This is a genomic window from Enterobacter sp. 2VL (assembly GCF_005503595.1).
Lineage (GTDB): Bacteria > Pseudomonadota > Gammaproteobacteria > Enterobacterales > Enterobacteriaceae > Enterobacter > Enterobacter cancerogenus.
On sequence record NZ_SCNE01000012.1, the window covers coordinates 1 to 57671 of the forward strand.

General features: G+C 56.3%; 55 protein-coding genes (1 of these 55 running past the window's edge). 13 read left to right on the forward strand and 42 right to left on the reverse strand.

The window, feature by feature from the left end:
- Positions 1-144: 144 nt before the first annotated feature.
- Positions 145-1368: a peptidase T gene (gene pepT, locus FFS28_RS19860; RefSeq protein WP_137903784.1), complete on the reverse strand. Its 1224-nt coding sequence runs from the start codon at positions 1366-1368 to the stop codon at positions 145-147.
- Between the two features lie 237 nt (positions 1369-1605).
- Here pepT and potA point away from each other — a divergent pair, with 237 nt between their 5' ends.
- The 4 genes from potA to potD are packed head-to-tail and all read left to right on the forward strand — an operon-like array spanning position 1606 to position 5414.
- The gene (gene potA, locus FFS28_RS19865; RefSeq protein WP_171007425.1) at positions 1606-2754 is read left to right on the forward strand and encodes a spermidine/putrescine ABC transporter ATP-binding protein PotA; all 1149 of its coding nucleotides are present in this window, start codon (positions 1606-1608) and stop codon (positions 2752-2754) included.
- Positions 2738-3595: a spermidine/putrescine ABC transporter permease PotB gene (gene potB / locus FFS28_RS19870; RefSeq protein WP_088207490.1), complete on the forward strand. Its 858-nt coding sequence runs from the start codon at positions 2738-2740 to the stop codon at positions 3593-3595. The genes potA and potB overlap by 17 nt, the downstream gene beginning before the upstream one ends.
- Positions 3592-4383 (forward strand): spermidine/putrescine ABC transporter permease PotC, encoded by a 792-nt coding sequence (gene potC / locus FFS28_RS19875; RefSeq protein WP_006174735.1) that lies wholly within the window; start codon positions 3592-3594, stop codon positions 4381-4383. Before potB ends, potC begins: the two co-directional genes overlap by 4 nt.
- Positions 4380-5414: a spermidine/putrescine ABC transporter substrate-binding protein PotD gene (potD, locus tag FFS28_RS19880; protein ID WP_058609126.1), complete on the forward strand. Its 1035-nt coding sequence runs from the start codon at positions 4380-4382 to the stop codon at positions 5412-5414. The genes potC and potD overlap by 4 nt, the downstream gene beginning before the upstream one ends.
- 37 nt (positions 5415-5451) lie before the next feature.
- Here the strand turns inward: potD and cobB are convergent, their stop codons facing one another.
- Genes cobB through lolC form a run of 5 tightly spaced genes read right to left on the reverse strand, consistent with a single transcriptional unit; the run spans position 5452 to position 10388 of the window.
- A complete protein-coding gene (gene cobB, locus FFS28_RS19885) occupies positions 5452-6273 on the reverse strand; it encodes a Sir2 family NAD+-dependent deacetylase (RefSeq protein WP_042319571.1) in 822 nt (273 codons plus the stop codon).
- A gap of 14 nt (positions 6274-6287) precedes the next feature.
- On the reverse strand, positions 6288-7199 hold the full coding sequence (gene nagK / locus FFS28_RS19890) for an N-acetylglucosamine kinase (protein ID WP_006174730.1): 912 nt from the start codon (positions 7197-7199) through the stop codon (positions 6288-6290).
- Positions 7200-7250: 51 nt separating this feature from the next.
- Positions 7251-8495: a lipoprotein-releasing ABC transporter permease subunit LolE gene (gene lolE, locus FFS28_RS19895; RefSeq protein ID WP_137903786.1), complete on the reverse strand. Its 1245-nt coding sequence runs from the start codon at positions 8493-8495 to the stop codon at positions 7251-7253.
- The gene (lolD, locus tag FFS28_RS19900) at positions 8495-9196 is read right to left on the reverse strand and encodes a lipoprotein-releasing ABC transporter ATP-binding protein LolD (RefSeq protein WP_137903787.1); all 702 of its coding nucleotides are present in this window, start codon (positions 9194-9196) and stop codon (positions 8495-8497) included. Before lolD ends, lolE begins: the two co-directional genes overlap by 1 nt.
- Positions 9189-10388: a lipoprotein-releasing ABC transporter permease subunit LolC gene (gene lolC / locus FFS28_RS19905; protein WP_137903788.1), complete on the reverse strand. Its 1200-nt coding sequence runs from the start codon at positions 10386-10388 to the stop codon at positions 9189-9191. The genes lolD and lolC overlap by 8 nt, the downstream gene beginning before the upstream one ends.
- A gap of 257 nt (positions 10389-10645) precedes the next feature.
- On the opposite strand from lolC, the gene FFS28_RS19910 reads away from it, so the two are divergent.
- The 3 genes from FFS28_RS19910 to ldtC all read left to right on the forward strand — a co-directional run bounded on the left by FFS28_RS19910 (position 10646) and on the right by ldtC (position 16435).
- Entirely contained in the window at positions 10646-11719 is a 1074-nt protein-coding gene (locus tag FFS28_RS19910; RefSeq protein ID WP_102891083.1) for an acyltransferase family protein, read from the forward strand.
- A 149-nt stretch (positions 11720-11868) separates the two neighbouring features.
- Positions 11869-15315 carry a transcription-repair coupling factor gene (gene mfd / locus FFS28_RS19915; RefSeq protein WP_137903789.1) on the forward strand — a complete coding sequence of 1149 codons (3447 nt, stop codon included), beginning with the start codon at positions 11869-11871 and terminating at the stop codon, positions 15313-15315.
- Between the two features lie 154 nt (positions 15316-15469).
- Positions 15470-16435 (forward strand): L,D-transpeptidase LdtC, encoded by a 966-nt coding sequence (ldtC, locus tag FFS28_RS19920; RefSeq protein ID WP_137903790.1) that lies wholly within the window; start codon positions 15470-15472, stop codon positions 16433-16435.
- Positions 16436-16508: 73 nt separating this feature from the next.
- On the opposite strand, the gene bhsA is transcribed toward ldtC, so the two are convergent.
- On the reverse strand, positions 16509-16766 hold the full coding sequence (gene bhsA / locus FFS28_RS19925; RefSeq protein WP_006174713.1) for a multiple stress resistance protein BhsA: 258 nt from the start codon (positions 16764-16766) through the stop codon (positions 16509-16511).
- Between the two features lie 243 nt (positions 16767-17009).
- Here bhsA and comR point away from each other — a divergent pair, with 243 nt between their 5' ends.
- Positions 17010-17645, forward strand: coding sequence for a TetR family copper-responsive transcriptional repressor ComR (gene comR / locus FFS28_RS19930; protein WP_042319562.1), 636 nt, complete (start codon positions 17010-17012; stop codon positions 17643-17645).
- A 200-nt stretch (positions 17646-17845) separates the two neighbouring features.
- Here comR and FFS28_RS19935 read toward each other — a convergent pair whose 3' ends face one another.
- The 8 genes from FFS28_RS19935 to hinT form a co-directional block, all read right to left on the reverse strand.
- Complete coding sequence (locus tag FFS28_RS19935; RefSeq protein ID WP_137903791.1) at positions 17846-18385, reverse strand: glycine zipper 2TM domain-containing protein; 540 nt, start codon at positions 18383-18385, stop codon at positions 17846-17848.
- A gap of 193 nt (positions 18386-18578) precedes the next feature.
- Entirely contained in the window at positions 18579-19883 is a 1305-nt protein-coding gene (locus FFS28_RS19940; RefSeq protein ID WP_042319553.1) for an NAD(P)/FAD-dependent oxidoreductase, read from the reverse strand.
- Positions 19884-20119: 236 nt separating this feature from the next.
- The gene (gene ycfP / locus FFS28_RS19950) at positions 20120-20662 is read right to left on the reverse strand and encodes an alpha/beta hydrolase YcfP (RefSeq protein WP_088207497.1); all 543 of its coding nucleotides are present in this window, start codon (positions 20660-20662) and stop codon (positions 20120-20122) included.
- Between the two features lie 34 nt (positions 20663-20696).
- Complete coding sequence (gene nagZ, locus FFS28_RS19955; protein ID WP_088207498.1) at positions 20697-21722, reverse strand: beta-N-acetylhexosaminidase; 1026 nt, start codon at positions 21720-21722, stop codon at positions 20697-20699.
- An 11-nt stretch (positions 21723-21733) separates the two neighbouring features.
- Positions 21734-22558: a thiamine kinase gene (gene thiK, locus FFS28_RS19960; RefSeq protein ID WP_137903792.1), complete on the reverse strand. Its 825-nt coding sequence runs from the start codon at positions 22556-22558 to the stop codon at positions 21734-21736.
- Positions 22539-23183: a penicillin-binding protein activator LpoB gene (lpoB, locus tag FFS28_RS19965; RefSeq protein ID WP_088207906.1), complete on the reverse strand. Its 645-nt coding sequence runs from the start codon at positions 23181-23183 to the stop codon at positions 22539-22541. The genes thiK and lpoB overlap by 20 nt, the downstream gene beginning before the upstream one ends.
- A 13-nt stretch (positions 23184-23196) precedes the next feature.
- Entirely contained in the window at positions 23197-23571 is a 375-nt protein-coding gene (locus tag FFS28_RS19970) for a YcfL family putative periplasmic lipoprotein (RefSeq protein ID WP_006174701.1), read from the reverse strand.
- A gap of 1 nt (position 23572) precedes the next feature.
- Positions 23573-23932 carry a purine nucleoside phosphoramidase gene (hinT, locus tag FFS28_RS19975; protein WP_006174700.1) on the reverse strand — a complete coding sequence of 120 codons (360 nt, stop codon included), beginning with the start codon at positions 23930-23932 and terminating at the stop codon, positions 23573-23575.
- 353 nt (positions 23933-24285) lie between these two features.
- On the opposite strand from hinT, the gene fhuE reads away from it, so the two are divergent.
- Positions 24286-26502, forward strand: a complete 2217-nt coding sequence (fhuE, locus tag FFS28_RS19980; RefSeq protein WP_137903793.1) for a ferric-rhodotorulic acid/ferric-coprogen receptor FhuE — start codon at positions 24286-24288, stop codon at positions 26500-26502.
- Positions 26503-27022: 520 nt separating this feature from the next.
- Here fhuE and ptsG read toward each other — a convergent pair.
- From ptsG to yceD, 14 genes are all read right to left on the reverse strand, one after another.
- Positions 27023-28456: a PTS glucose transporter subunit IIBC gene (gene ptsG, locus FFS28_RS19985; RefSeq protein ID WP_006174691.1), complete on the reverse strand. Its 1434-nt coding sequence runs from the start codon at positions 28454-28456 to the stop codon at positions 27023-27025.
- A gap of 298 nt (positions 28457-28754) precedes the next feature.
- Complete coding sequence (locus tag FFS28_RS19990) at positions 28755-29549, reverse strand: metal-dependent hydrolase (RefSeq protein ID WP_006174690.1); 795 nt, start codon at positions 29547-29549, stop codon at positions 28755-28757.
- Positions 29550-29559: 10 nt separating this feature from the next.
- Complete coding sequence (gene holB / locus FFS28_RS19995; RefSeq protein WP_006174688.1) at positions 29560-30564, reverse strand: DNA polymerase III subunit delta'; 1005 nt, start codon at positions 30562-30564, stop codon at positions 29560-29562.
- On the reverse strand, positions 30561-31202 hold the full coding sequence (gene tmk / locus FFS28_RS20000) for a dTMP kinase (protein ID WP_006174687.1): 642 nt from the start codon (positions 31200-31202) through the stop codon (positions 30561-30563). The genes holB and tmk overlap by 4 nt, the downstream gene beginning before the upstream one ends.
- Positions 31192-32214 (reverse strand): cell division protein YceG, encoded by a 1023-nt coding sequence (yceG, locus tag FFS28_RS20005; RefSeq protein ID WP_101737906.1) that lies wholly within the window; start codon positions 32212-32214, stop codon positions 31192-31194. The genes tmk and yceG overlap by 11 nt, the downstream gene beginning before the upstream one ends.
- A complete protein-coding gene (gene pabC, locus FFS28_RS20010; protein ID WP_101737907.1) occupies positions 32211-33026 on the reverse strand; it encodes an aminodeoxychorismate lyase in 816 nt (271 codons plus the stop codon). Before pabC ends, yceG begins: the two co-directional genes overlap by 4 nt.
- A 120-nt stretch (positions 33027-33146) precedes the next feature.
- Positions 33147-34388 (reverse strand): beta-ketoacyl-ACP synthase II, encoded by a 1242-nt coding sequence (gene fabF, locus FFS28_RS20015; RefSeq protein ID WP_042319542.1) that lies wholly within the window; start codon positions 34386-34388, stop codon positions 33147-33149.
- A gap of 91 nt (positions 34389-34479) precedes the next feature.
- Complete coding sequence (gene acpP, locus FFS28_RS20020; protein WP_003857954.1) at positions 34480-34716, reverse strand: acyl carrier protein; 237 nt, start codon at positions 34714-34716, stop codon at positions 34480-34482.
- A 153-nt stretch (positions 34717-34869) separates the two neighbouring features.
- Positions 34870-35604, reverse strand: a complete 735-nt coding sequence (fabG, locus tag FFS28_RS20025; protein ID WP_058609145.1) for a 3-oxoacyl-ACP reductase FabG — start codon at positions 35602-35604, stop codon at positions 34870-34872.
- A 12-nt stretch (positions 35605-35616) separates the two neighbouring features.
- Positions 35617-36546, reverse strand: coding sequence for an ACP S-malonyltransferase (gene fabD / locus FFS28_RS20030; protein WP_088207505.1), 930 nt, complete (start codon positions 36544-36546; stop codon positions 35617-35619).
- Between the two features lie 14 nt (positions 36547-36560).
- Positions 36561-37514, reverse strand: coding sequence for a beta-ketoacyl-ACP synthase III (locus FFS28_RS20035; protein WP_006174680.1), 954 nt, complete (start codon positions 37512-37514; stop codon positions 36561-36563).
- A gap of 6 nt (positions 37515-37520) precedes the next feature.
- A complete protein-coding gene (plsX, locus tag FFS28_RS20040; RefSeq protein WP_137903794.1) occupies positions 37521-38555 on the reverse strand; it encodes a phosphate acyltransferase PlsX in 1035 nt (344 codons plus the stop codon).
- 80 nt (positions 38556-38635) lie between these two features.
- Entirely contained in the window at positions 38636-38809 is a 174-nt protein-coding gene (gene rpmF, locus FFS28_RS20045; RefSeq protein WP_003857964.1) for a 50S ribosomal protein L32, read from the reverse strand.
- A 16-nt stretch (positions 38810-38825) separates the two neighbouring features.
- Positions 38826-39347: a 23S rRNA accumulation protein YceD gene (gene yceD / locus FFS28_RS20050; protein ID WP_006174678.1), complete on the reverse strand. Its 522-nt coding sequence runs from the start codon at positions 39345-39347 to the stop codon at positions 38826-38828.
- Between the two features lie 140 nt (positions 39348-39487).
- Here yceD and FFS28_RS20055 point away from each other — a divergent pair, with 140 nt between their 5' ends.
- Positions 39488-40072, forward strand: coding sequence for a Maf family protein (locus tag FFS28_RS20055; RefSeq protein WP_137903795.1), 585 nt, complete (start codon positions 39488-39490; stop codon positions 40070-40072).
- Positions 40073-40167: 95 nt separating this feature from the next.
- On the opposite strand, the gene rluC is transcribed toward FFS28_RS20055, so the two are convergent.
- Positions 40168-41115 (reverse strand): 23S rRNA pseudouridine(955/2504/2580) synthase RluC, encoded by a 948-nt coding sequence (gene rluC / locus FFS28_RS20060; RefSeq protein ID WP_006174676.1) that lies wholly within the window; start codon positions 41113-41115, stop codon positions 40168-40170.
- Positions 41116-41687: 572 nt separating this feature from the next.
- On the opposite strand from rluC, the gene rne reads away from it, so the two are divergent.
- On the forward strand, positions 41688-44879 hold the full coding sequence (gene rne / locus FFS28_RS20065; protein WP_137903796.1) for a ribonuclease E: 3192 nt from the start codon (positions 41688-41690) through the stop codon (positions 44877-44879).
- Positions 44880-44925: 46 nt separating this feature from the next.
- On the opposite strand, the gene FFS28_RS20070 is transcribed toward rne, so the two are convergent.
- Positions 44926-45951, reverse strand: a complete 1026-nt coding sequence (locus FFS28_RS20070) for a LysR family transcriptional regulator (RefSeq protein WP_502704972.1) — start codon at positions 45949-45951, stop codon at positions 44926-44928.
- 16 nt (positions 45952-45967) lie between these two features.
- Between FFS28_RS20070 and FFS28_RS20075 the strand changes: the two genes are divergently transcribed.
- Positions 45968-47182: an MFS transporter gene (locus tag FFS28_RS20075; protein ID WP_137903797.1), complete on the forward strand. Its 1215-nt coding sequence runs from the start codon at positions 45968-45970 to the stop codon at positions 47180-47182.
- Positions 47183-47260: 78 nt separating this feature from the next.
- Here the strand turns inward: FFS28_RS20075 and flgL are convergent, their stop codons facing one another.
- From flgL to flgB, 11 genes are all read right to left on the reverse strand, one after another.
- Positions 47261-48214 carry a flagellar hook-associated protein FlgL gene (flgL, locus tag FFS28_RS20080; RefSeq protein ID WP_137903798.1) on the reverse strand — a complete coding sequence of 318 codons (954 nt, stop codon included), beginning with the start codon at positions 48212-48214 and terminating at the stop codon, positions 47261-47263.
- A gap of 14 nt (positions 48215-48228) precedes the next feature.
- Positions 48229-49872, reverse strand: coding sequence for a flagellar hook-associated protein FlgK (gene flgK / locus FFS28_RS20085; RefSeq protein ID WP_137903799.1), 1644 nt, complete (start codon positions 49870-49872; stop codon positions 48229-48231).
- A 75-nt stretch (positions 49873-49947) separates the two neighbouring features.
- Positions 49948-50898 (reverse strand): flagellar assembly peptidoglycan hydrolase FlgJ, encoded by a 951-nt coding sequence (gene flgJ, locus FFS28_RS20090; RefSeq protein ID WP_137903800.1) that lies wholly within the window; start codon positions 50896-50898, stop codon positions 49948-49950.
- Entirely contained in the window at positions 50898-51995 is a 1098-nt protein-coding gene (locus FFS28_RS20095) for a flagellar basal body P-ring protein FlgI (RefSeq protein WP_058609152.1), read from the reverse strand. The genes flgJ and FFS28_RS20095 overlap by 1 nt, the downstream gene beginning before the upstream one ends.
- A 12-nt stretch (positions 51996-52007) precedes the next feature.
- Complete coding sequence (gene flgH / locus FFS28_RS20100; protein ID WP_058609153.1) at positions 52008-52706, reverse strand: flagellar basal body L-ring protein FlgH; 699 nt, start codon at positions 52704-52706, stop codon at positions 52008-52010.
- Positions 52707-52763: 57 nt separating this feature from the next.
- The gene (gene flgG, locus FFS28_RS20105) at positions 52764-53546 is read right to left on the reverse strand and encodes a flagellar basal-body rod protein FlgG (protein ID WP_006174667.1); all 783 of its coding nucleotides are present in this window, start codon (positions 53544-53546) and stop codon (positions 52764-52766) included.
- A gap of 11 nt (positions 53547-53557) precedes the next feature.
- Positions 53558-54313, reverse strand: coding sequence for a flagellar basal body rod protein FlgF (locus FFS28_RS20110; protein WP_058609154.1), 756 nt, complete (start codon positions 54311-54313; stop codon positions 53558-53560).
- A 20-nt stretch (positions 54314-54333) separates the two neighbouring features.
- On the reverse strand, positions 54334-55542 hold the full coding sequence (gene flgE / locus FFS28_RS20115; protein WP_137903801.1) for a flagellar hook protein FlgE: 1209 nt from the start codon (positions 55540-55542) through the stop codon (positions 54334-54336).
- Between the two features lie 26 nt (positions 55543-55568).
- Positions 55569-56279: a flagellar hook assembly protein FlgD gene (gene flgD, locus FFS28_RS20120; protein ID WP_006174664.1), complete on the reverse strand. Its 711-nt coding sequence runs from the start codon at positions 56277-56279 to the stop codon at positions 55569-55571.
- Between the two features lie 11 nt (positions 56280-56290).
- Positions 56291-56695, reverse strand: coding sequence for a flagellar basal body rod protein FlgC (gene flgC, locus FFS28_RS20125; protein ID WP_137903802.1), 405 nt, complete (start codon positions 56693-56695; stop codon positions 56291-56293).
- Between the two features lie 3 nt (positions 56696-56698).
- Positions 56699-57115 (reverse strand): flagellar basal body rod protein FlgB, encoded by a 417-nt coding sequence (flgB, locus tag FFS28_RS20130; protein ID WP_006174662.1) that lies wholly within the window; start codon positions 57113-57115, stop codon positions 56699-56701.
- Positions 57116-57272: 157 nt separating this feature from the next.
- On the opposite strand from flgB, the gene flgA reads away from it, so the two are divergent.
- On the forward strand, positions 57273-57671 hold the 5' portion of the coding sequence (gene flgA / locus FFS28_RS20135; RefSeq protein WP_137903803.1) for a flagellar basal body P-ring formation chaperone FlgA. 261 nt of this gene lie beyond the right edge of the window; only the first 399 of its 660 coding nucleotides appear in the window; its start codon is at positions 57273-57275; its stop codon lies off the right edge, out of view.

The window sequence follows — 57671 nt, forward strand, 5'->3', positions numbered from 1 at the left end:
CAGGCACGACGGTGCCGAAAGAAAGGCCGGATATACGAAAGCATCTTACTCCCGTTACACAAAACATGATTAGTGACTTGCATAACGGGAGGTGTCCATATACGGGTAAGGCGTAGCCGCCACCCGGCTAAAAGCACCTACCACCTACCGTTTCGCGGTCAACTCCGCGATCCGCACAATCACCTGCACCGCTTTTTCCATCCCTTCCAGCGTGACGAACTCGTGCTTGCCGTGGTAATTGTAGCCCCCGGTAAACAGGTTTGGACACGGTAGTCCCATGAAGGAAAGCTGTGAGCCATCGGTGCCGCCGCGAATCGGTTTAAGATTCGGCTCAATGTCGCAATCACGCATCGCCTGCTGGGCGATGTCGAGAATATGCGGGTGCTCCATCACCTTGTCGCGCATGTTGTAATAGCTGTCTTCGATGATCAGCTCAATATAGCAATCAGGGTGCAGCCCTTTGCCGACCTTTTTAGCGATTTCCATCATCTTACGCTTGCGGGCTTCAAAGGCTTTACGGTCAAAGTCGCGTACGATGTAGTGCATCTGCGCGCTGTCCACGGTACCCTTGATGCTGGTCAGGTGATAGAACCCCTCATAACCTTCCGTCATCTCCGGGCTTTCTTCTGCCGGAACCTCGGCATGAATGCGTGCGGCAAGCGACAGCGCATTGACCATCACCCCTTTGGCGGAGCCGGGATGAACGTTGTTACCGACGATTTTGATGGTGACCGAGGCCGCGTTGAAGTTCTCATACTCCAGTTCGCCCACGCCGCCACCGTCGACGGTATAGGCCCACTGGGCGTTAAAGGCTTCGACGTCGAAATGTTTGGCCCCTTTTCCGACCTCTTCATCCGGCGTGAACGCCACGCGAATATCACCGTGGGGAATGTTTTTTTCCTTCAGCACCGCCAGAGCCGTCATGATTTCGGCGATACCGGCTTTATCATCCGCCCCCAGCAGCGTTTTGCCGTCGGTGGTGATCAGGGTCTGCCCCAACAGCTGATGCAGCACCGGGAACATGACCGGGGATAACACTTCATCGCCGATTCCCAGCGCAATGTCCCCGCCGCGGTAGTTTTCGACAATCTGCGGATTGACATGTTTACCGCTAAAATCAGGTGAGGTATCGACATGGGAGATAAAACCAATCGCCGGGATATCCCCGTCGATGTTCGCTGGCAACGTGCCCATCACGGTGCCTTTCTCGCTGAGCGTGACGTTGACCAGCCCCTGCGCCTCAAGCTGCTCTTTCAGCAGGTTTAATAGCTTCCACTGGCCTTCGGTGCTGGGCACCTGTCGGACACCCGGTTTAGATTGGGTATCCAGCGAAACGTACTGTAAAAAACGTTCAAGTAATTTATCCATGCAGTCACCCTCACTTTTTGTGACAACATTATCAATAAGCATCAAAACCCAAATATTGCGTCAGGTCACTTTTATCCCGCAAACGAGAACTTTTTACGTTTGTATCGTTATACGTTAATAAATGTAGCTTATGGATCAGTGAGAAGGATTGGCGATTCAATGGGTTTGCCGTAGAATGTCCGCCCTCATTACGAGTCACCAAGGTGGTTACACACAAACCCCGCTTCGGTCTGCTGCCTGAAGCGTCTATATGGGACAGCGCAAAAATTGAAAACACAACCCCGTTCCCTTTCACCGCTGGTGAAGCTGGAACGAATTCGTAAAGGTTTCGATGGTAAAGATGTCATTTCCGATCTCAATCTGACCATCAAAGACGGTGAGTTTCTCACGCTGCTCGGCCCTTCTGGCTGTGGCAAAACCACCGTCCTGCGCCTTATCGCCGGGCTGGAAAGCGTCGATAGCGGCCATATTCACCTTGAGAACCAGGATATCACCGAGGTTCCTGCCGAAGATCGTCACGTTAATACCGTCTTTCAGAGCTATGCGTTATTCCCGCATATGACCGTGTTCGAGAACGTGGCGTTTGGCCTGCGGATGCAAAAAACGCCCGCTGGCGAAATCCCTCCTCGCGTCAACGAGGCCCTGAAAATGGTTCAGCTGGAAGAGTTTGCCCAGCGTAAACCCCACCAGCTCTCCGGCGGCCAGCAGCAGCGCGTTGCCATTGCCCGGGCGGTGGTCAATAAACCGCGCCTGCTTCTGCTGGATGAATCTCTGTCCGCGCTGGATTACAAGCTGCGCAAGCAGATGCAGAACGAGCTGAAAGCCCTGCAGCGAAAGCTCGGCATTACCTTCGTTTTTGTCACTCACGATCAGGAAGAGGCGCTGACCATGTCCGACCGTATCGTGGTGATGCGCGCAGGCAAAATTGAGCAGGACGGTACCCCACGCGAGATCTACGAAGAGCCGAAAAACCTGTTTGTCGCCAGCTTTATTGGCGAAATCAATATCTTTGATGCAACCGTCATTGAACGTCTCGACGACCAGCGGGTGCGCGCCAGCGTGGAAGGTCGCGAGTGCAATATCACCGTGAATTTCCCCGTCGAGCGGGGCCAAAAGCTCAACGTCCTGCTGCGCCCTGAAGACCTGCGCGTCGATGAGATCCACGACAACACCGAGGCGGAAGGCTTAATTGGCTATATCCGCGAGCGCAACTATAAAGGAATGACGCTCGAATCCGTGGTGGAGCTGGAAAACGGCAAGATGGTGATGGTCAGCGAGTTCTTTAACGAGGACGATCCTGACTTCGACCACTCCCTCGATCAGAAAATGGTCATCAACTGGGTAGAAAGCTGGGAGGTTGTACTGGCTGATGAAGAACACAAGTAAATTCCAGAAGGTGGTGATTGCCACGATCGTCGGTTGGCTTGTGCTGTTCGTCTTTTTACCCAACCTGATGATTATCGCCACCAGCTTCCTGACCCGCGACGATACTCACTTCGTCACGCTGGTCTTTACGCTGGATAACTACGCGCGTCTGCTCGATCCGCTCTATTTTGACGTGCTCCTTCACTCGCTCAACATGGCGCTGATCGCCACCGTTGCCTGTCTGGTGCTGGGCTACCCGTTCGCCTGGTTCCTGGCCCGGCTGCCGCAAAAGGTGCGGCCTCTGCTGCTGTTTTTACTGATTGTTCCGTTCTGGACGAACTCGTTGATCCGCATTTACGGGCTGAAAATTTTCCTCAGCACCAAAGGCTATCTCAACGAGTTCCTGCTGTGGCTGGGGGTGATCGATACCCCTGTCCGCATCATGTATACGCCGGGCGCGGTCATCATCGGCCTGGTCTACATCCTGCTGCCGTTTATGGTGATGCCGCTCTACTCAAGCATTGAAAAGCTGGATAAGCCTCTGCTGGAAGCGGCGAAGGATCTCGGTGCCGGTAAGCTGCAGACCTTTATCCGCATCATCATTCCGCTGACCATGCCGGGCATTGTCGCCGGCTGCCTGCTGGTGATGCTGCCCGCGATGGGCCTGTTCTTCGTCTCTGACCTGATGGGCGGGGCAAAAAACCTGCTGATTGGTAACGTGATTAAGAGCCAGTTCCTTAATATCCGCGACTGGCCGTTTGGCTCGGCAACGAGTATTACGCTGACGGTGGTGATGGGCCTGATGCTGCTGGTCTACTGGCGCGCGTCGCGTATGCTGAATAAAAGGGTGGAGCTGGAATGATCGGTCGACTGCTTCGCGGCGGGTTTATGACCGCCATTTATGCTTATCTCTATATTCCGATTATTATTTTGATCGTGAATTCGTTTAACAGCTCGCGCTTCGGGATCGGCTGGAAGGGGTTTACCACCAACTGGTACAGCCTGCTGTTGAACAATGACAGCCTGTTACAGGCCGCCCAGCACTCGCTGACGATGGCGATTTTTTCCGCCACCTTCTCAACGCTGATTGGCTCACTCACCGCCGTGGCGCTTTATCGCTACCGTTTTCGCGGCAAGCCGTTCGTCAGCGGTATGCTGTTTGTGGTGATGATGTCGCCGGACATCGTCATGGCGATTTCGCTGCTGGTGCTGTTTATGCTGTTGGGCGTGCAGCTGGGCTTCTGGTCTTTGCTGTTCTCGCACATCACCTTCTGCCTGCCGTTTGTGGTGGTGACCGTCTTTGCGCGCCTGAAAGGCTTTGACGTGCGCATGCTGGAGGCGGCTAAAGACCTGGGTGCCAGCGAGATGACAATCCTGCGTAAAATCATCCTGCCGCTGGCGATGCCTGCCGTTGCGGCCGGGTGGCTGCTCAGCTTTACCCTGTCGATGGACGACGTGGTGGTCTCCTCCTTCGTGACGGGGCCGAGCTATGAAATATTGCCGTTGAAGATCTATTCAATGGTGAAAGTCGGTGTTTCACCGGAGGTGAACGCGCTGGCGACTATCCTGCTGGTGCTCTCGCTGGTCCTGGTGATTGCCAGCCAGCTTATTGCGCGTGATAAAACAAAATCTCAGGGGACAATGAAATGAAAAAAATGCTCGCCGCTGCGGCGCTGGTGCTCGGAATGGGTGCAGCGCACGCCGATGACAGCAAAACGCTCTATTTCTACAACTGGACCGAGTATGTGCCGCCAGGCCTGCTGGAGCAGTTCACCAAAGAGACCGGCATCAAGGTGATCTACTCGACCTATGAATCGAACGAAACCATGTACGCCAAGCTCAAAACGTATAAAGAGGGTGCGTACGATCTGGTGGTTCCTTCGACCTATTTCGTCGATAAGATGCGCAAAGAGGGCATGATCCAGAAGATCGACAAAACGAAGCTAAGCAATTTTTCAAACCTCGATCCGCAGATGCTTAACAAGCCGTTTGATCCGAACAACGATTACTCGATCCCTTACATCTGGGGTGCAACGGCCATCGGCGTGAACAGCGATGAGCTTGATCCCAAAAGCGTGACCCGCTGGGCGGATCTGTGGAAACCGGAATACAAGAGCAGCCTGCTGCTGACCGATGACGCGCGCGAAGTGTTCCAGGTTGCCCTGCGCAAACTCGGCTACTCCGGCAACACTACCGACCCGAAAGAGATTGAAGCCGCCTACAATGAGCTGAAAAAGCTGATGCCTAACGTCGCGGCGTTTAACTCAGATAACCCGGCTAACCCGTATATGGAAGGCGAAGTGAATCTGGGGATGGTCTGGAACGGCTCAGCGTACGTTGCCCGTCAGGCCGGTACGCCGCTGGAGGTGGTCTGGCCTGAAGAGGGCGGGATCTTCTGGATGGACAGCCTGGCGATACCGTCAAATTCGAAAAACGTTGAGGGTGCCCTGAAGCTCATTAACTTCCTGCTGCGCCCGGACGTGGCGAAACAGGTTGCTGAGACCATTGGCTATCCAACGCCAAACCTGGCCGCACGCAAGCTGCTGAAGCCGGAAGTCGCGAATGACAAATCACTTTATCCGGATGCCGACACCATCAGCAAAGGGGAGTGGCAGAACGATGTGGGCGACGCGAGCCGCCTTTACGAAGAGTATTATCAGAAGCTGAAAGCGGGTCGATAATCAAACAAAAACGGGCAACGCAAGGTTGCCCGTTTTCTTATAACCCTTTGAGTAGCTTGTCTACAAACGCCGGTACCACTTCACTCGCAAGGCCGTAGTGCTTCTCCTCAAACTCACTGCCAACCTGGCTGGGTTCAAGATTCAGTTCTACCGTATGCGCGCCCTGCAACCGGGCTTCGTGAACAAATCCGGCTGCCGGATAAACATGCCCGGAGGTGCCGATGGCGATAAACACGTCCGCCATCGCCAGCGCGCTGTAGATCTCATCCATCCCCAGCGGCATTTCACCGAACCAGACCACATGCGGGCGCAGTCGCGCCGGGAACTGGCAGCAGTGACATTTGTCATCGTCCAACACATCCTCTTTCCAGTCCAGCACCTGACCGCTCCAGGCGCAGCGCACCTTGAGTAATTCACCATGCATGTGAATGATGTTTTTGTTACCGGCGCGTTCGTGCAGGTTATCGATATTCTGCGTCACCAGCAGAAAACGATCGCCCAGCGCCTCTTCCAGCTTCGCCAGCGCAACATGCGCCGCGTTCGGCACAATTTCCGGCTGCTGGAGCTGGCGGCGGCGGGCATTGTAAAATGCCTGCACTAATTCCGGATCGCGGGCGAAGCCTTCCGGCGTCGCCACATCTTCTACACGGTGCTCTTCCCACAGCCCGTCCGCCGCGCGGAAGGTTCGGATCCCGGATTCGGCGGAGATCCCCGCCCCGGTCAGCACCACCACTCTGGGTTTATCCATCGCTTCTGGCATCATCCTGTCTCTGAAAAAGATCCGCTGGCGCAAGCGTTCACGTAAGCGGCGTTTATTTTTGCGAAAACGGCTGAGTCGACCTAAGCGACGCGACAGCATAGTAACCTCATAAACTAATCGGTGAGATGAAGGAATGCGGCTCCGCGCATGCCTCCTGCGTCCCCGTGCCGCGCGCGTTCGATGCGCGGCACGCGGGCGACCGGCAATAAATGTCGGGGCAGTCGCCCGGACAACTGTTCCGTAATCGCGGTAAAGTTTGACAGCCCTCCCCCAATCACCAGCAGATCCGGATCGACAATGGTCAGGATATTGCCAAGACACACCGCCAGCAGGTCGAGGTAGCGCTCGACGTGCTCCCGCGCCTGCGCATCACCCTGCTCCCACAAGGTTATGATCTGGGGGGCTTCAAGTTTCTGATGATAGAAGTGTTCATACAGCCATGCAAACCCGCGGCCCGAGAGATAGTTCTCAATGCAGCCATGCTGGCCGCAGCCGCAGCGCGTGAGCGGAAAATCACGCCCCACAACGTCTAGCGCATCCACCGGCAGGCGGATATGCCCAAATTCGCCGGTGATGTAGCTGCGCCCGGTTATGGGTTTGCCATTGATGATGATCCCCCCGCCAACGCCCGTGCCGAGGATCAGCCCCATCACCAGTGGGTAACGGCGAAACTCGTCATCCCAGGCTTCGGAGAGGGCAAAACAGTTGGCATCATTGTCTAAACGCACGTCGCGTTCAAGGAGAGCAGAGAGATCGGCGCGCAGCGTTCTGCCGCTGGCGGCGGGGACGTTAGCGGCATACAGCGTACCGTCGTCCGTTTCGGGCATCCCCGGGATACCAATACCGACGCTGCCTTTGACGCCAAAGCGGGTATCCGCCTGCGCCACCAGCGCGGCAATGGCCGTTAAAAAGTCGTCGTAGCTTTCGCGCGGGGTGGGAACACGGGTTTCCCACTGTAGCTTGAGGTCTTTATCAAACACGCCCAGCGCAATTTTAGTGCCGCCAATATCAAATCCATAATACATAACGCATTCCTCTTTTGATCTGGCGGCAAAGCTCACCAGACCATGACGTAATTACTGGCCACTTAATACCCTCGCCGGATCAATTCGGCTAGCGCGACGCGCCGGATACCAGCTTGCCAGCAGACTCAGTAAAAGTGCTGTAACCAGCACATAAATAACGTCCAGCCAGTGCAATTCAGACGGCAGGAAGTCAATAAAATAGATATCACCCGACAGGAACTGGTGACCAATAAGCTTTTCAATGCCGTTGATGATTGGCGTCAGTTGCAGAGAAACCACCACCCCGATCGCCACACCGCACAGGCTACCAAACAGCCCTGCCATTAAACCGTACCAGACAAAGATGGCGCGAATGAGACCGTCTTTTGCCCCGAGCGTTCGCAGCACGGCAATGTCGCCGCTCTTGTCTTTAACCGCCATCACCAGCGTCGAGACGATGTTAAAGCACGCCACACCGATCACCAGCACCATCGCCAGATACATAATGGCGCGGATCATCTGGATATCACGGTACATATACCCGTAAGTGCCTATCCAGCTTTTGATATAGACATAGTTATTGGTGACTTCGCCGGCATCCCGTACCAGTTTATTGGCGTTAAAGACGTCGTTCACCTTAATGGCGATCCCTGTCACGCTGTCGCCCATGTCCAGATACTGGCGGGCATCGTCCATCGGCACCATGGCAAAGCTGTGGTCCAGCTGACCGCTGAGCTGGAGAATGCCGGTCACATGCAGACGGATACGTTTAGGCTGTTGCAGCTTATGGTCCGCGCTGGCGTTGGGGATCATGATGGAGATCCAGTCGCCCTGCTTCACCTTAAGCGCATCGGCGACGCCTTTACCGATGATAATCTGCTGTTCACCTGCCCTGAAACTGGACCACGCGCCGTTCTGGACATAGCTGGGCAGCGCGCTCAGCCGCGCTTCCTGCGCCGGGTTAACGCCCTTCACCTGAATGGCGCGCAGGTTAACCCCGCTCTCCACCAGCCCGGTGAAGTTGATGTAAGGGGCCGCCGCTGCAACGCCCGGCACTTTTTCCATTCTGGCGAGCGCATCGCTCCAGTTGTTCCAGGGCTGGTTAACCGGCTCGATCTCGCCGTGCGGAACCACGGCCAAAATGCGGTTATTCAGCTCACGCTCAAAGCCGTTCATCGCGCTGAGGCCGACGATAAGCACCGCCACGCCCAGCGCGATGCCCACGGTAGAAATCACGGAAATCAGCGATACCATGCCGCCGCGACGACGACCGCGGCTAAAGCGTAATCCGATCAGTAAGGATAACGGTGAAGCCATTACTCCGCTCCCATCAGGGTCAGTTCAGCGTTCAGATGACCGTCGCGCATTTCAAGCTGACGGCCCATCCGCTTCGCCAGCTGCAAATCGTGCGTGACCACCAGAAACGCGGTCCCCTGCGAGGCGTTGAGTTCGTCCAGGAGCTGGAAGATGCTGTCTGCATTACGCGCATCGAGGTTGCCCGTCGGTTCATCCGCCAGCACCAGGCGCGGGTTATTGACCAGCGCGCGGGCAATCGCCACACGCTGGCGCTCACCGCCGGAAAGCTCGGACGGGCGGTGATTACCACGGTGCCCCAGTCCTACCGCGTTCAGCATATCGCTGGCACGCGCGTTGATTTCTGCCGCTTTCTTTTTGCCAATCAGCAGCGGCATCGCCACGTTTTCCAGCGCCGTGAAATCCGGCAGCAGGTGGTGGAACTGGTAGATAAAGCCCAGCTCACGGTTGCGTAGCTCCGCTTTCGCGGTAGAGGACATTTTGCTCAGCGGCTGGCCTGAAAAAATCACATCCCCCTCGGTTGGGGTATCCAGCCCGCCCAGCAGATGCAGCAAGGTACTTTTACCGGAGCCGGAGCTGCCGACAATCGCCATCATTTCGCCCTCGCCCACGCTGAAGCTCACATTGTGCAGCACGTCGGTCTGCACAGTGCCTTCCTGATAGCGTTTGGACAGGTTGTCGCATTGCAACAGGATCTTATTCATAACGTAAAGCCTCAGCGGGTTGAGTGGCGGCAGCGCGCCAGGAAGGATAAAGCGTAGAGAGCAGCGCAATGGCCATCGCGGCCAGCGCAATGCCAACCACCTGCAGCGGCTCGATAGCCACCGGCAACGCCGCGCCATCAAGGAGTGCGCCAAGGATCGGCATTAAATTATTCAGCTGGCTGGCAAGTAGTGCCCCCAGTACGGCGCCCAGCAGCGCCCCGATGATGCCGGCGCTGGCCCCTTGCACCATAAACACCGCCATAATCTGGCGTGGGGTAAGCCCCTGGGTTTGCAGAATCGCGACTTCGCCCTGTTTCTCCATCACCATCAGACCCAGCGAGGTGATGATGTTAAACGCCGCCACGGCGACGATCAGGCTCAGCAGCAGCCCCATCATGTTCTTTTCCATGCGCACGGCCTGGAATAGCTCGCCTTTACGGTCGCGCCAGTCCTGCCATTTCGTCCCTTCGGGCAGCGTTTGCTGGCTGAGGGTATCCACCTTCAGCGGCGCATCGAGCCACAAACGCCAGCCGGTGATATTGCCCGCCGGGTAGCGCATCAGGCGCGAGGCATCCTGGATGTTGACCAGCATCTGGTAACCATCCACTTCGCTGTTGGCGGCAAAGGTCCCGATGACGTTAAACAGACGCTGGCTCGGCAGGCGCCCCATCGGCGTAAACTGGCTGGCAGAAGGCACCATCACGCGCAGCTGGTCGCCACGGTTGACGCCAAGCTGCCCGGCAAGCTGCTCGCCGAGGATAATGTTGTACTTACCGGCTTCGAGATCGGTCTGTTTGACGTTAACCAGGTAAGGAGTGAGCGGGTCTTTTTGTGACGGGTCAATCCCCAGCATCACGCCTACCGCCACGCTGCGGGCGCTTTGCAGCACCACGTCACCGGTGGTTAAAGGCGCAACGCGCGTCACACCCTGCAGCATCGCCGCGCTTTCCGGCAGCTGCTGGGGGTTAACGGAGCCGTTGGTCGACGAGAGAACGGCCTGCGGCATCAGCCCCAGGATGTTGTTTTGCAGCTCGCGCTCAAAGCCGTTCATGACGGAAAGCACCGTCACCAGTGCCATCACGCCAAGCGTAATGCCAATAGTCGAAAGCCAGGAGACAAAGCGACCGAAGCGGTCCGCGGCGCGCCCACGCATGTAACGTAAGCCTATGAAAAGTGCGACAGGTTGATACATGAAATCCGTCTGGTTGCTGATAGCAGACCCACGAGTATATAAGCGAATCCGCTAAGCGTAAATGACTGAAACCGTAAGCTTTGGTAATCATTTTTCTGAAAAATTCAGATAAATCATAGTGCTAGTTGTAGAACGCCCTTCTGCCCTCCTCCACCTTTTCCGAAAAACGTACTGATACAGACTCTTACCCATTACATCCCGGTAGCACTTAACCACAATCGAGCCTTCGTTTATGGCAATTAAGGTAGTCGCGAACAATGAAACAAAAAGCATTATGGATAAACCAGATAAAGGGGCTGTGCATCTGCCTTGTGGTGATCTATCACTCGGTCATCACCTTTTATCCTCACCTGAGCGGGCTTCAGCATCCGTTGTCTGGCCTTATCGCCAAATGCTGGGTCTATTTTAATCTTTATCTCGCGCCCTTCCGTATGCCGGTGTTTTTCTTTATTTCCGGGTATCTCATTCGCCGCTATATCGATGAAGTGGACTGGCGCACCAGCCTCGACAAGCGCATCTGGAGCATTGTCTGGGTGCTCGCGCTGTGGGGCGTGCTGCAGTGGCAGGCGCTGAGCCACCTGAATGCCTGGCTGGCGCCGGAGCGTGAACTCGCTACCTCGTCAAACGCCGCCTATGCCGATTCGATATCGGGCTTCCTGCACGGCATGCTTACCGCCAGCACCAGCCTGTGGTATCTGTACGCTCTGGTGGTCTATTTCACGCTGTGTAAATTGCTGAGCCGCTGGAAGCTTCCGGTGCTGGCCCTGCTCGCCCTGGCAAGCGTGGCGATTAACTTCCTGCCGCTGCCGTGGTGGGGCATGAACAGCGTGGTGCGCAACATGATTTACTACAGCCTGGGCGCGTGGTACGGCGCGCAGCTCATGGCGTGGATGAAGGGCCTGGATCTGCGCCGTTACGGGCTGGCGATCGCGGCGTTTGCCATGGTCTCCGTGGTGCTGTGGTTTGCAAACGTTCCTCTGTTCCTCTCGCTGCTGTCGATCCTGGTCATCCTGAAGCTCTTTTACAGCGTCGAACAGCGCTATGCCGTTCATCCCGACAACCTGCTCAACGTGGTCGGCTCGAACACCATTGCGATTTACACCACCCACCGCATTTTGATCGAGGCACTGAGTTTGGTTCTGATCGGTGAGATGAACGCGGGTCACTGGCCGGTGTGGGCCGAACTGACGCTGATTGTGGTCTATCCTTTTGCCAGCCTGCTCGCCTGCACGCTGGTGGGGCTGGGCGTGCGTAAGCTTTCCACCGCGCTCTTTGGCGATCTGTTCTTCTCCCCGCCCGCGCGGCTTTCCCCTGCGCCAGCCACCCGTTAATAACCTTCTCGCCCCCTCTCCGGGGGCGAATTTGCACCCCGTGCGGTTACAATTTGCTTATGCAAAACGATCGAGGATAATAAAGACATTGCGTATCAGTGATATGCCCCAATACTGTTGGTATATCCATAAGAGACTCTGACAAAGCCATGCCTGAACACGATCGTTATTCCTTGCCTGTCAACGCGGGCGACCAACGCCAACTGGGCGAACTCACGGGCGCGGCGTGCGCCACGCTGGTGGCAGAAATCACTGAGCGCCATCCGGGGCCAGTAGTCCTGGTTGCGCCGGATATGCAAAATGCCCTGCGCCTGCATGACGAAATCCGGCAGTTCACCGACAGCCTGGTGTTTAGCCTGGCCGACTGGGAAACGCTGCCGTATGACAGCTTCTCGCCGCATCAGGAGATTATCTCTTCGCGCCTGTCGACGCTGTATCAGCTTCCGACCATGCAACGCGGCGTGCTGATTGTGCCGGTGAATACGCTGATGCAGCGCGTCTGCCCGCACAGCTATCTTCACGGCCACGCCCTGATGATGAAAAAAGGTCAGCGCCTCTCCCGCGACACCCTTCGCGCGCAGCTGGACAACGCCGGGTATCGCCATGTTGATCAGGTCATGGAGCATGGGGAATACGCCACCCGCGGCGCGCTGCTTGACCTCTACCCCATGGGCAGCGAGCAGCCATACCGTCTGGACTTTTTCGATGATGAAATCGACAGCCTGCGCGTATTCGACGCCGACACCCAGCGCACGCTGGAAGAAGTTGAGGCGATTAACCTGCTCCCGGCGCATGAATTCCCGACGGATAAAACCGCCATTGAGTTGTTCCGCAGCCAGTGGCGAGACACGTTCGAGGTTAAGCGCGACGCCGAACATATTTATCAGCAGGTCAGTAAAGGCACGCTGCCCGCCGGGATCGAATACTGGCAGCCGCTGTTCTTCAGCGAGCCGCTGCCGCCGCTTTTCAGCTACTTCCCGAAAAACACGCTGATCGTGAATACGGGCGATATTGAGGCCAGCGCCAGCCGGTTTGAAAGCGAGACCCGCGCCCGTTTCGAAAACCGCGGCGTGGATCCTATGCGCCCGTTGCTGCCGCCCGAGAAGCTGTGGCTACGCACCGATGAACTGAATGCCGAGCTAAAACGCTGGCCACGGATGCAGCTCAAAACCGACTCGCTTGCGAAAAAAGCGGCCAACACGAACCTCGCGTTTAAGACGCTGCCGGATCTCGCCGTGCAGGCGCAGCAGAAATCGCCGCTTGATAATCTGCGTAAGTTCCTCGAGGCCTTTACCGGCCCGGTGGTGTTCTCGGTTGAGAGCGAAGGCCGTCGCGAGGCGCTGGGCGAACTACTGAGCCGCATTAAGGTGGCACCAAAGCGCATTTTGCGACTCGATGAAGCCACCGGCAATGGCCGTTATCTGATGATCGGCGCGGCCGAGCACGGGTTTATTGATACGCTTAACAACCGCGCCCTGATCTGCGAAAGCGACCTGCTCGGAGAGCGCGTTGCGCGCCGCCGCCAGGACAGCCGCCGTACCATCAACCCGGACACATTGATCCGTAACCTGGCGGAGCTGCACCCGGGTCAGCCGATTGTTCACCTTGAACACGGTGTCGGGCGCTATCAGGGGATGACGACGCTGGAGGCGGGCGGCATCAAAGGTGAATACCTAATGCTGACCTATGCCAACGACGCCAAACTGTACGTGCCGGTATCGTCCCTGCATCTGATCAGCCGCTATGCGGGCGGTGCGGAAGATAACGCCCCGCTGCATAAGCTGGGCGGCGATGCCTGGGCGCGAGCGCGCCAGAAAGCGGCGGAAAAAGTTCGCGACGTGGCGGCTGAACTGCTGGATATCTACGCCCAGCGTGCGGCCAAAGAGGGCTATGCCTTTAAGCATGACAAAGAGCAGTATCAGCTGTTCTGTGACAGCTTCCCGTTCGAAACCACGCCGGATCAGGCGCAGGCCATTAACGCCGTGCTGAGCGATATGTGCCAGCCGCTGGCGATGGACCGGCTGGTCTGCGGCGACGTGGGCTTCGGCAAAACTGAAGTGGCGATGCGCGCGGCCTTCCTCGCCGTGGAGAACAACAAGCAGGTGGCGGTGCTGGTCCCTACCACCCTTCTGGCCCAGCAGCACTTCGACAACTTCCGCGACCGCTTTGCCAACTGGCCGGTGCGTATCGAAATGCTGTCGCGTTTTCGCAGCGCCAAAGAGCAAACGAGCATTCTGGAGCAGGCAAGCGAAGGCAAGATCGACATTCTGATCGGCACGCACAAGCTGCTGCAAAGCGACGTGAAGTGGAAAGATTTGGGCCTGCTGATCGTCGACGAAGAACACCGCTTCGGGGTGCGTCACAAAGAGCGGATCAAAGCGATGCGCGCGGACGTCGATATTCTGACCCTGACCGCAACGCCGATCCCGCGTACGCTGAATATGGCGATGAGCGGCATGCGCGATCTGTCGATTATCGCCACCCCTCCGGCGCGCCGTCTGGCGGTGAAAACCTTCGTGCGGGAGTACGATAATCTGGTGGTCCGCGAGGCGATCCTGCGCGAAGTGTTGCGCGGCGGCCAGGTGTATTACCTCTACAACGACGTGGAAAATATTCAGAAAGCCGCCGACAGGCTGGCGGAGCTGGTGCCGGAGGCACGTATTGCCATCGGCCACGGGCAGATGCGCGAGCGCGAGCTGGAACGCGTGATGAACGATTTCCACCACCAGCGTTTTAACGTGCTGGTCTGTACCACCATTATTGAAACCGGCATCGACATTCCTACCGCCAATACCATCATCATTGAACGGGCGGATCACTTTGGCCTGGCGCAGCTTCACCAGTTACGTGGCCGCGTAGGCCGTTCGCACCATCAGGCCTACGCATGGCTGCTGACGCCGCATCCGAAGGCGATGACCACCGACGCGCAAAAGCGTCTGGAAGCCATCGCCTCGCTGGAAGATCTCGGCGCCGGGTTCGCGCTGGCAACGCACGACCTCGAGATCCGCGGGGCGGGCGAACTGCTGGGCGAAGATCAGAGCGGTTCGATGGAAACCATCGGCTTCTCGCTGTATATGGAGTTGCTGGAAAACGCCGTCGATGCGCTGAAGGCCGGTCGGGAACCGTCGCTGGAAGATTTAACCAGCCAGCAAACCGAAGTCGAATTGCGGATGCCGTCCCTGCTGCCGGATGATTTTATTCCGGACGTGAATACCCGCCTGTCGTTCTACAAGCGTATTGCCAGCGCGAAAAATGAAGGCGAGCTGGAAGAGATCAAAGTCGAGCTGATCGACCGCTTTGGCCTGCTGCCGGACGCCGCGCGCAACCTGCTGGACATCGCCCGTCTGCGTCAGCAGGCGCAAAAGCTGGGCATTCGCAAGCTGGAGGGCAATGAGAAAGGCGGGATGATTGAGTTTGCCGAGAAAAACCATGTCGATCCGATGTGGCTGATCGGCCTGCTGCAAAAACAGCCTCAGCACTTCCGTCTGGATGGCCCGACGCGTCTGCGCTTTACGCAGGAGCTGGCCGAGCGTAAGAACCGCATGGAGTGGGTCCGTAACTTTATGCGTCAGCTTGAAGAGAACGCCATCGCCTGACCGGCACTACAGGCTCCCGGTAGCGCAACGCTGCCGGGAGCGACAATTTACAAACTCTTTGCACTTCGCCCGATCTTCCCGACACACCCATTGACCATAATTATGATTCACAGCTTATAAAATAATAACCTTATCATTTATATGGATTATGGTGATGATGATCTCTTCGCGTCTTATCCGCTGGATTACGTTGTCTGCGCTGATCGCAACGGTAGCCATTGCGTTACCCGCCCGGGCAAACACCTGGCCTCTCCCGCCCCCTGGCAGCAAACTTGTCGGGGAAAATCGTTTTCACGTCGTGGAAAATAATGGCGGTTCGCTTGAGGCGATTGCTAAAAAATATAACGTTGGGTTCCTGGCGCTGCTTCAGGCTAACCCCGGCGTAGATCCTTATGTGCCTCGTGCCGGCAGCGTGCTGACGATCCCGCTCCAGACGCTGCTGCCGGATGCGCCGCGCGAGGGGATCGTGATCAACCTTGCTGAGCTTCGGCTTTACTATTATCCACCGGGTAAAAACGAAGTGACCGTCTATCCTATCGGCATTGGGCAGTTGGGCGGCGACACGCTCACCCCAACGATGGTGACCACCGTCTCTGATAAGCGGGCAAACCCGACGTGGACGCCAACGGCCAATATTCGCGCCCGCTACAAAGCGCAGGGCATTGAGCTACCGGCGGTTGTGCCGGCAGGACCCGATAACCCCATGGGACATCACGCGATCCGCCTCGCCGCCTACGGCGGTGTCTATCTGTTGCATGGAACCAATGCGGATTTCGGTATTGGGATGCGCGTCAGCTCCGGCTGTATTCGCCTTCGCGATGACGACATCAAGACGCTTTATAGCGAGATCACGCCGGGCACCAAAGTGAATATCATTAATACGCCGATTAAGGTTTCTGAGGAGCCTGGCGGCGTGCGGCTGGTCGAAATCCATCAGCCGTTATCGAAAAACATAGGTGACGATCCGCAAACCCTGCCCATCAATCTGAATGCTGCGATGGTGAGTTTTAAAACGAATGCCAGCACCGATGAGGCCGTGATGGCGAGAGCCATGGAGGTACGTTCAGGCATGCCGACTGACGTCACGCGGCACCACAATATTGCGCAACAGTCGATGTAAGACCCAACGAAAAACGCCCTGCATATGCAGGGCGTTTTTTATAGCAGTGGCATAAATGAGGGTTTAGCCAGGCTTATTTGTAGATGACCGCAGTACCGTGGAGGGTGTTAGGACCGGTCACTGAGGTGATGCGGAAAGATTTTGCACCCATTTCATCCGCTTTTTGCGCCAGCTGATCTTCCAGTGAACCCAGGTTAGTCCCGGCATTCGCGGAGATGGTGCCCACTTTCTGCTGGTCAGCAGGGGTGGATTGCACTTCAACAGCGGCGAAGCTTGCGAAAGAGAGTGAACTCAGAACAGCGGCAGCGATGAGGGTTTTAACGTTTTTCATGTTTTTATACCTTTAGGCAGATGAATTGATGTCGTAAGTTATTTACTTAACGATCGATAGGTAAATGATAGATGTGATCCAGGTCACACGTCAATCTATTTTTATAACGACCATTAAATAAATTTAAATTTCTTTATTATTCATATCGATAGGATTAATTTATTTTTAAGCAAACAGCGCTGGTCCCGGCTGTGGTTTATTTTTATAATGGTCATTCAACAAACCAACAGAGGACCAACGGCAATGACAACCGATGTCACGAGTTGTGCGAAGAAAAGCCGTGGCCGACCAAAAGTGTTCGACAGGGATGCGGCGCTGGATAAGGCCATGACGCTCTTCTGGCAGCACGGGTACGAGGCAACGTCGCTTTCGGACCTGGTGGAAGCTACCGGAGCCAAAGCGCCGACGCTGTACGCGGAGTTTACGAATAAAGAGGGGCTGTTCCGGGCGGTTCTGGATCGATACATCTCCCGTTTTGCGGCGAAGTACGAAGCGCAGCTGTTCTGCGAAGAAAAATCCGTTGAGCAGGCGCTGCGGGACTACTTCACCGCCATCGCCACCTGCTTCACCAGCAAAGAGACCCCTGCCGGGTGTTTTATGATCAACACCTCTGCCACCCTCGCGGCCTCGTCTACAGAGATCGCCAACACGGTGAAATCGCGCCATGCGATGCAGGAGGAGACGCTGAGCACGTTCCTTGCCCAGCGCCAGCAGCGCGGCGAGATCCCCGCGCATTGCCGCCCGCAGGCGCTGGCGCAATACTTAAGCTGCATTCTGCAGGGCATGTCGATTAGCGCCCGCGAAGGCGCTGGCCTGGAAAAACTGCAAAGCATCACCCAGACCACGCTGCGCCTGTGGCCTGAACTTCTCAAGCTGTAATCTTAAGGGCGGTTCTCCGCCCTTTCTGTTTTCTTCTTTCCCACGTCGTCAACGAGTTCAGGGATGCTACCGTGCAACCGACCCCGGGTATGAACATGCCTGCTGTGCGGGTGTTGTGGCAGATGGCTTAATGAATATCGTGCCAAAAAAAAGCTCCTCAGCCTGAGCGCGTGAGGAGCTAAGTTCAGAGAAGATCTTTTTTACGCTTTGTTGTTCAGGATCAACTGACCATTTCCGTCCAGCGGGATCTGGGTGCCGGGGTCTTTATCCATGCGGATTTTGCCCTGCTGGTCGCCGATTTTGTAGGTGACATCGTAACCCAGCATTTTCTCGGATTTGTCATAGACGGTTTTACAGCGCTGCTGGGTTGTGGTGTAGGTGTCGTTATCCTGCATCGCACCCTGCACCTGATTCCCTGCATAGCCACCGCCCAACGCGCCGACAACGGTAGCCACGTCTTTACCGCGACCGCCACCAAACTGATGGCCAATCACGCCGCCTGCAACCGCGCCGAGAACAGAACCGGCAATACGGTTTTCATCCTGTACGGGACGACGGTGGGTAACCGCAACGTTGCGGCACTCCTGACGGGGCGTTTTGACCGTCTCTTTAATGGGCGTTGCGGAAACCACTTGCGCATACTGCGGGCTACGTTCAAACACGTTGAGACTGGCAACCGCAGCCACACCTAACGCAGCCGCTACGCCAATCCCTATACCCGCCAACATTGATTTATTCACGGGACATCCTCCTTTGTTGCTATTGGTAACAATTTTGCAATCAATGGCTGGACTCGCCAATAAGACAAAGGCGTAAAAACGCGGTGTACAGGAGGGATATATCGGATTTAGGAGAACTCTTAAGCGCCTGAAGGGCACTGGACAGCATGATATGCTAAAAAATCCCTCCGGAGGACCCGGAGGGATAATACGATTAGTGCAGCTTCAGACGCGGGCGAATAACGCGGTTGATGCGTCCGACCAGCATCATCAGGCCGGTTTTGAAGTAGCCATGTAGCGCAATCTGGTGCATACGGTAAAGTGAGATATACACAAAGCGCGCAATGCGCCCTTCTACCATCATCGAGCCACGCATCAGGTTACCCATCAGACTGCCGACGGTCGAGAAGTTAGAGAGCGACACCAGAGAGCCGTGGTCTTTGTAGACATACGCCTTCATCGGTTTGCCTTTACGCTGCGCCAGGATGTTGTGCAGCACCAGGCTTGCCATCTGGTGCGCGGCCTGAGCACGCGGAGGAACGAACCCGCCTTCCGGGCGCGCGCAGGAGGCACAGTCGCCGATGGCGTAAATGTCCGGATCGCGCGTGGTTTGCAGCGTAGGCTCCGTCACCAGCTGATTAATACGGTTCGTTTCCAGCCCGCCGATATCTTTCATGAAATCAGGCGCTTTAATCCCTGCCGCCCAGACCATCAGATCCGCTTCGATGTACTCGCCGTCTTTGGTGTGCAGACCACCCGCATCGGCGCTGGTGACCATGGTTTGCGTCAGCACGCGTACGCCGAGTTTGGTCAGCTCGCTGTGCGCTGCGCCGGAAATACGCGGCGGCAGCGCCGGCAGAATGCGTTCGCCCGCCTCAACCAGCGTCACGTTCAGCGCATCGTTCGTCAGGCCTTTGTAGCCGTAGCTGTGCAGCTGTTTCACCGCGTTGTGCAGTTCAGCAGACAGCTCAACGCCCGTCGCGCCCCCGCCTACAATCGCGATGTTAACCTTGCCGTTGGCACCCAGGTTATTGGTGTATTTCAGGAACAGATTGAGCATTTCCTGATGGAAACGACGCGCCTGATGCGGGTTGTCCAGGAAGATGCAGTGATCTTTCACGCCCGGCGTATTGAAGTCGTTCGATGTACTGCCCAGGGCCATGACCAGCGTGTCATACGGCAGCTTGCGCTCAGGAACCAGCAGTTCACCTTTGTCGTCGCGCAGCTCAGCCAGCGTAATGGTTTTGCTCTCACGGTTGATATCCACCACGGATCCCAGCTGGAACTGGAAATGATGATTACGCGCATGTGCCAGATAGCTCAGGGCATCCACGCCCTCATCCAGCGATCCGGTCGCCACTTCGTGCAGCAGCGGTTTCCACAGATGGCTGTGGTTACGATCTACCAGCGTAATTTTGGCTTTCTTACCGCGACCCAGCTTTTTGCCCAGCTGCGTCGCCAGCTCCAGCCCGCCAGCACCACCGCCTACAATCACTATTTTTTTCAATGGTGTAGTCAACGCGACCCCCTAAATTATTAACCAATTGTTAATTAAAAGTTATGAAAATAACCCTTAATTAACAACAGGTTACAGCACTGAAACCATTCAAGTGCATTGAGGATAACACGTCAGGCGCATTGGTCATACCAAAATTGATATGCATCAAGTTTTGATGGCTTAAAAGTAGACAAGTCTGACAAAAAAGAAAGCCCGGCACGCTTTCGCGACCGGGCTTGAGGCTTTTAGAGGGCTGTTTAGCCCAGCGTTTTGAAGGCTTTTATGCGCTGCAGATGCGGGGAGATGTTTTTAAACTTGTGGGTTTGTTCATCGTCCCAGACGATCTCATAGAAGTGATGCAGCATCTCCGCTGAACGCTGGCTGTCCAGCGCTTCGTCATGACGCGAGAGGATCGCCAGACAACGATCGCGATTCTTTTCACGGAAATTACTGACGCATTTCGTCGCAATATCGGCGTACTCCTCCGGGCGGTCAATCTTGCCTTCCATGTTCTCGTTCGGGAACAGGTTTGGATTGAAAATGACCTGACGAATATCGCACAAAAATCCGATGCGCTCTGCCCAGTAGCCTCCCAGCCCGACGCCGCAAATCAGCGGACGCTCGTCAACGTTGAGCTGCAGCATTTTGTCCACTTCCTTGAGTAAATGCTGCATATCATGTTTAGGGTGGCGGGTACTGTAGCTAATCAGCCGGACGTCCGGATCGATAAACTGCAGCTGCAGTACCTTCTCATGGTTACCTGGGCTGTTTGAGTCAAAACCGTGTAAATAGATGATCATTGTCTTCCCACCTTGCTACGCCTTACGGGAGTGATTACAGGCCTGCTTTATGGGCCTGCCAGCGCTCGTTGAGCGCTTCAAGTTGCGCGTTGACCGTCTTCCAGCGCGCCGAGTCCATCAACTCCTGACGGCTAAATGAACCTTTATGATACAATTGTGTAACACGTTCGGCATTGATCGGCGACAGGTTATCCAGCACGCTGACCGCTCCTTTACGATTATTACAGACCAGGATCATATCGCAACCTGCATCCAGTGAAGCCTGTCCGCGTTCCGCATAGCTGCCCATGATTGCCGCCCCTTCCATGGACAAATCATCCGAGAAAATCACGCCGTTAAAGCCCAGCTCCTGACGCAGGACGGTTTTCAGCCAGTGCGGGGAACCGCTCGCCGGGCGCGGATCGACATCGCTGTAGATCACATGCGCAGGCATAATCGCATCCAGCTTGTTGTCAGTGATGAGCGAGCGGAAGATGGACATATCTTTGGCGCGGATCTCCGCTTCAGGGCGCGGATCGCGTGGCGTCTCTTTGTGCGAGTCAGCCGTTACCGCACCGTGTCCCGGGAAGTGTTTGCCGGTGGTTTTCATGCCCGCGTCGTGCATACCGTCAATAAACTGTGTGGCCATTGCCAGGGCAATGCGCGGGTCCTCATGGTACGAGCGTTCGCCGATAGCGGCGCTGATATGCCCGACATCCAGCACCGGGGCAAAGCTAATGTCGATATCCATGGCAATCATTTCGCTTGCCATCAGCCAACCGGCGTCCTGCGCCAGTTTCCCGCCCGCTTCGGTGCCAAGCAGCGCCGCAAAAGACTGTGCAGCCGGTAAGCGGGTGAATCCCTCACGGAAGCGCTGTACGCGCCCTCCTTCCTGATCGACCGCCACCACCAGCCGGTTACGCGATGCCGCTCGGATCTGGCGCACCAGTTCGCGCAACTGCGCCGGATCGTGATAGTTGCGGGTAAACAGAATCAGGCCGCCCACCAGCGGATGCGCCAGGATCTCGCGCTCCTCCGCATCCAGCTCAAACCCTTCGACATCCAACATCACTGGACCCACACGAACCTCTCTTATCCTTTAGTGTTTAACTGACGCCAGGCATCATCTGCCAGCGTAATAAATTGTTTGTCACCCGTCTGCGCAAGGCGCACCTCAAACCAGCCCGCCATCAGCATCAATACCCATGGCCGCCAGCGGCTGACCTGGCGCGCCAGCGTCCGGGTGTCCATCTGCGCCAGTTCGGCATAGGCCGCAATTAGCGTGTCCCGCGCGGCCTTGTCCGGTGTCCAGACGGCAGCCAGCTCCAGCGCGACATCCCCATCTCCGGCATATTCCCAGTCGATGAGCCTTTCCCCTGCCGCCGTGTGAACGATATTGCCTGCGTGAACATCCATGTGCAGCGGCGCAAGCCGCAACGGTTGCGGCTCACCTCTTGCACGGCGTTTTTTAAGCTGAGCCAGCCAGTATGGCGTTCTGCGCGCGGGCGCGGCCTGCTGCCAGTATTGTTCAAGCAGCGGCATAAGCGCGATGCGCCAGCCCAGCCGTCGCTGACGATGCAGATGATACAGCAGAGCAGCAAGCGTTGGGGTATCCGGTAGCGTGGTTTTGATCTCGCCCGCAAGATACTCCACGACCATCCAGCCCTGGCTGAAAAAACAGGGTTCGGGTACGAGTCCGGCCGGAAGGCGTTTCAGGGCAAGATACTGACGACGAAAATGGGCGTCGGGCGCAGAGGCATCGTGATGCTGGCGCAGAACCAGACGATGTTCGCCCTGCTCAATAATGCAACTCGCGCCGCCAAGCCCGGAAGGGGCCTGCGGCGCGACAAGACGGTATTGAGGAAAATAACGCGTCAGAATTTCCTCACGCGTCGGCTTATTGTTGCGAAACGGCACCTTTACCTGACCAGATAATCTCGCCTGTCTGAACCAGCATCAGCTGCATTTGCAGGGCCGGGGTATTGACGTTGCCGGTGGCGCTGGAATACAGGACATACTGTGCGCCAACGTTACGGGCAATCCCGATCGCTTTGCTGCGCGAGCCAAGGCTGTCCTGCGGTGACAGGCCAAGCTGCTGCTTCGCCACCGCCAGCTGCTGCGAGGAGACCAGCGTAAATTTACCGTTGTTGGCTAAGGCGTTGCGCAGGGTTTCCGTCGCTTCACCCGCATTCAGCGAGCCGTTAGTACGGTTGTTCACGCTATCTACCAGCAGCACGCTGCCCGCCGTCACGCCCTGAGCCTGCAGCATTTTGCCGACCATCGGCTGCATCGCGCCGTTCCAGTCATAGTGGCGCACGCGCGGCGTTGGCTGAGAGGTTTGATCCGGGTGTTCAATCGGGCCTGGCTGCGCCGGAATAGTTGGCACAGATGGCACCGTTGGCACCGGTTGCGTTGGCGGCGTCGGCTGTTCTGTCCCCGGTTTTGCCTCGTCCACGGGCGCGGGTTCTTCGGTTCGCGTTACACAACCGGCAAGAAAAAGTGCAAATGCGGTCACAAGCGCATAGCGGCTTATATTTTTAATCAAGGTTTACCCCTTACAAGTAAAGATAAAGTCTCACCTTATGCGCACCCAACGAGTTGGCGCTGCCATAGAGCGTCACCGACGATCCCGCCGGGATGGTCACACTGCGCGGCGCTTCGAGCGGGTGCATTTCAAGACCTCTAACGTCATACCAGTAAAAACGGTAATGCACCGTCACCGGCTCGTGTCTTTCGTTAAAGAGCGTAGAGGAGGCAGAAGACTGGATTTCGCTGATGGTCAGCGCAGGCTGCTCCGCCGTGATGCCTGCGGCAAGCACCGAGGCCTCCATGACCAGCGACTGTTCATCGCTGACCGGGATCGCCGGACGCGCGCTGCACCCCGCTATCAGCACTGCGATAATCAGCGCTGCAATACGCCCTCTTAACATATCAAAGACCTTTATGTGCCAGCATCGGGCCGAGTGGACGTCCACCCAGCAGATGCATATGGATATGATAAACTTCCTGGCCGCCATGACGATTGCAGTTCATGATCAGACGGTATCCGTCCTGGGCAATCCCCTCTTGCTCTGCGATTTTCGCGGCCACCGTAAGCATACGGCCTAATGCCACTTCGTGCTCGGTTTTCACGTCATTTACGGTAGGAATCAGAATATTGGGAATAATGAGGATATGCGTTGGGGCCTGCGGTGAAATGTCCCGGAACGCCGTCACCAGATCGTCCTGATAGACGATATCCGACGGGATCTCGCGGCGGATAATTTTACTGAAAATCGTTTCTTCGGCCATGACCTTGTCCTTATTTGTTTACTCTGGCGTGGTGCATCCGCTAATCACACATTTTATGTCGAATACTGTGCGTTACAGTTGATGAGTATGAGCGACTTTCTCCTGTCCTTTCAACCTTCTCCCGCGATTTCTTTCCTTAATGTACCGCAGCTGCATGAAGTATGACCGCTCCCCGGCGGGAAACGTCTGAAACATTATTTCATTTGCCTCCGAAACATCTGTTTACAGCGTTAATCACAATGCGTATATTTCGCATTTGCATTTTCATGCGCATTTTTAACATAGAAAACGACGTCAGCCCGTGCTAGCGAGACTGACGCGACCCACTTTCACCATTCATTAAGGGTTTGATGATGTCTTTCATTAATCACACCAGGGATGGGCAACGCCAGCCTGCCGCAGCCCCGTCGTTGCTGGCAGCCTGCATTGCTATGGCATTGACGCCAGCCGTAAGTTTCGCCGCCTCCTCTTCTGAAGACACCGTGGTAGTAGACGGTGGATTCGATAACGCACAGGATCCGTCCGCTGAACAGGCTCAGGACTACAGCGTAAAAACCACCACCACCGGCACCAAACTGCTGTTAGTTCCTCGCGATATTCCGCAGTCGGTCAGTGTGATCAGCCAGCAACGTATGCAGGATCAGGAGCTGAACACTATCGGTCAGGTGCTGGATAACACCACCGGCGTGAGCGCTTCGCGTATCGATACCAGCCGGACAAACTATTACGCGCGCGGTTTCTTTATCAGCAACTTCGCCTACGAAGATATGCCGACGTTTCTCGATAACCGCTGGAACTTTGGCGATACGGCGGGCGATACGGCCATCTTCGATAAAATTGAAGTGGTGCGCGGCGCGGCAGGCCTGATGAGCGGAACGGGCAACCCGTCAGCTTACGTCAATATGGTGCGCAAGCACGCCGACAGCAAAGAATTTAAAGGCTCGGCCTCGGCCACTTACGGCAGCTGGGACAAGCAGCGTTACGTGCTTGACCTGCAGGCACCTTTGACTGAATCCGGCAACGTGCGTGGCCGCGTCATCACCGGCTACCAGGACAACGACTCCTGGGTGGAGCGCAACCACTATCGCAAAAAATTCATCTACGGCGTGGTTGATGCCGATTTGACCGACTCCACCACCCTCTCTCTGGGTTATGACTATCAGGAAAGTGAAGAAGACAGCCCAACATGGGGCGGTTTCCCTTCGCTGTTCAGCGACGGCAGCAAAACGGATTTCCGTCGTGGCTTCAACACCGCTGCAGACTGGACCTACTCGAATCAGGATTCCACCAAAATCTTTGCTAACCTGACCCAACGCTTCGATAACGGCTGGGAAGCAAAGGTTAACGCCATGCATGCGGAGACCAACTTCGACAGCAAGCTGATGTATATCGATGGTTATCCGGATAAAACCACCGGCCTGTACGATGCGTCCAGCTTCCAGGGCGCCTGGGGCGGCTGGAACCGGGGCGAGCGTAAGCAGGACTCCGTGGATGCTTTCGTGCGCGGTGGATACGACCTGCTGGGACGTCAGCATGAGCTGATGCTGGGAGGCAGCTACAGCCGCCAGCGCAACAATTACGACAACTCATATCCGGTGAACGATAACTACGGCCTGATGGACGTCGGCAGCATCTACGATTACAACGGTAATCTGGCCGATCCGACCTGGTCTGGCTTCGCACTTTACCAGCGCGATGTGATCCGCCAGAAGTCGGTCTATGCCGCCACGCGTCTGTCGCTGGCCGACCCGCTTCACCTAATCCTCGGCGCGCGTTACACCGAATGGAGCGCCAAATACAACCTGGAGCGCAAGCCGGACGAAATCCGCGATGCGAAGTTCCATGACGTCACGCCGTACGCCGGGCTGATCTACGATATCGATGATACCTGGTCGGTTTATACCAGCTATACGTCTATCTTCCAGCCTTCAGGCCAGCGTGACATCAACAGCAACTTTATCGATCCTACCACGGGCAAAAGTTACGAAGCCGGCGTGAAGGGAGACTGGTTTAACACCCGTCTGACTGCCAGCCTGTCAGTGTTCCGCATTGAGCAGGATAATGTGGCAGTCAATACCGGCGTGACCATTCCAGGCTCCGGCGGCCAGTCAGCCTATAAATCGGTAGACGGAACCGTGAGTAAAGGCGTGGAGTTCGAACTGAACGGTGCATTAACCGATAACTGGCAGCTGACCTTCGGCGGCAGCCGCTATATCGCGGAAGATGAAGACGGCAACGCGGTGAATCCACAGCAGGCACGCACCACGCTGAAGCTGTTTACCCGCTACCAGCTGCCTATGCTGCCAGAATTGACGGTCGGCGGCGGCGCGCGGTGGCAGAACAAAACCTGGTATGACTTTGAAACCCCAGGGCCGAACGGCATCAGCCAGATCACGCAGGATGGTTACACGGTGGTGGATCTGTTCACCCGCTATCAGGTCACAAAGAACTTCGCCATCCAGGGCAACCTGAACAACGTCTTCGACAAAGAGTACTACGACTACCTGGGAACATACGGCGTGTATGGCGCGCCTCGTAACTTCTCAGTGAGCGGAAGTTACAGTTTCTAAGTAGATAGTCTTAAAAGCCACTGTGTTATAGCAGTGGCTTTTTCCTTTCACCAAAGCATTCCTGCCACCTGCTCAACGCAACTTTTCGCCACTTCCTTAACCCTTCAACCTTCTCAGCCGCCTGAATATGGCACTGGTGTTGAGTCCCCGCTGAAATCGGCGAGCCGGAGGCCGGAGGACAAGGGCTGGACGCCATGGATGGCGGCCAGAGGCGAAACGAGACAGGACGTCGAGTCGAGCCGACCGCAGGCAGCCGGTCGGGAGGTGAGCGCAGTGCGAAGCACCGATTTCTCGCGGGGCCGCGGGGATTGATAAGGGGGCCGCGGTGGCCCCCTTATCCCGTTCACAGGTCCCGAACGCAGTATATTCTGCGTATATTGAGGTGAACGGCTCCTTCCACCGAGCTTCGCAGACTGGCATTAGGCCTGCTGGCTCCCTTTTTTATATCTACTCTTCCCCGCCCAGGCTAAGCCAATAAAAAAGGCAGCCATTCGGCTGCCTTAGTCTCCCCGGTCACAACTTAGTGGTTGCGGATGTACTCATCCATTTCGGTTTTCAGGTTATCGGATTTCGTTCCGAAGATCGCCTGAACACCCGAACCTGCAACAACCACGCCCGCTGCGCCCAGTTTTTTCAGACCCGGCTGGTCAACTTTCGCTACGTCAGCAACGCTCACACGCAGACGAGTGATACACGCGTCCAGGTTAGTGATGTTGTCTTTACCGCCGAACGCTGCAATCAGAGCCGGAGCCATCTCGCTGGTCGCGCCAGCTTTGCTGTCTTCCGTTGCATCTTCGCGACCTGGGGTTTTCAGGTCCAGCGCTTTGATCAGCACGCGGAAGATGGTGTAGTAAACGAGCGCGTAGCAGATACCCACGATTGGGAACAGCCACAGCTTGCTGCTGTTACCGGACAGAACGATAAAGTCGATCAGGCCGTGAGAGAAGGACGTACCGTCACGCATACCCAGCAGGATACAGATTGGGAACGCCAGACCCGCCAGAATCGCGTGAATGATGTACAGAATCGGCGCAACGAACATGAAGGAGAACTCGATCGGCTCGGTGATACCGGTCAGGAACGAGGTCAGCGCCGCGGAGATCATGATACCGCCCACTTTTGCACGGTTCTCTGGTTTCGCAGAGTGCCAGATAGCAATCGCAGCCGCCGGCAGGCCGTACATTTTGAACAGGAAGCCACCAGACAGTTTACCTGCAGTTGGGTCACCCGCCATGTAACGTGGGATATCACCGTGGAACACCTGGCCCGCAGCGTTGGTGTATTCACCAATCTGCATCTGGAATGGAACGTTCCAGATGTGGTGCAGACCAAATGGCACCAGGCAACGCTCAATGAAGCCGTAGATACCGAACGCCACAACCGGGTTCTGGTAAGCCGCCCACTGAGAGAAAGTCTGAATAGCAGAACCGATTGGTGGCCAGATGAAGGAGAGGATCACGCCAGTGAAGATCGCGGCCAGACCAGAGATAATCGGAACGAAACGCTTGCCCGCGAAGAAGCCCAGATACTCAGGGAGCTTGATGCGATAGAAGCGGTTAAACATATACGCTGCAATCGCACCGGAAATAATACCGCCGAGCACGCCGGTATCGGCCAGGTGTTTGGCAGCGATCTCTTCTGCAGGTAAATGCAGTACCAGCGGTGCAACCACCGCCATGGTTTTCACCATGATGCCGTAAGCAACAACGGCGGCCAGAGCGGATACACCATCGTTATTGGTGAAGCCCAGCGCAACACCGATAGCGAAGATCAGCGGCATGTTAGCAAAAACAGAACCGCCTGCTTCTGCCATCACGTGGGACACTACGGCTGGCAGCCAACTGAAGTTTGCAGAACCGACGCCCAGCAGGATACCTGCGATAGGCAGTACGGATACTGGCAGCATCAGCGATTTACCGACCTTTTGCAGGTTAGCAAATGCATTCTTAAACATAATTGAGAGTGCTCCTGAGTATTTGTGCTTTTTTTTACGCTTTCACGCATTGGCCCGGGGGGAGTACCGCGCCGTGGACAGGACATCTAAGCGCCCTTTATTTATTACACAGAGTAAAATAATTCCCTCTGAGTTTGTTTGACGGCTATCACGTTTCGGCTTAAGACGGTCAAAAAACTTTCAGTAATTTACAAAAAGCGTTTCTGGATGTGTCTAAAAACACCATCACCGCCCCAAATGAGGCGGTGAACTTTACTCGCTTTGCTTATTAATTACGAGCCTAAAAAAAACAGGTGTATCAGAGAGATTGCAGGCGGGCGGGGTCGATGTGGAACAGGCTGGCAAAGTTTTCCGTCGTGGTGCGAGCCAGTTCATCGATACTGACTCCCTTCAGAACGGCCATGTACTCAGCCACATCTCGCGTCATCGCCGGCTGGTTCTCTTTCCCTCGATGCGGTACCGGGGCCAGATAAGGAGAATCTGTTTCCACCAGGATGCGATCGAGCGGGACATAACGTGCAGCGTCACGCAGCTGCTCAGCATTACGGAACGTCACAATCCCGGAAAACGAAATATAAAATCCTAAATCAAGCAGCTTACCCGCCGTTTCTCTGTCTTCAGTGAAACAGTGTAGTACGCCACCGCAATCCGTCACCTTTTCTTCCCTGAGGATCGCCAGGGTGTCTGCGCGCGCATCACGGGTGTGAACGATAACCGGCTTGTTCAGCTCGCGGCCCACGCGGATGTGGTTGCGAAACGAGGCCTGCTGACGGGGTTTAGTTTCAGGCGTGTAAAAATAATCAAGCCCGGTCTCCCCCATCGCGACCACGCCCTCTTCTGCCGCCAGTCGACGTAAATCTTCTACGTCGTACTCTTCATCCTGATTAAGCGGATGAACGCCGCAGGAGAAGACCACGTTATCGCGAACGCCGACCAGGTCGCGCATGGCACGATAGCCCGGTAAGGTGGTCGCGACGGCCAGACAAAATTTCACATCGCGGGCGGCGGCTTTCGCCAGCACGTCATCCACGTCTTTATGCAGAGATTGATAATCCAGGCCATCAAGATGGCAGTGTGAGTCGACTAAAAACATAATGTCTCTCTCAGAGATGGGAAACCGGCGGCGTAATGCCGGGTTGCAGGTAGTGTTCAATACGCAGTAACTGGTCGGTCAACAGCAGTTCGCGATTGACGCCAGTGACGGTTAAAAGATGTTCGCGGCTCTGGCAGATATCATGAAGGATAGCCTGCAGCGTAGTGCCTGAAAGACCATTGGCCAGCGTGTTCACCAGTGGCCAGACATCGGGGTTGGTCAGAAGCGTGGCTCCCTGCTGAATTTTCAGCGCGTCCAGCAAAAGCGTCGCCAGCCACTGCAGGCGTTCGGCGGCCTGATCGCCATTCAGCGCAGGCAGTAAACTCAGCCAGTCACCGCTGTCTATGGCAGACGCAACGGCACGGCATAGCGCCTCGCGCTGCGACCAGACATCCGGTTGCAACAGGGCCAGTGCCGCTGCGGGCGCGCCGCTGCATAAACGCAGCGCGGAGAGCATGGCATCCTGTGACGTTGTCACTTCTCGTTCCAGCCAGGCCAGCGACCAGGCTTCCTGAGGGGCTGCGAGGTGATGAAGACGGCACCGGCTACGTAACGTTGCCAGCAGCCTGCCCGGCTCGCGGCAAGACAGTAGGAACCAGGTTTTTTCCGGCGGCTCTTCCAGGGTTTTGAGCAGAGCGTTGGCCGCCGCCTCGGTGAGGATCGCCGCATCCTTCAGCCAGACCACTTTTGCCCCGCCCAGCCGCGCGTGCTCATACAGTTTTTCGCTGACGTCGCGCACCGCATCAATACCGAGCGTGTTTTTGCCCTTCTCAGGCTCAAGGGTGTAGTAATCAGGATGCGTGCCTGCCTGCATCAGCTGGCAGCCACGACACTGGCCACAGCTTTTATGCCCTTGCGGCTTTTGACACATCAGAAAGCGGGTAATGGCGTAAATTAGCGCATCATCACCCATACCAGGTAAAGCCTGAATCAGTAACGCATGATGCCCCCGCCCTGCCTGATAGCTGCTAATCAGCTGTTCAAAATGCGGGCGCAGCCATGGGTACCATTTCATGCCTGCTGCTCCTGTAGCCAGGTGGTCACCGTTTGTTGGATAGCACGCGTTACGTCGTCCAGAGATTGCGTTGCATCAATGGTACGGATCGTCTTATCCTGCCCGGCCAGTTCAAGATAGCGCGCGCGCGTACGGTTAAAGAAGTCGAAGGACTCTTGCTCAATGCGGTCCAGCTCGCCGCGGGCGCGGGCGCGTTTGAGGCCCACCTCCGGCGTAACGTCAAGATACAGCGTCAGGTCGGGACGGAAATCGCCCAGTACCGCGTCGCGCAGGGTGGCTAACATCGTCTGGTCAATGCCGCGACCGCCGCCCTGATAGGCCTGCGTCGAGAGATCGTGACGATCGCCAATGACCCATTTTCCGTCCGCCAGGGCAGGCTTAATCACCGTCTCCACCAGCTGTACGCGTGCCGCGTAGAACATCAGCACTTCGGCTTTATCATTGATTACCTCGTCGCCCACGGATTTGATGTCCAGCACCAGGCTGCGCAGTTTTTCTGCCAGCTGCGTTCCCCCAGGCTCACGGGTGAAGACGATATCCGCCACACCAAGCGTATTCAGGGTATCAACCACCACGTTACGGGCCGTGGTTTTCCCCGCCCCTTCGAGTCCCTCAATGACAATGTATTTACTGCGCATTTTTTTCCTTAAGTGCCTTCAGATAGTCCTGAACGGAACGATTATGGCTGGCAAGGTTCGTGTTAAAGGTATGACCGCCTTTTCCATCAGCCACAAAATAGAGATACGGCGTTTTGGCCGGATGTGCCGCGGCGCGAAGCGATGCTTCGCCCGGCGTGGCAATCGGGCCTGGCGGCAAACCGCTAATCTGGTAGGTATTATACGCCGTCGGGGTCTCAAGATCTTTTCTGGAAATCTTGCCGGTGTAGCGCTCACCCATTCCATAGATAACCGTCGGGTCAGTTTGCAGACGCATCCCGATGCGCAGGCGGTTGATAAACACCGAGGCCACTTTGTCGCGCTCAGCCGCTACGGCAGTCTCTTTCTCAATGATCGAGGCCATCGTCACGAACTGATTTTGATCTTTATAAGGCAGGCCATCCGCTCGTCCGCTCCAGGCCGACTCAACCGCCGCAACCATTTTTTTGTGCGCACGTTTCAGGATCGCCTCGTCGGTCGTCCCTGCCGTATACATCCAGGTATCCGGCCAGAACCAGCCTTCCACCCATTCCGGATGGTCGAATTTCAACACCTCGGCCACCGTCTCATAACGGTCGTCTTTCAGGGTGTGCTTGATGTACGGCGCGTCACGCAGCTGTTTGAGATAATCACTCAGGCGCATCCCTTCAACAAAACGCAGCGGGAACTGGGCCTCTTTACCGCTCTCCAGCAGCTGAAGCATCTCCCGCACGGTCATCCCGGGGGTGAAACGATAGGTTCCGGCCTTAAAGTGGGCAAGCTCCGGCTCAACGCGCAGCAGCCACTGGAAAACGCGCGGACGGTTGATAATTTTGTCAGCGTAAAGCTGTTCACCCAGGGCCAGACGACCGGTACCGGCTTTCAGGGTAAAAATCGTCTCGTCTTTAATCAGGATTTTACTGTCCGCCAGTTGGCGAACTTTCCATACTCCCGCACCGCCAGCGATACCCAGCACAACGATGAGGAGGAGGACAAAGCGCAACATTTTCTTCATGACTTTCTGGTTTGCTCACATAACGGGGCTAAAAACTGAAACAGTTCACGGGACGACCAGCGCTGCCGATCGTAGGCCCGAACAGGCACAACCGGCATAAGGGCGTTACATATAACGACCTCATCGGCGGACAGCAGCGCCGCTTCCTTCACGCTGGCTTCGACAACGTTATAGCCGGAGCGTGCCAAAAGCTGTAAACAAAACTGCCGCATAATACCCTTGACGCCCGCCTGTTCCAGTGAAGGCGTGAAGACATCACTGCCCTGCCGCCAGAATAAATTAGCCGCACAGCATTCCGTAATGAACCCTTCGCTGTCAAGGACCAGCGCGTCATCGGCGTCCGTCTGCTCAAGATGAGTACGGATGAGCACCTGTTCAAGACGGTTGAGATGTTTTATCCCCGCCAGCATCGGGTTACGGCCCAGGCGAACGGGGCTGAGCGTCAGCGTAACGCCCTCATGCCGCCAGCGTTCATAATGCGCGGGGTAATCTGACAGGGAGAGGATGCGCGTGGGATGATGGCAGGCAGAACCGCTGTAACCCCGACCACCGCTGCCGCGGCTGATGATCACTTTCAGTACGCCACTCGGTTTTCCAAAGGCCAGCTGGCGCATCTCGCTTTCGAGAATATCCCACTGCGTAAAGGGGATCAGTAGTGTCTCACAGGCACTTTGCAGGCGACGAATATGCGCATCAAGCAGGCTCACGGCGCCGTTAACAATTCGCGCCGTGGTGAAACAGCCGTCACCAAACTGCGTCGCCCTGTCGCTTGCGGGCAGCTGATTCTGCTCAAGGCCATTGATTAAAAACATGGTGGCTCCTTATGCATGGAGGCTCAGTCTGGCAGGATGCCTGTCGCCAGACAAGGGGATTTCCCTAAATAAAAAAGGCCCGACAAGCGGACCTTTTTTAGTGCCTTGCGGCAAACAGACTCAGACCTTTTTGAAGATCAGAGAGCCGTTGGTGCCCCCGAAGCCGAAGGAGTTACACAGGGTGTACTCCATACCGCTGACCTGGCGCGCTTCGTGTGGAACGAAGTCCAGATCGCAACCTTCATCCGGGTTATCCAGGTTGATGGTTGGCGGTACGGCCTGGTCGCGCAGCGCAAGGATAGAGTAGATAGACTCTACCGCGCCTGCCGCACCCAGGAGGTGGCCGGTCATGGATTTGGTGGAGCTCACCATCACGCGGCTGGCCGCGTCGCCGAAGATGGACTTAACCGCCTGGGCTTCTGCTTTATCGCCAGCTGGCGTAGACGTCCCGTGGGCGTTCACGTAGCCGATCTGTGCAGGGGTAATACCTGCATCGCGAAGCGCGTTTTCCATCGCCAGCGCAGCACCTGCACCGTTCTCTGGAGGAGACGTCATGTGGTAAGCATCGCTACTCATACCGAAACCAACGATTTCAGCATAGATTTTCGCGCCACGTTTTTTAGCATGTTCGTACTCTTCCAGCACGATCATGCCTGCACCGTCGCCCAGCACAAAACCATCACGGTCTTTATCCCACGGACGGCTCGCCGCCTGAGGGTTATCGTTGCGGGTTGAAAGCGCACGCGCCGCACCGAAGCCGCCTACACCCAGTGGGGTACTGGCTTTTTCTGCACCGCCAGCAACCATCGCATCTGCATCACCGTAAGCGATGATACGTGCGGCCTGGCCGATGTTATGCACGCCGGAGGTACAGGCGGTGGCGATAGAAATGCTTGGACCACGAAGGCCGAACATGATGGTCAGGTGACCTGCCACCATGTTAACAATCGTTGACGGAACGAAGAATGGGCTGATCTTACGTGGGCCACCATTCATCAGCGATGTATGGTTTTCCTCAATCAGGCCAAGACCGCCAATACCGGAGCCGATAGCGGCGCCAATACGGGTTGCGTTCTCTTCCGTAATTTCAAGGCCAGAATCCTGCATGGCCTGAACGCCAGCGACAATTCCATATTGAATGAAGGCATCCATCTTGCGCTGTTCTTTGCGCGAGATGATCTCTTCACAGTTAAAATCCTTTACTAAGCCAGCAAATTTCGTTGCGTAGGCGCTAGTATCGAAATGGTCGATTAGGCTGATGCCGCTCTGACCGGCAAGGAGAGCTTTCCAGGTGGACTCTACGGTATTGCCGACAGGAGACAACATGCCAAGTCCGGTCACAACTACACGACGCTTAGACACGTTTGTCCTCCAGGGAGGGATAAAAAAAGAGATTCGTGGGACTAAAAAAGATAAAACTCAGGCGGTCGAATGACCGCCTGGAGATGTTCACTTACGCCTGGTGACCGTTGATGTAATCAATGGCAGCCTGAACGGTGGTGATCTTCTCAGCTTCTTCGTCCGGAATCTCAGTATCAAACTCTTCTTCCAGAGCCATTACCAGCTCAACGGTGTCAAGAGAATCTGCGCCCAGGTCTTCAACGAAGGAAGCGGAGTTCACAACTTCTTCCTGCTTAACGCCCAGCTGTTCGCCGATAATTTTCTTAACGCGTTCTTCGATAGTGCTCATACTCTTAAATTTCCTATCAAAACTCGCTTTCGCGATGGTTTTCGTAGTGTATAAAATGTTGAAAAATTTGCAACTAAATCCCGGCAGGTCTTACCACGATTTTACGTTATTTTGAGGCCATTCGACCTAATAACGCAAATTTTTTTATCGTGGTTAAACCATGTACATCCCGCCATTGACGTGGAGAGTCTCACCAGTGATGTAACTCGCTTCGTCAGAGGCTAAAAATGCAACCGCGCTGGCGATTTCTTTAGGGTCGCCAAGACGACCCGCCGGAACTGCTGCCAGCGTACCCGCACGCTGCTCATCAGTCAGCGCACGCGTCATGTCCGTTTCAATAAAACCCGGAGCAACAACGTTTACAGTAATACCGCGGGACGCGACTTCACGCGCCAGCGACTTACTGAAACCAATCAGACCCGCTTTCGCCGCAGCGTAGTTAGCCTGACCAGCATTTCCCATGGTACCAACCACGGAACCAACAGTGATAATACGACCATGACGCTTCTTCATCATAGCGCGCATTACCGCTTTTGACAGACGGAATACAGATGAAAGATTGGTTTCGATAATATCGTTCCACTCATCATCTTTCATTCGCATCAGCAGGTTGTCGCGAGTGATCCCGGCATTATTTACCAGAATATCCACTTCACCAAATTCTGCGCGAATATTTTCCAGAACAGATTCGATAGATGCAGGTTCGGTCACATTCAGCACCAGACCTTTACCGTTCGCCCCCAGATAGTCACTGATGGCCTGAGCGCCATTCTCGCTGGTTGCTGTACCAATCACCTTCGCGCCGCGCGCAACCAGTGTTTCAGCAATAGCGCGCCCGATACCGCGGCTTGCGCCGGTCACGAGAGCGATTTTTCCTTCAAAACTCATGGTATTCCTCTTTTATTGCGAGAGTGCCGCTGACAGTGCGTCCGGCTCGTTAATCGCCGAAGCAGTCAGGGTGTCAACAATACGTTTTGTCAGACCGGTGAGGACCTTACCAGGACCGACTTCATACAGATGCTCAACGCCCTGGGAAGCCATAAACTCAACGGTTTTGGTCCACTGTACCGGGCTATAAAGCTGACGAACCAGCGCGTTACGGATAGCGTCCGGCGCCGTTTCGCATTTCACATCGACGTTGTTCACAACGGAAATCGTCGGTGCGTTAAAGGTGATTTTTTCCAGCTCAACCGCCAGTTTATCGGCAGCAGGCTTCATCAGCGCACAGTGGGACGGCACGCTAACAGGCAGAGGCAGCGCACGTTTTGCGCCCGCCGCTTTGCAGGCGGCACCCGCACGTTCAACCGCTTCTTTATGACCGGCGATAACCACCTGGCCTGGCGAGTTGAAGTTCACCGGTGAAACGACCTGACCGTCTGCAGATTCTTCACAGGCTTTCGCAATAGCCGCATCGTCCAGACCGATAATGGCAGACATGCCGCCCGTGCCTTCCGGCACCGCTTCCTGCATGAACTTGCCACGCAGCTCTACCAGACGCACCGCGTCAGCGAACGCGATCACACCGGCGCAGACCAGCGCAGAGTATTCACCCAGGCTATGACCCGCAAGCAGAGCTGGCGCTTTGCCGCCCTGCTGTTGCCATACGCGCCACAGCGCAACGGACGCTGTCAGCAGCGCTGGCTGAGTTTGCCAGGTTTTGTTCAGCTCTTCGGCCGGGCCCTGTTGGGTCAATGCCCAAAGATCATAACCCAGCGCGTCGGAAGCTTCACGAAAAGTCTCTTCAATGACCGGATAGGTCGCTGCCATTTCAGACAACATCCCAACGGCTTGTGAGCCCTGACCCGGGAACACAAAAGCAAATTGCGTCATTTTTTATCCTTATCCTAGAAACGAACCAGCGCGGAACCCCAGGTGAACCCACCACCGAAGGCTTCAAGCAGGACCAACTGGCCCCGTTTGATTCGTCCATCGCGTACCGCTTCATCAAATGCGCACGGTACCGATGCCGCAGAGGTATTGCCGTGACGATCGAGCGTCACCACAACGTTATCCATCGACATACCCAGCTTTTTCGCGGTCGCACTGATGATGCGCAGGTTCGCCTGATGCGGAACCAGCCAGTCTAGCGCGGAGCGATCAAGATTGTTCGCTTCCAGCGTCTCATCAACAATGTGCGCCAGCTCGGTTACTGCCACCTTGAATACTTCATTACCCGCCATCGTCAGGTAAATGGAGCTATCCGGATTGACGCGATCGGCGTTAGGCAGGGTCAGCAATTCACCGTAGCGGCCATCTGCATGCAGATGCGTGGAGATGATACCCGGTTCTTCAGACTGCCCAAGCAGGACTGCGCCTGCGCCGTCGCCAAAAATAATGATCGTGCCACGATCGGCAGGATCGCAGGTCCGCGCCAGCACGTCTGCACCGATCACCAGCGCATATTTGACGGAGCCGGATTTTACATACTGATCGGCAATACTCAGCGCATAGGTAAAACCTGCGCAGGCGGCCGCCACGTCAAATGCCGGGCAACCTTTAATACCGAGCATGTTCTGCACCTGACACGCTGCGCTTGGGAACGCGTGCGTGGCAGAGGTCGTGGCAACCACGATCAAACCAATCTGCTCTTTATCAATACCCGCCATCTCAATGGCACGCTGTGCGGCTTCAAAGCCCATGGTCGAAACGGTTTCGTCTGGCGCGGCGATACGACGTTCACGGATACCTGTGCGCGTGACAATCCACTCGTCAGACGTATCTACCATTTTTTCGAGATCGGCGTTGGTTCGCACGTTTTGTGGCAGATAGCTGCCGGTACCTAAAATCTTCGTATACATGTACGCTCAGTCACTTTTAGCTAATACAGATCCCAGGCGAGCGGCAATCCGCTGAGGGACTTGTCGCTGCACCGCCTGCACTGCCTGTTCAATCGCGACGGAAAATGCTCGCTGATTAGCCGCACCGTGACTCTTGATCACGATGCCGCGCAATCCTAACAGACAGGCGCCATTATACTGGTCGGGGTTGAGGTGACTGAATCGCCGCGTCAGGCTTTTTTGTAACCAACGCTTTAATAAAAAGAGCCACCAGGACCTTTTTTTACCCTCTCCCTGCGATTTCAGCAGGGAAAGAAACATTCTTACAACCCCTTCCATGGTCTTCAGCGTTACGTTCCCGGTGAAGCCATCACACACCAATACATCCGTTTTTCCCGTCAATAACTCATTGGCTTCGAGATAACCAATATAGTTGATGGACGGTACCTGTTTAAGCAATTCTGCGGCATCGCGAATGCTGTCCAGGCCTTTGGTCTCTTCTTCACCAATATTGAGTAACGCCACGCGGGGATTACGGATCCCGACCACGTCTTCTGCCAGCACCGAGCCCATCACGGCAAACTGCGCCAGCATTCTACTATCACAATCAACGTTGGCGCCCAAATCAAGCACCACCGTCTTGCCCTTCTGCTGATGCGGTAACACCGTGACCAGCGCCGGGCGCTCAATACCCTCGATAGGCTTGAGCAATAATTTCGCCAGCCCCATCAGCGCGCCGGTATTCCCCGCACTGACGCAGGCCTGCGCTCGACCTTCTTTCACCAGCTCCAGCGCGATGCGCATAGAGCTACCGCGGCTATTGCGGATGGCCTGCGATGGCCGTGCATCACTGGCAATAACTGACTGCGCAGGAATAATCTGCAGACGTGAACGTTGTTCAAAGTCAGCTTTTGCAAGTAATGGCGTGATTGTGTCGGGATTGCCGACTAAAAGAAGTGTGAGTTGCGAATTAGAGTTCAGTGCCTGCAAAGCTGCAGGCACTGTCACGGAAGGGCCAAAATCTCCCCCCATGACATCTAACGCCAGGGTTAGACGTGTCAAGGTATCGTCGCAGCCTGGTTAGGTACATTCCCCGTTTGCACGGGGAAATCCTCACTAAGCCTAATCACGCTAACGCGTGATTACTTAGTGATAACCTTGCGGCCGCGGTAGAAACCGTCAGCGGTGATGTGGTGACGCAGGTGTTTCTCACCAGAAGTCTTGTCTACAGACAGGCTGGTAACTGCAGTCAGCGCGTCATGGGAACGACGCATGCCACGTTTGGAACGGGTTGGTTTATTCTGTTGTACGGCCATGGACCTTACTCCTCAATTACTTACGCTTTAAGCTGGCTAATACGGCAAATGGGTTTGGTTTTTGCGCTTCATCAGGCAGTTCCCCAAAGACCATGTCCGCCTCGGACACTTCACAGTGTTCAGAATCATGCACCGGAACGACTGGCAAGGTGAGGATGATTTCATCTTCAACCAGCGCCAGAAGATCGATTTCACCGAATTCGTTAACCTCAATCGGCTCATACGCTTCCGGGAGTGCTTCAGCCTGTTCGTCGGAACGCACCGGGCTAAAACAATACGTTGTGTGAACATGCTGTACAAACGGTTTCCCGCAACGCTGGCATTCGAGCGTTACCGTCACCTTTGCATCACCGGTTAAAACGGCAAGGCGCTGGTTGTCGATAGCGAACGACATGGAGCATTCTACATCACTGTCCACACTGACTACGGATTCGGCAATACGCTCTGCCTGATCGGAAGAATAGATTCCTTCATAATCGAGGCGTTTTTGAGCCGTACGAACCGGATCAAGAGTCAGGGGTAATTTTACCTTTTGCATAGGGCGCGCATATTAACTTTGTAACGTCATAGAGTCAAAGAAAAAGGCAACCAGAGCTGCCTTTTGCCAATTATTCGCACACATTGCGGCCTGTAGTTTAAAATGGCTGGCATCGATACGCTATATCTGGTGAAAAAAATATGCCAAATCTCGTTCTCGCATCCACTTCACCCTACCGCCGAATGTTGCTGGAAAAACTGGGGATCCCTTTTGAATGTGCCGCACCGGACGTTGATGAAACACCTCAACCCGGCGAAACGCCACGTCATCTGGTTACCCGTCTGGCTCAGGAGAAGGCCCAGTCGCTAGCCGCACGTTATTCTGCTCATTTGATTATAGGCTCCGATCAGGTTTGTGTACTGGACGGTGAAATCACCGGAAAGCCCCATACCGAAGAAAAAGCCTGCCAGCAGCTGATGCGCGCCCGCGGCACCATTGTGACCTTTTATACGGGGCTTGCTCTCTACAACTCGGCCTCGGGCCACCTGCAAACCGAATGCGAGCCTTTCGACGTGCATTTCCGCCACCTCAGCGAGCAGGAGATTGTGGATTACGTGCGTCGTGAGAGGCCGCTTAACTGCGCGGGAAGCTTTAAAAGTGAAGGCCTGGGCATTGCACTGTTCGACAAGCTGGACGGCCGTGACCCTAACTCGCTGGTGGGATTACCGCTGATTGCGCTGTGCCAGATGTTAAGGCGCGAAGAGTATAATCCGCTGACGGTGTAACCGTTGCGGCCTGATGCCCTCACCCCGGCCCTCTCCCACAGGGAGAGGGAGAAAAACATGTAGGCCGGGTAAGCGCAGCGCCACCCGGCACGTAATCAACCACGCAGCACTTTCAGGCAACGTTTCAACTGCTCGTCCAGCGGCGCTTCAATGCGAATAACCTCACCCGTGTTCGGATGGGTAAACTTTAGCGCTGCCGCATGCAGGAACAGACGAGACAGCCCTGTACCGGCCAGCTGCTTGTCAAACTCGCGATCGCCATAGCGGTCGTCAAACGCGATCGGATGCCCGGCATACTGTGTATGCACGCGGATCTGATGGGTACGGCCTGTGACCGGGCTGCAGCGAACCAGAGTTGCAAACTCATAGCGCTCTTCTACTTTAAAGCGCGTCTCAGACGGCTTGCCTTCCTGGTTCACGCGCACGATGCGCTCGCCGCTTTGCAGAATATTTTTCAGCAGCGGTGCCTGCACCACTTTTACATGCGACTGCCACTGGCCGCGCACCAGCGCCAGATAGTCTTTCTGCATCCCTTTCTCACGCAGTTGTTCGTGCAGAGAACGCAGCGCAGAACGTTTTTTCGCCACCAGCAGTACGCCGGAGGTGTCGCGGTCAAGGCGGTGCACCAGTTCAAGGAAACGGGCCTCAGGGCGTAGCGCACGCAGTCCTTCAATCACGCCAAAGCTTAGGCCGCTGCCGCCATGCACCGCCGTACCCGACGGTTTATTCAGCACCAGAATATGGTCATCTTCATAGAGGATCACATCGCTTAGCGCGGCCACTTTCTGCAGCTTAGGGGAAACAACCTCTTCTTCACGTTCCGCCACGCGGACCGGCGGGATACGAATTTCATCCCCTGCTTCGAGCTTATACTCTGGCTTCACGCGCTTTTTGTTAACCCGCACCTCGCCCTTACGCAGGATGCGATAAATCATGCTCTTTGGTACACCCTTAAGCTGGGTACGCAAAAAGTTATCGATACGTTGCCCCGCGTCATCTTCGGCGATAGCAACCATTTTTACGGCTGGAGTCTCTGTTTTCATGGTTGGCGATTCTAAATATCGTCTGGCATTAGCGCCACTCATTTTTCTATGCTTATATTTACTTTTACCCGGCCTGCCCTTCGTTTCGCGCAATCGATTTGGTGGTTATTAAACCAATCACGACATTGAAGTGGAGAAACTGTGAGTAACCGGGTGATAATTGGTAAAAGTCATCTTGCTATAACCCGGCGAGCAATGGAATAATGAAGCCGTTTTCCGTGTTAAATCCAGGTTATGAAAGGATGTCAACGGAATAACCCATTTTGTCTGACCGATCATCCACGCAGCAATGGCGTAAGACGTATTGATCTTTCAGGCAGTTAGCGGGCTGCGGGTTGCAGTACTTCCCGGTATAAGGATTGTTCTCTGGAGAGTTTTACCCAGGCAATTCCCCTGATAATTGCGCTGTGTTTCCGTATGAAATACAGGCAACCGACACTCTGCGCCTCTTAAGCGAGCGACAACCGTGAGGTTGGCGACGTGAATAGACACGAGGCCATCGGTTCATACCCAGGAAAGCGTCACCTTGCCCGCAGCTTAGTCGTCAATGTAAGAATAATGAGTAAGTTACGATGAAAAGAATGTTAATCAACGCAACTCAGCAAGAAGAGTTGCGTGTCGCCCTCGTGGATGGGCAGCGCCTGTACGATCTGGATATCGAAAGTCCTGGACACGAACAGAAAAAAGCGAACATTTACAAAGGCAAGATCACCCGCATTGAACCCAGCCTTGAAGCTGCATTTGTCGATTACGGTGCTGAGCGTCACGGTTTCCTCCCTCTCAAAGAAATTGCCCGCGAATATTTCCCTGCCAACTACAACTCCCATGGTCGTCCGAACATCAAAGATGTTCTGCGCGAAGGCCAGGAAGTTATCGTTCAGATTGATAAAGAAGAACGTGGCAATAAAGGCGCCGCGCTGACCACCTTTATCAGCCTGGCGGGGAGCTATCTGGTTCTGATGCCAAACAACCCGCGTGCGGGTGGTATCTCTCGCCGCATCGAAGGTGATGACCGTACCGAGCTGAAGGAAGCGCTGGCAAGCCTTGAGCTGCCAGACGGCATGGGGCTTATCGTTCGTACCGCAGGCGTGGGCAAATCTGCCGAAGCGCTGCAGTGGGACCTGAGCTTCCGTCTTAAGCACTGGGAAGCCATCCAGAAAGCGGCTGAAAGCCGCCCTGCTCCGTTCCTGATCCACCAGGAAAGCAACGTTATCGTGCGTGCCTTCCGTGACTATCTGCGTCAGGACATCGGCGAAATTCTGATTGATAACCCGAAAGTGCTTGAGCTGGCTCGCCAGCACATTGCCGCGCTGGGTCGTCCGGATTTCACCAGCAAAATCAAACTGTACACCGGTGAAATCCCGCTGTTCAGCCATTATCAGATTGAGTCGCAGATTGAGTCTGCCTTCCAGCGTGAAGTGCGTCTGCCATCCGGCGGCTCTATCGTTATCGATACCACCGAAGCGCTGACCGCTATCGACATCAACTCCGCACGTGCCACGCGCGGCGGTGATATCGAAGAGACCGCGTTCAACACCAACCTTGAAGCCGCTGATGAAATCGCCCGCCAGCTCCGCCTGCGCGACCTGGGTGGTCTGATCGTTATCGACTTCATCGACATGACCCCGGTTCGTCACCAGCGTGCGGTTGAAAACCGTCTGCGTGAAGCGGTGCGTCAGGACCGTGCGCGTATCCAGATTAGCCATATTTCTCGCTTTGGCCTGCTGGAGATGTCACGCCAGCGCCTCAGCCCGTCGCTGGGTGAATCAAGCCACCACGTCTGCCCGCGCTGTTCCGGTACCGGCACCGTACGTGATAACGAATCCCTGTCGCTCTCCATTCTGCGTCTGATTGAAGAAGAAGCGCTGAAAGAGAACACCCAGGAGGTTCACGCGATTGTTCCCGTGCCAATTGCCTCCTACCTGCTGAACGAAAAACGTGCCGCGGTTAGCGCCATTGAAGCGCGTCAGGGCGGCGTACGTTGCATCATCGTGCCAAACGATCAGATGCAAACCCCGCACTACCACGTCCTGCGCGTTCGCAAAGGTGAAGAGACGTCAACACTCAGCTACCTGCTGCCTAAGCTGCATGAAGAAGAGATGGCCCTGCCATCCGATGAAGAACCCGCCGAGCGTAAACTGCCTGAGCAGCCTGCGTTAGCGACCTTCATCATGCCGGAAGCGCCGCCGGAAGCCGCAATGGAAAAACCGGCCGCTAAACCTGCTGTGCAAAAAACCGCGCCAGAAGTGGCGAAAGCCCAGCCGGAACAGCCGGGTCTTCTGAGCCGTATCATCGGTGCGTTGAAGAAAATGTTTGCTGGCGAAGAAGCTCAGCCGGAGCAACCAAAAGAAGCGCCGAAGCAAGCTAAGCCAGAACGTCAGCAGGATCGTCGTAAGCGTCAGAACAACCGCCGCGATCGTAATGACCGCAGTGACCGTAACGAGCGTAATGATCGTAACGAGCGTAATGACCGCAACGAGCGTCGTGACAATCGTGCCGATAACAACGAAGGTCGTGAACCACGCGAAGACAACCGTCGCAACCGTCGCGAGAAGCCACAGCAGAACGTGGAAGATCGTGAAATTCGCCAGCCGGCAGGTGAAGAGTCTGACAAGTCCAAACAGCGTGACGAGCAGCAACCTCGCCGTGAGCGCAGCCGTCGTCGTAACGACGAGAAACGCCAGGCGCAGCAGGAAGTTAAAAGCCTGAACCGCGAAGCACCGGTTGAGCAGCAGGAATCCGAGCAGGAAGAACGCACTCAGGTTATGCCGCGTCGCAAGCCACGCCAGCTCTCACAAAAAGTACGTGTGGGTGCCGTACAGGCGGAAGAGGCTGTGGTTAGCGCAGTGGAAACCACTGAAATCGAAACCGGTACGCAGCTGGCGAAAGTTGACCTGCCTGCCGTGGTCGACACCAACGTTGAGCAGGACGATAACACTGAAGGCCGTGATAACGCCGGTATGCCGCGTCGCTCCCGTCGTTCTCCACGCCATCTGCGTGTGAGCGGTCAGCGTCGTCGTCGCTATCGTGATGAGCGTTACCCAACGCAATCACCGATGCCGCTGACCGTTGCCTGCGCATCGCCGGAAATGGCTTCAGGTAAAGTGTGGATCCGCTATCCGGTTGCCCGTCCGGAGCAGGCTGTTGAAGAACAGGCTGTCACCGAAGAGGTTATCGCACCTGTCGCCACCGTTGAAGATGTTGCGGTGCAAGCGGCTGCCGTTGTCGAACCTCAGGTCGTTGAGCCTCAGGAAGTTGAGCCTCAGGTCGTTGAACCACAGGCCGTTGAAACAGCGCCTCAGACCGTTGATGTTGAAACCACGCACCCTGAAGTGATTTCTGCACCGGTTGAAGCCGCACCGCAGTTCATTGCTGAAGAAGACGCGGTTGTCGCACAAGACGTCGCGCAAGACGCTGAGCCAGCAGCCACTGTCGAAGAAACCGCTGACGTGGTTGTCGAAACCGTTACTGAAGATGTGGTTCAGGACGTCGAACTTGACGTCGAGCCTGTGCGTGAAGCCGAAACCGTGGAAGAGAAAGCGCCAGAGGTGAAACCCGAGCCGGTTGCCGCTGCCGTGACGCCAGCCCACGTGGCCACCGCGCCGATGACGCGTGCTCCTGCACCGGAATATGTGCCGGAAGCGCCGCGCCAGAGCAACTGGGTTCGTCCTGATTTCAACTTTGACGGGAAAGGTTCTGCAGGTGGTCACAGTGCTACGCACCAGGCGACTGCCCCAGCAACCCGCCCACAGTCAGTTGACTAACGCGCGTTAAAGCGAAAAGCCGACCCTCGGGTCGGCTTTTTTATTGCTACTGCGCAGGCTTTGTCATGCCGGCAATGTCTGGCATCACCTGTCGGATCATCTCCAGAAAACGCCGCAAGCGCGCCGGGTAATAACGAGACCAGGGGTAAACCAGATGAACCGGCAGCGCCGCCGGTTGCCACTCCGGCAGCAGATGCACCAACCGCCCTTCCTTAATATCTTCCTGAACCGTCCAGCTTGAGACAACCGCAACGCCCAGCCCTGTTAATGCGGTATTACGCGCCACGTACAGGCTGTCCGTACTCAGGCGCGGCGTAATGGCAATGCGCGCCGGGCGATCGGATTTATCGTCATACAGCTCTACGTGGCGCTGATAGAAGGTACTGATGGCCACCCAAGGAAGATGCTGCAGATCGTCCGGAGATGAGACCGGCGGAAACTGAGCCAGCAGCGAGGGTGCGGCCACCACGCAGCGCGGCACTTCCGCCAGCAAAACCGAGACCGTGGCGGGATCCACCTCGGCCCCGACACGGATAGCACAGTCGAGGTTGTCCCCTAAAAAGTCGACCGATTTATCATTCAGCAACCATTCGACGGAGAGCTGCGGGTAGCGCTGCAAAAACGTCGTCAGGGGCTTCAGAAGCTGATCCTGACCAAAGGCATGCGGGGCCCGCACGCGCAAAACCCCGACCGGCTCATCCTCGTTTTGCCCGACCTCATCCTCCAGCGCCAGCCAACTATCAATCACCCGTCGGGCATGCTGATAGCAGCGTTCGCCGTCGTCGGTGAGCCGGGTCGTATGCGTGGTTCTCACCAGCAGGCGCACGCCCAGCAGCGTCTCAAGGGACTGTAGCCGTCGGCTGACGGTAGCCTGGGTTGTCGAGAGCTGACGCGCGGCCGCCGAGAGAGACCCCGCTTCGACGATTCGCACAAAGGTGCGCATTAACTCAACCCGGTCTATACGCTCTACCCGCTTCATATTTTTATCTGCCATACGTTCAACGTATAAGCGTTTTACCACCGGGCCGTCTACCGTCGCAAGCCGTGCTGATAAAAAATAGCCGCACATGATGAATGAGGAATAACTTATGAACACAACGACTGCCTCCCATGCGGTGAATCGCTGGGTAATTTTCATGCTGGCTCTGGGTGCGGGCTTTAGCGTGGCCGCCATTTACTACGCACAACCCTTACTGCCGCTGATCGGCGCGGACCTGCATCTGAGCATTGAGGGAATGGGCCTGGTCCCCACCCTGACCCAGGCGGGCTATGCGCTGGGGATTTTATTCCTGTTACCCCTGGGCGACCGTCACGATCGCCGGTCGTTAATTTTAATCAAAAGCGCAGCCCTGGCCCTTTTCCTGCTGGGCTGTAGCCTGACCGGGCAACTGCATTCCCTGCTGCTCGCCAGCCTGCTGATTGGCATGGCCGCCACTATGGCACAGGATATTGTCCCTGCCGCGGCGATCCTCGCCCCGGAGGGAAAACAGGGTAAAACGGTCGGCACGGTGATGACCGGCCTGCTGCTGGGGATCCTACTCTCCCGGACAGTGAGCGGTGCCGTCGGTGAAGCCTTCGGCTGGCGGGTCATGTACCAGCTGGCTGCCGCAAGCATCGCCTTTGTAGGCATTATGATGTGGGCGGTACTGCCCCGCTTTGCGGTTCACTCCACGCTCGGCTACCCCGCACTGATGCGCTCGATGGCGCACCTGTGGGGCCGCTATCCGGCGCTGCGCCGGGCAGCGCTGGCGCAGGGCTTCCTGTCGATTGCCTTCAGCGCCTTCTGGTCAACGCTTGCGGTCATGCTGCTCGAACGCTTCCATCTTGGCAGCGCCGTCGCCGGAGGATTTGGGATTGCCGGTGCCGCAGGCGCATTAGCTGCACCGCTAGCAGGCGGACTGGCGGATAAACTCGGGGCCGGAAAAGTCACACAGCTGGGCGCTGCCCTGGTGACCGTGTCATTTGCGCTGATGTTTTTGATGCCTGCCCTTGGGGTTTACGGCCAGCTCATCCTGATTGCCGTTTCTGCCATCGGCTTCGATCTGGGCCTGCAGTCGAGCCTGGTGGCCCATCAGAACCTGGTTTACAGCCTTGAACCGCAGGCGCGCGGACGGCTTAACGCCCTGCTGTTTACGGTGATCTTCATCGGCATGGCGCTTGGCTCAGCGCTGGGGAGTCAGGTCTATACCCTGGCGGGCTGGTCTGGTGTGGTCGCCCTGGCAACGGTGAGCGGAGCCATTGCGCTGGCTATCCGTCTGATTGAAAGCGCGCGTACAGCGGCTTCGCCGGCGGAAGCGGCATAAAAAAAATGCCCAATCCGAATCAGGATTGGGCAGTCAAAACACGCCCAGTTTCAGAACGTGCTCTAATCGGTCAGACTATTATCTGTTCAGCTGGAACAGGGACATGCCCTGCATATCGGTAAACGCTTTATAAGAGGCCTGGAGAGCCGCCTGCTGCATGGTGTACGAGGAGATCGCGGCATTCCAGTCCACATCCACCAGGTCGCTCATCTGCTGCGTTTGCCCCAGCGCGCGATCATCGCCAAGCGCATCCAGTTTATCAAGTTCCGTCAGCTTGGTCCCCAGATCGGCACGCACGGTCAGCACGTTGTCCAGCGCGTTGCTCAGGCCACGGTTCGCCTGGTCAATGCTGTCCGAGATCGCATCCATTTTGGTCTGGTCGCCATCGGTCGGGGTGTTCAGCGCGGCGATAGCCTTATCCAGAATTTTGAACAGGTTCGTTTCAGGCGTACTGCCATCGGGTTCCGGCTTCGCGTTACTGGTAAAGCTGTCAAAAACTTCGGTACCGGTATGGCTGATCTGCATATTACGCGCAGAGTCGACCTGCTGAGAGATGGCCTCAGATCCGCCGTTATAGTCGCCATTGGTCTGATCAAACGGCACGTTGTCGGTCTTATAACCGGCAAAAATATAGCGCCCGTTACCGTCGGTGCTGTTTGCCAGGTTCATCAGCTGATCGCGGATGCCCTTTAAATCGGTTGCAACTGACGCCCGGTCGGTGTCACTTAATGAACCGTTGCCCGCATAGACAATTTTCTCCTGCGCGGACTGGATCGCCGTGGTGACCTGGCCCAGCACGTTCTCTTCCAGAGAGACTTTTTGCGTGGCAAACGTACGCGCTAGCGCGAACTGGCTGTTCTGCGACTGTGCCTGAGACAACACAACCGCCTGTGAGGCCGCGATCGGATCGTCGGACGGGCGGTTCACGCGCTTGCCTGTAGACATCTGTTCGCCATAGCCCAGCCAGCGACTTTGAGAATCGGTGATGCCGCGCATGTTCTGCTCGTACATCATTTGGGTGCTAATACGCATGGATTACCTCGTCGTTAGCGAATATTGATTAACGCATCAAATAGCGTACTGGCCGTTTGCAGCACCTGGGCATTTGCCAGGTAGTACTGCTGGTAGCGCTGAAGGTTGCCGTACTCTTCGTCGAGGTTGACGCCAGAGATAGACTGCTGCTGGTTGCTCAACTGTGTCGCGACATTGGCTTTGGTCTGGCTGCTGGTTTTCAGCGAGGCCGTCGTGCTGCCCACGGTACTGACCAGCGCCGCATAGGCATCGTTGAACGTCTTGTTACCGCCCACCACTTTGCTGTTTTGCAGGTCAACCAGCGCCTTACCGTTACGGTTATCGCTTTCGCCGCCGTCGGCCGCAGAAGCCATGGCAAGCTTAGATTCATCGCTGATCGCCAGACTCATATTGACGATGGTGTTCACGACCGGCTTCACGGTAAAGCTGTCTTTGTTTGCAGCAGTGCCGCTGACGTTCACGGTCAGGCCATCAAAGGTCATCTTACCGCTGGCATCCGGTGTCGCGGTGAAAGAGGTCTTGTCAGAAAGTCGCGTTACCGTCCAGTCCGTGCCGTTGAATTCGAACTTGTAGTCCGTCGCCTGCACCTTTGAACTGTCCGTTACGCTGGCGGTCATCGTTGCGCCTGGTAGTGAGTTTTTGCTGTTGGTCACCACAGCAGGGGAACCCATGTTAAACAGCGCGCCGCCGGCATCGCCGTTAGCATCAAAACCCGCTTCGTGCTGGGTGTTCATCGCGTCCGCAAAGGCCAGCGCCAGCTGGTTGAGGGTGTTACGCGCGTTGTCCAGGTCTTCTGAACGGAACGTTAACAGCCCGCCCAGCGAACCGGTGTTGAGCAATTTTTCAGGAATTTCAACGTTGCCCGCCACGTCATCGACATACGCCACCGTGGTACGCGTAGGATCAGCACTTGATGCGACTGCTGCCAGCTGGTTCGTTTTACTGCCCTGAACCAGGCTGTAACCGTTGCCGAACGAAACGTTGTAGGTGCCGCCGTCCTGAACAGAGACTTCCACCCCAACAATTTTATTCAGCTCGCTGACCAGCTGGTCACGCTGATCGAGCAGGTTGTTTGGCGACGCCCCTGCGCCCACGCCGGTCAGACGAGAAATCTGATCGTTGAGGTTCGCGATTTGCTTCGCGTAGTTATTGATCTGATCGACGCTGGTCGAAATCGCCGTGTTGACCTGAGAATCCTGGTCACGCAGGTATTGATCATTAACCTTGAACTGGTTTACCAGCCCGTCAGCCTTGCCGAGGACCGTCTGGCGCGCAGCCGGATCTTCCGCGTTGCTGACCAGCGTCTGCAAGCTTTTGAAGAAATCCTGCAGCGTGGTGGAAATGGAGTTGGTGGTATCCGAGAGCACATCGTCAATTTTCGACATCTGCTGATAGCGCGTCGTCAGGCCGCTGCTCTGGTTTTGCGCCGCGCGCAGCTGGTTAGTGATAAACGAATCGTACTCACGCTGTACGCCGGAGACATACACCCCGTTACCCACCCAGCCACCGCCGGTCAGGGTGCTGTTCGAGGCGCCCAGAATGGTGGTCTGGCGGGTATACCCTGCCACGTTGTAGCTTGAAATATTGTTACTGACGGTATTAAGTGCCGCCTGTGCAGCACTGAGGCCACTCATGGCGCTGTTAATCAAACTGGACATGGGGGTTCCTTTTAGACTTTCAGACACGCGTCCTGATGAAGGTTATCGGCAGCCTCCACCGGGACTTGAGAACTTTCAGAACAGATTTTCGATATCTGTGCTATAGGCCTTGCTGACCTTCTCACCCATCGATTTCAGCTGCTGGATCATGCTGGTGAGCTTGCGCGCGTAGTTCGGATCGGTCGCGTAGCCGGCATTCTGCAACGCCTGCGCGCCCTGCTCTGGCGTGGCGGCCTGAGTCACGGCGGTATAGCGCGGATTACGGCTCAGCAGGCCCACATAGTCCGACAGGGCTTCAAGGTAGGAGCTGTAGACGCGGAATTTGGCTTTCACCTTCACCGCCGCACCATTCTCGTACTCGGTGGTGGTGATCTCCGTTGTTGGCCCCTTCCAGCTGGAGGTTGCCTTCACGCCAAAGATGTTAAAGCTCGGCTCGCCATTTTCCTTACGGATCTGCCGCTGCCCCCAGCCGGACTCCAGCGCGGCCTGCGCCAGAATCAGGTGATGAGGCACGCCGCTCTGCTGGCTTGCAAGGCGTGCGGGCAGTGAAAGCTGCGCCAGGAAGTCTTTGCTGTCGCCGGTGAGCGGCTCATCGCTGGTCGGCGTTGGCTTCGGAATCGCCTTGCGCACCATCTGCGTCATGGCCTGATTCTGATAACTGGTCACCGTTTCCAGGTCGAACTTCATCGGCACCTGCGGCGGGTTCTCCGGCTGAATGCCCTGCGCGGCTTCGGTCTGTTTGACAATCATGTCGGCCAGACCGAGTCCTTTTCCGGACGTCATCTGCTGCGCAATCTGCTGGTCATACATGCTGGTGTACAGACGCGTTGAGTCGCTGCTGAAAAGCCCGTCTTTCGGCAGGGTCTCACGCATGCTTTTCAACATCATCTGCACGAACATCCCTTCGACCTGACGAGCCACCGGACGGATATTGCCCGCCGGATCTTTCCCGGCGCTGGTTTTCAGCTCGTTAAGCGACTGGGCATCCCAGGCGGCACTGCTCAGCAGTTTGCTATCGGTCAGCATCAGATGATTTCCAGTTTGGCACGCAGACAGCCTGCACTTTGCATCGATTGCAGAATGGACATCAGATCCATCGGCGTCGCGCCGAGCGCATTGAGTGCGCGTACCACGCTGTTCAGGTTAGCGCTGGAGCGCACGCTTTGCAGCGAACCGCCGCTCTGGCGGAGATCGATCTGCGTTTGCGGCGTCACCACCGTCTGACCACCGCCAAACGGCGTGTCCGGCTGGCTGACGTTGGCGCTGCGGTTAACCGTGACCGAAAGGTTGCCCTGCGCCACGGCACAGCTGTCCAGCGACACTTCGCGGTTCATGACCACCGACCCGGTGCGCGAGTTGATAATCACTTTTGCATCCTGCACCGGCACGTTGACTTCCATATTCTGGATGTCTGCCAGCATGCGTACTTGGTTGCTATTGCCCGTCGAGGTGCGGATCTGCACGGTACGGGCATCCAGCGCGGTGGCGCTACCGTAGCCGCGGCTGCGGTTGATGGTGTCCGCAATCTGCTGCGCCATCGTGAAATCTTCGTTGTTCAGCTGCAGGTTAATGGTGTTGCCTGAGCCAAACTGGGTCGGCAGTTCACGTTCGATGATTGCCCCGTTGGTGATACGCCCGCCGTTAAGCTGGTTAACCTGCACGCTGCTGCCCCCCGCCGATGCACCCGCCCCGCCGACCAGGATGTTCCCCTGCGCCAGCGCATACACCTGGCTGTCGACACCTTTAAGCGGGGTCATCAGCAGCGTACCGCCGCGCAGGCTTTTGGCGTTACCCATCGACGAAACCACGACATCGATGGTCTGCCCCTGGCGCGCAAACGCCGGGAAGGAGGCGGTCACCATTACCGCCGCCACGTTTTTCAGCTGCATGTTGGTGCCAGTCGGCACGGTAATACCGAGCTGGGAGAGCATGTTGTTCAGGCTCTGGGTGGTAAACGGCGTCTGGGTGGTCTGGTCGCCCGTCCCGTCCAGCCCCACGACCAGTCCATAGCCGATCAGTGAGTTTTCTCGCACGCCCTGTACGCTTGTGAGATCGCGAATGCGGTCGGCGTGGGCGCAGGTCGCGCCCAGAGCCAACACCATGGCGAAGAGGAATTTATACATAGGTCACCTCGCTTACATCGGCGATAAGTTAAGGAAGAAGCGCTGCAGCCAGCCCATGTTTTGCGCTTCGTTGATGTAGCCGTTGCCGACGTACTCAATGCGCGCATCCGCCACCTGAGTGGACGGCACGGTATTGGTGCCACTGATGGTGCGAGGGTTAACCACACCGGAGAAGCGGATGAACTCAGTGCCCTGATTGATCGCGATCTGCTTTTCACCCACAACGTGTAAATTGCCGTTAACCAGAACCTGGTCAACCGTGACCGTCAGCGTACCGCTGAAGGTATTGCTGGCGTTCGCGCCACCTTTACCATTAAAGGTATTGCCGCCAGACGCCTCGACATCGGCACGCGCATTGCCAAACAGGCCCTGCAGGTAGCGAGGAACGGTATCGAAGCCAAAATTGGTTTTGCCATCGCGGCTGGCATTGGCAGACGAGCTTTTGCTCGCGCTGACGTTTTCCTGCAGCACAATGGTCAAGGTATCGCCGATATTACGCGGGCGACGGTCTTCAAACAGCGGCTGATAACCGTAGTTAATCGGCTGCGCGGTCTGGAAAATGGAGCCGTTCACAACGGGCGCGGGGCCAGGAACGGGTTGGGCGGTAGTCGCACCCTGCACCAACGGTTTAGACGGGATCCAGGCACATCCGCTGAGGGTGACGGCCAGAACGGTCAGTATTGGATAACGAAACGCCGCGTTTTTTTGCATTGCCTTCATCTTTGAAAAAAGGGCACCGGCGCGGCGTTCACCGCACCGGGCGACCCCTTAGAGTTGCGTCAGTTTTTGCAGCATCTGGTCGGTCGTCGACACTGCTTTACTGTTAATTTCATACGCGCGCTGGACCTGGATCATATTCACCAGCTCTTCCGCAACGTTGACGTTAGAGGTTTCGACATAGCCCTGGTACAGCAGACCCGCGCCGTTGAGGCCTGGCGTACTTTCATTTGGCGTACCGGAGGATTGCGTCTCGGTGTAGAGGTTCTCACCAATGCTTTCCAGACCGGTATCGTTCATGAAGGTGGTCAGGTTGAGCTGCCCAACCTGAACCGGGGCCGCCTGGCCCTGCTGGGTCACGCTCACCACGCCGTCACGGCCAATGGTGATGCTCAGGGCGTTGGCCGGGATGGTAATCGCAGGCTGCACCTGGAAACCGCCCGCCGTGACCAGCTGGCCGTTCTGATCCACCTGGAAGGAGCCGTCGCGGGTATACGCCGAGGTTCCGTCAGGCAATTGGATCTGGAAGAAACCCTGGCCTTTGATCGCCACATCTTTGCTGTTGTTGGTCTGGGACAGGTTGCCCTGGCTGTGCAGACGCTCGGTGGCAACCGGGCGTACGCCGGTACCAATCTGCAAACCGGACGGCAGCGTCGTTTGCTCAGAAGACTGCGCACCCGGCTGGCGAATGGTTTGGTAAAGCAAATCTTCGAATACCGCGCGCTGACGCTTAAACCCATTGGTGCTGACGTTTGCCAGGTTGTTGGCAATCACGTCCATATTGGTTTGCTGTGCGTCGAGGCCGGTTTTCGCGATCCATAAAGAACTGATCATAGGAAGTCCTGTTAACTCATTGCCAGAAGTTGGTTAGCTTTGTTCGCGTTTTCATCGACGCTGCTGATGATCTTCATCTGCATTTCAAAGCGACGCGCGCTGGCGATCATATCGGTCATGGCTTCGACCGGCTTGACGTTACTGCCTTCCAGCACGCCCGACATGACGCGGATGCTCGGGTCGGCCTGTAGCGTCGCACCGCGCGTCGCCTGGGTCGCCTGGGTCAGACGGAACATCCCGTCATCGCCACGCTGTACTTCCCGTGCGTCGGCTTTAACCAGCTTCAGACGTCCGACGGGCGCAACGGTGTTCGCCGGGTCGCCCGGGTTTAACGCCGAGATCGTCCCGTCTGCCGCGATGGTCAGCTCTGAGCCTTCAGGCACGGTCAGCGGACCGGCTTCGCCCATGACCGGATGCCCCTGGATGGTCAACTGCCCGGTCGCGCTCACCTGGATATTACCGTTGCGGGTATACCCTTCGCTGCCGTCTGCCGTCTGCACGGCCAGCCAGCCATCCTGCTGCAGCGCCACGTCGAGCGGACGCGAGGTGTAGTCCATCTGGCCCGGCGTCATATCCGCACCGGGCGTGGAGGCTGTGACCAGCGTACGCGTCGGCAGAGAAAGCCCTTCTACCGGCACCGCGCGCAGCGCATTCAGCTGCGCACGAAAGCCGGGCGTGGAGGCGTTGGCCAGGTTGCTGGCGGTAACGGCCTGCTGATTGAGCGTCTGGCTTGCCGCGCCCATCGCCGTATATATTGCGTGATCCATTGCGCGTTCCTGTTAGCCGCTTAACGCAGGTTAACCAGCGTGTTGAGGATCTGATCCTGGGTTTTGATGGTCTGCGCGTTCGACTGGTAGTTACGTTGCGCGACGATCATGTTCACCAGCTCTTTACTCAGATCCACGTTCGAGGCTTCCAGCGCGCCGTTCGTCAGCGTACCGAAGTTACCGGAACCCGCCGTACCCAGCAGCGCCACGCCGGAAGACTGCGTTGCAGACCAGACGTTGTCCCCTTCTGACTTCAGCCCTTCGTTGTTGGCGAAGTTTGCCAGCACGATCTGACCCAGTACCTGAGTCTGTTCGTTGGAGTAGTTACCCACCACGGAGCCGTCATCGTTGATCTGGTAGCTCACCAGATCGCCCGGCTTATAGCCGTTCTGGTTGGTCGCCACGATGTTGTTTGCACCGGTGTTTTGCTGCATGGAGTTTGCGAAGCTCATCGCGAACGTGGCCGGGGTTGCGCCGGTCACCGTCGCCGTGGTGATATTGACATTGCCGCCGCCGGTCAGTACGCCGCTGGCGTTAAAGGTCAGCGTGGTCGCCAGAGAGACCGGGCTGCCCGCCACGCTTCCGTCCTGGGCATACACTTTCCAGGAGTTAGCCGGCGTCGCGTCCTTGACGTAATACAGGTTCATGTTGTGCGCATTACCCTGGCTGTCAAAAACAGTGACGGTCCCTTTTTTGTTATAGGTATCCGGGTTAGTCGCATCGAACGCGGTAGTTGGCGCGGTATCGGTGGAGTTGAGGTTGATCTGCTGGGACGCCGTGGTGGTGGACTTCGCCGCCATCAGCGTGGTCGGAATGCTGATCGCCTGCGGGTTCGCACCGGTCTGCACGGTTGGTGGTGTACCCGCCACCGGGTAGCCGGTCAGCTGCAGGCCCTGCATGTTCACCAGATTACGGTTTTCATCCAGTTTGAACTGGCCGTTACGGCTATAGAAGACAGAACCGTTTGCATCCACCATGCGGAAGAAACCGTTCTGGCTGATCGCCACGTCCAGACCGCGACCGGTATTGGTGGTGGTGCCGTCGGTGAAGTCCTGAGTGATGCCAGCAACTTTCACACCCAGGCCGACTTTGGAACCGGCAAACATGTCGGCGAATGAGGCGGAGCCGGATTTAAAACCATAGGTCGCGGAGTTGGCGATGTTGTTGCCAATGACGTCCAGGTTGGTGGCCGCAGCATTCAGGCCGCTGACCGCTTGAGAAAAGGCCATGACTTACTCCTGATAAGTGTTAAGGCTTAGATAATCTGCCGAACTTCGTCGAGCGTGGTGGTACCCGAGGTACCCAAATCCAGTTTGTTGCCGTCGCTACCTCTGATCACGCCCTGAACCAGCGCGAACTGCAGCGGCTGGGCGACCAGCTGGGTGGTTCCGTTGCTGGCGCTGATCGCGACCTTATACGAACCGTTTGGTGCCGTGGTGCCGTCCGTCATGCTGCCATCCCAGGTGAAGGTATGGACGCCCGCTTTCAGTTCACCAATATCAATGGTGCGAACCACCGCGCCGTTGGCATCGGTGATGGTCGCCGTCACTTTGTCCGCCGGCTGCTGGAGTTCAACCCCAAACGGCGTGGTGGACGTGGTGGTGTTGCCATCGGTTGTGGAGCTGCCCGCGAGGATCGTCGTGCCCGGGATCATCACCCCGTGGCCAATCAGGTTCGCCGCCTGCAGCGACTGGCTGCTGTCGATTTGCCCGGAGACCGAGCCAAGCGTGGTGTTGAGCTTTTCAATGCCGCTAACGGTGCTGATCTGCGCAAGCTGCGTGGTCAGTTCGTTGTTCTGCATTGGGTTGGTCGGGTCCTGGTTTTTCAGCTGGGCCACCAGCAGCGTCAGAAAGCTGCTTTGCAGATCGCTGGCGTTGCTTCCCGTCAGGGAGCTGGAGCCCGTGGCACTGCTGGTGCCGCCGACACCCGAGTTTGTCGGGTCATTCACATTTACGGCAATGGACATTCGTGTCTCCTTTACTGGCCGAGAGTGAGTGTTTTGAGCATCATGCTCTTCACGGTATTAAGCACTTCGACGTTTGCCTGATAGCTGCGCGAGGCGGACATGGAGTTCACCATTTCACCCACGACGTCCACGTTCGGCATTTTCACGTACCCGTTGGCGTCCGCGAGCGGATTACCCGGCTCATACACCAGCTTGTCCGGTACCTGGCTCTCCACCACATCAGAAACTTTCACGCCGCCCGTCGCCGCGCCCGGTGCAGCATCCACCTGAAAGACCACCTGTTTCGCACGATAAGGCTGTCCGTCAGGACCGGCCACGCTGTCGGCGTTCGCCAGGTTACTGGCCGCGACGTTAAGGCGTTTGGACTGCGCCGTTAGCGCCGATCCGGCGATATCAAAAATGTTCAGCAAGGCCATTTATCAGTTGCCCCCCTGCAGGACGTTCATCATGCCTTTGATCTGCCCGCCGAGAACGGTCAGGCCCATCTGGTACTTCAGGCTGTTGTCGGCAAACTGTGTGCGCTCCCGGTCCATGTCGACGGTGTTACCGTCAAGCGAGGGCTGATCGGGAATGCGGTAAAGTAAATCGGCTGTCGGTGCGGTCATTGCCTGAGCGGGAATGTGGCGTGAGGATGTCATGGCAAGTGCCACACCCGTTCCTTCGGCACGTCCACGCTCCATCACTTTTTTAAGCTCACTGGAAAAATCAATATCGCGCGCCTGGTACCCTGGGGTATCGGCGTTGGCAATATTGGCGGCTAAGATTTCCTGCCGCTGGGCGCGTAAATTGAGCGCTTCCTGCTGAAAACGTAGCGCGGCATCGAGTTTATCGAGCATGTCTCCTCCGCTGATGGGAAAATTTCAGTTCACAGCTTAAATCTCAACCCGTCACCCCTATCGAAGGAATAAGCGCAAAATGCGTCGCTATTTATTGCGTTGATGGAAATCCACTGCGGGTAAAATCCTTCAAACTCTGGACACGGTGGAACTTGCGATGCGGACGTTAACGAAAGGCCTGGCGGCAACCTTACTGTTTTTAAGCCCACTGGCGCAGGCAGAAGATTTGCAGGCACAGCTCAACGCTTATTTTGCCCAGCAGCTGGCCGGTTTTAGCGATGAAGTGACCGTCAGCGTACGCATGCCGCCCAACCTTCTGCCGTCCTGCGAAACCCCCTCTTTCAGCGTGACCGGCAGCGCAAAGCTGTGGGGCAATGTGAACGTGCAGGCCCGCTGTCCGAATGAAAAACGCTATTTGCAGGTTGCGGTTCAGGCGACGGGGAATTATGTTGTCGCCGCTCAGCCGATTGTTCGGGGAAGCCAGCTGCAGGCCAGCAGCGTGACGTTAAAACGCGGCCGTCTTGACCAGTTGCCTCCGCGAACGATGCTGGATATT

What these genes read in the sequence shown, in the direction of transcription:
- cobB (WP_042319571.1), bottom strand. Translation starts at nt 6,273, where the DNA reads ATGCTGTCGCGTCGCTTAGGTCGACTCAGCCGTTTTCGCAAAAATAAA.
- pepT (WP_137903784.1), bottom strand. Translation starts at nt 1,368, where the DNA reads ATGGATAAATTACTTGAACGTTTTTTACAGTACGTTTCGCTGGATACC.
- fhuE (WP_137903793.1), top strand. Translation starts at nt 24,286, where the DNA reads ATGTCTTTCATTAATCACACCAGGGATGGGCAACGCCAGCCTGCCGCA.
- FFS28_RS20110 (WP_058609154.1), bottom strand. Translation starts at nt 54,313, where the DNA reads ATGGATCACGCAATATATACGGCGATGGGCGCGGCAAGCCAGACGCTC.
- flgE (WP_137903801.1), bottom strand. Translation starts at nt 55,542, where the DNA reads ATGGCCTTTTCTCAAGCGGTCAGCGGCCTGAATGCTGCGGCCACCAAC.
- ptsG (WP_006174691.1), bottom strand. Translation starts at nt 28,456, where the DNA reads ATGTTTAAGAATGCATTTGCTAACCTGCAAAAGGTCGGTAAATCGCTG.
- ldtC (WP_137903790.1), top strand. Translation starts at nt 15,470, where the DNA reads ATGATGATCTCTTCGCGTCTTATCCGCTGGATTACGTTGTCTGCGCTG.
- tmk (WP_006174687.1), bottom strand. Translation starts at nt 31,202, where the DNA reads ATGCGCAGTAAATACATTGTCATTGAGGGACTCGAAGGGGCGGGGAAA.
- rpmF (WP_003857964.1), bottom strand. Translation starts at nt 38,809, where the DNA reads ATGGCCGTACAACAGAATAAACCAACCCGTTCCAAACGTGGCATGCGT.
- flgB (WP_006174662.1), bottom strand. Translation starts at nt 57,115, where the DNA reads ATGCTCGATAAACTCGATGCCGCGCTACGTTTTCAGCAGGAAGCGCTC.
- lolC (WP_137903788.1), bottom strand. Translation starts at nt 10,388, where the DNA reads ATGTATCAACCTGTCGCACTTTTCATAGGCTTACGTTACATGCGTGGG.
- hinT (WP_006174700.1), bottom strand. Translation starts at nt 23,932, where the DNA reads ATGGCCGAAGAAACGATTTTCAGTAAAATTATCCGCCGCGAGATCCCG.
- lolD (WP_137903787.1), bottom strand. Translation starts at nt 9,196, where the DNA reads ATGAATAAGATCCTGTTGCAATGCGACAACCTGTCCAAACGCTATCAG.
- bhsA (WP_006174713.1), bottom strand. Translation starts at nt 16,766, where the DNA reads ATGAAAAACGTTAAAACCCTCATCGCTGCCGCTGTTCTGAGTTCACTC.
- flgC (WP_137903802.1), bottom strand. Translation starts at nt 56,695, where the DNA reads ATGGCCTTGCTGAACATTTTTGATATCGCCGGATCGGCGCTAACGGCG.
- FFS28_RS20035 (WP_006174680.1), bottom strand. Translation starts at nt 37,514, where the DNA reads ATGTATACGAAGATTTTAGGTACCGGCAGCTATCTGCCACAAAACGTG.
- FFS28_RS20095 (WP_058609152.1), bottom strand. Translation starts at nt 51,995, where the DNA reads ATGTATAAATTCCTCTTCGCCATGGTGTTGGCTCTGGGCGCGACCTGC.
- mfd (WP_137903789.1), top strand. Translation starts at nt 11,869, where the DNA reads ATGCCTGAACACGATCGTTATTCCTTGCCTGTCAACGCGGGCGACCAA.
- fabD (WP_088207505.1), bottom strand. Translation starts at nt 36,546, where the DNA reads ATGACGCAATTTGCTTTTGTGTTCCCGGGTCAGGGCTCACAAGCCGTT.
- ycfP (WP_088207497.1), bottom strand. Translation starts at nt 20,662, where the DNA reads ATGATCATCTATTTACACGGTTTTGACTCAAACAGCCCAGGTAACCAT.
- lolE (WP_137903786.1), bottom strand. Translation starts at nt 8,495, where the DNA reads ATGGCTTCACCGTTATCCTTACTGATCGGATTACGCTTTAGCCGCGGT.
- potD (WP_058609126.1), top strand. Translation starts at nt 4,380, where the DNA reads ATGAAAAAAATGCTCGCCGCTGCGGCGCTGGTGCTCGGAATGGGTGCA.
- acpP (WP_003857954.1), bottom strand. Translation starts at nt 34,716, where the DNA reads ATGAGCACTATCGAAGAACGCGTTAAGAAAATTATCGGCGAACAGCTG.
- flgL (WP_137903798.1), bottom strand. Translation starts at nt 48,214, where the DNA reads ATGCGTATTAGCACCCAAATGATGTACGAGCAGAACATGCGCGGCATC.
- pabC (WP_101737907.1), bottom strand. Translation starts at nt 33,026, where the DNA reads ATGTTTTTAATCAATGGCCTTGAGCAGAATCAGCTGCCCGCAAGCGAC.
- flgK (WP_137903799.1), bottom strand. Translation starts at nt 49,872, where the DNA reads ATGTCCAGTTTGATTAACAGCGCCATGAGTGGCCTCAGTGCTGCACAG.
- comR (WP_042319562.1), top strand. Translation starts at nt 17,010, where the DNA reads ATGACAACCGATGTCACGAGTTGTGCGAAGAAAAGCCGTGGCCGACCA.
- potC (WP_006174735.1), top strand. Translation starts at nt 3,592, where the DNA reads ATGATCGGTCGACTGCTTCGCGGCGGGTTTATGACCGCCATTTATGCT.
- potB (WP_088207490.1), top strand. Translation starts at nt 2,738, where the DNA reads ATGAAGAACACAAGTAAATTCCAGAAGGTGGTGATTGCCACGATCGTC.
- FFS28_RS19910 (WP_102891083.1), top strand. Translation starts at nt 10,646, where the DNA reads ATGAAACAAAAAGCATTATGGATAAACCAGATAAAGGGGCTGTGCATC.
- yceD (WP_006174678.1), bottom strand. Translation starts at nt 39,347, where the DNA reads ATGCAAAAGGTAAAATTACCCCTGACTCTTGATCCGGTTCGTACGGCT.
- holB (WP_006174688.1), bottom strand. Translation starts at nt 30,564, where the DNA reads ATGAAATGGTACCCATGGCTGCGCCCGCATTTTGAACAGCTGATTAGC.
- flgD (WP_006174664.1), bottom strand. Translation starts at nt 56,279, where the DNA reads ATGTCCATTGCCGTAAATGTGAATGACCCGACAAACTCGGGTGTCGGC.
- FFS28_RS19990 (WP_006174690.1), bottom strand. Translation starts at nt 29,549, where the DNA reads ATGTTTTTAGTCGACTCACACTGCCATCTTGATGGCCTGGATTATCAA.
- flgH (WP_058609153.1), bottom strand. Translation starts at nt 52,706, where the DNA reads ATGCAAAAAAACGCGGCGTTTCGTTATCCAATACTGACCGTTCTGGCC.
- FFS28_RS19970 (WP_006174701.1), bottom strand. Translation starts at nt 23,571, where the DNA reads ATGTTAAGAGGGCGTATTGCAGCGCTGATTATCGCAGTGCTGATAGCG.
- flgG (WP_006174667.1), bottom strand. Translation starts at nt 53,546, where the DNA reads ATGATCAGTTCTTTATGGATCGCGAAAACCGGCCTCGACGCACAGCAA.
- yceG (WP_101737906.1), bottom strand. Translation starts at nt 32,214, where the DNA reads ATGAAGAAAATGTTGCGCTTTGTCCTCCTCCTCATCGTTGTGCTGGGT.
- FFS28_RS20055 (WP_137903795.1), top strand. Translation starts at nt 39,488, where the DNA reads ATGCCAAATCTCGTTCTCGCATCCACTTCACCCTACCGCCGAATGTTG.
- rluC (WP_006174676.1), bottom strand. Translation starts at nt 41,115, where the DNA reads ATGAAAACAGAGACTCCAGCCGTAAAAATGGTTGCTATCGCCGAAGAT.
- flgJ (WP_137903800.1), bottom strand. Translation starts at nt 50,898, where the DNA reads ATGCTGACCGATAGCAAACTGCTGAGCAGTGCCGCCTGGGATGCCCAG.
- nagK (WP_006174730.1), bottom strand. Translation starts at nt 7,199, where the DNA reads ATGTATTATGGATTTGATATTGGCGGCACTAAAATTGCGCTGGGCGTG.
- fabG (WP_058609145.1), bottom strand. Translation starts at nt 35,604, where the DNA reads ATGAGTTTTGAAGGAAAAATCGCTCTCGTGACCGGCGCAAGCCGCGGT.
- rne (WP_137903796.1), top strand. Translation starts at nt 41,688, where the DNA reads ATGAAAAGAATGTTAATCAACGCAACTCAGCAAGAAGAGTTGCGTGTC.
- FFS28_RS20075 (WP_137903797.1), top strand. Translation starts at nt 45,968, where the DNA reads ATGAACACAACGACTGCCTCCCATGCGGTGAATCGCTGGGTAATTTTC.